49 protein-coding genes, 1 tRNA gene and 1 pseudogene (1 of these 51 only partly in view) are annotated in these 55,919 nt (G+C 68.8%); 18 read left to right on the top strand and 33 right to left on the bottom strand.

The features are described from left to right. A protein-coding gene (locus ACFXI4_RS00780) for a glutathione peroxidase (protein WP_384986920.1) crosses the window boundary here: on the bottom strand, nt 1-421 show its 5' portion. Its footprint begins 86 nt before the window's first position; 421 of the gene's 507 nt are visible here — the first part of the coding sequence; it begins with the start codon at nt 419-421; the stop codon falls past the left edge of the window. A 9-nt stretch (nt 422-430) separates the two neighbouring features. Then, nucleotides 431-1,414, bottom strand: coding sequence for an ArsR/SmtB family transcription factor (locus ACFXI4_RS00775; RefSeq protein WP_384986918.1), 984 nt, complete (start codon nt 1,412-1,414; stop codon nt 431-433). A gap of 229 nt (nt 1,415-1,643) precedes the next feature. Between ACFXI4_RS00775 and ACFXI4_RS00770 the strand changes: the two genes are divergently transcribed. After that, nucleotides 1,644-2,846 carry an MFS transporter gene (locus tag ACFXI4_RS00770; protein ID WP_384986916.1) on the top strand — a complete coding sequence of 401 codons (1,203 nt, stop codon included), beginning with the start codon at nt 1,644-1,646 and terminating at the stop codon, nt 2,844-2,846. On the opposite strand, the gene ACFXI4_RS00765 is transcribed toward ACFXI4_RS00770, so the two are convergent. Next, on the bottom strand, nt 2,782-3,726 hold the full coding sequence (locus ACFXI4_RS00765; RefSeq protein ID WP_384986914.1) for a slipin family protein: 945 nt from the start codon (nt 3,724-3,726) through the stop codon (nt 2,782-2,784). The genes ACFXI4_RS00770 and ACFXI4_RS00765 overlap by 65 nt on opposite strands. A 261-nt stretch (nt 3,727-3,987) precedes the next feature. Here ACFXI4_RS00765 and ACFXI4_RS00760 point away from each other — a divergent pair, with 261 nt between their 5' ends. Beyond that, on the top strand, nt 3,988-4,689 hold the full coding sequence (locus ACFXI4_RS00760) for a hypothetical protein (protein ID WP_384986912.1): 702 nt from the start codon (nt 3,988-3,990) through the stop codon (nt 4,687-4,689). A 92-nt stretch (nt 4,690-4,781) separates the two neighbouring features. Here the strand turns inward: ACFXI4_RS00760 and ACFXI4_RS00755 are convergent, their stop codons facing one another. The 3 genes from ACFXI4_RS00755 to ACFXI4_RS00745 all read right to left on the bottom strand — a co-directional run bounded on the left by ACFXI4_RS00755 (nt 4,782) and on the right by ACFXI4_RS00745 (nt 7,385). Then, nucleotides 4,782-5,978 carry an SPFH domain-containing protein gene (locus ACFXI4_RS00755; protein ID WP_384986910.1) on the bottom strand — a complete coding sequence of 399 codons (1,197 nt, stop codon included), beginning with the start codon at nt 5,976-5,978 and terminating at the stop codon, nt 4,782-4,784. 12 nt (nt 5,979-5,990) lie between these two features. Beyond that, nucleotides 5,991-6,239, bottom strand: coding sequence for a hypothetical protein (locus ACFXI4_RS00750; RefSeq protein WP_362717857.1), 249 nt, complete (start codon nt 6,237-6,239; stop codon nt 5,991-5,993). A 96-nt stretch (nt 6,240-6,335) separates the two neighbouring features. Beyond that, a complete protein-coding gene (locus tag ACFXI4_RS00745; RefSeq protein ID WP_384986908.1) occupies nt 6,336-7,385 on the bottom strand; it encodes a zinc-dependent alcohol dehydrogenase family protein in 1,050 nt (349 codons plus the stop codon). 273 nt (nt 7,386-7,658) lie between these two features. Between ACFXI4_RS00745 and ACFXI4_RS00740 the strand changes: the two genes are divergently transcribed. The 4 genes from ACFXI4_RS00740 (at nt 7,659) to ACFXI4_RS00725 (ending at nt 10,349) form a co-directional block, all read left to right on the top strand. Then, nucleotides 7,659-8,390, top strand: a complete 732-nt coding sequence (locus ACFXI4_RS00740) for a ferritin-like domain-containing protein (protein ID WP_384986906.1) — start codon at nt 7,659-7,661, stop codon at nt 8,388-8,390. Nucleotides 8,391-8,556: 166 nt separating this feature from the next. Then, on the top strand, nt 8,557-8,997 hold the full coding sequence (locus ACFXI4_RS00735) for a VOC family protein (RefSeq protein WP_384986904.1): 441 nt from the start codon (nt 8,557-8,559) through the stop codon (nt 8,995-8,997). Nucleotides 8,998-9,183: 186 nt separating this feature from the next. Then, nucleotides 9,184-9,795: a hypothetical protein gene (locus ACFXI4_RS00730; RefSeq protein ID WP_384986902.1), complete on the top strand. Its 612-nt coding sequence runs from the start codon at nt 9,184-9,186 to the stop codon at nt 9,793-9,795. A 206-nt stretch (nt 9,796-10,001) separates the two neighbouring features. Continuing rightward, nucleotides 10,002-10,349 carry a hypothetical protein gene (locus ACFXI4_RS00725; protein ID WP_384986900.1) on the top strand — a complete coding sequence of 116 codons (348 nt, stop codon included), beginning with the start codon at nt 10,002-10,004 and terminating at the stop codon, nt 10,347-10,349. Nucleotides 10,350-10,512: 163 nt separating this feature from the next. On the opposite strand, the gene ACFXI4_RS00720 is transcribed toward ACFXI4_RS00725, so the two are convergent. From ACFXI4_RS00720 to ACFXI4_RS00700, 5 genes are all read right to left on the bottom strand, one after another. Next, entirely contained in the window at nt 10,513-10,698 is a 186-nt protein-coding gene (locus ACFXI4_RS00720; protein WP_384986898.1) for a hypothetical protein, read from the bottom strand. A 612-nt stretch (nt 10,699-11,310) separates the two neighbouring features. Beyond that, nucleotides 11,311-11,679 (bottom strand): hypothetical protein, encoded by a 369-nt coding sequence (locus ACFXI4_RS00715; RefSeq protein WP_384986896.1) that lies wholly within the window; start codon nt 11,677-11,679, stop codon nt 11,311-11,313. Beyond that, nucleotides 11,676-12,203: a WHG domain-containing protein gene (locus ACFXI4_RS00710; RefSeq protein ID WP_384986894.1), complete on the bottom strand. Its 528-nt coding sequence runs from the start codon at nt 12,201-12,203 to the stop codon at nt 11,676-11,678. The genes ACFXI4_RS00715 and ACFXI4_RS00710 overlap by 4 nt, the downstream gene beginning before the upstream one ends. After that, nucleotides 12,196-13,023, bottom strand: coding sequence for an alpha/beta fold hydrolase (locus tag ACFXI4_RS00705; RefSeq protein WP_384986892.1), 828 nt, complete (start codon nt 13,021-13,023; stop codon nt 12,196-12,198). Before ACFXI4_RS00705 ends, ACFXI4_RS00710 begins: the two co-directional genes overlap by 8 nt. A gap of 69 nt (nt 13,024-13,092) precedes the next feature. Then, nucleotides 13,093-13,833 carry an SDR family oxidoreductase gene (locus ACFXI4_RS00700; protein ID WP_384986890.1) on the bottom strand — a complete coding sequence of 247 codons (741 nt, stop codon included), beginning with the start codon at nt 13,831-13,833 and terminating at the stop codon, nt 13,093-13,095. A 154-nt stretch (nt 13,834-13,987) separates the two neighbouring features. Between ACFXI4_RS00700 and ACFXI4_RS00695 the strand changes: the two genes are divergently transcribed. Continuing rightward, complete coding sequence (locus ACFXI4_RS00695) at nt 13,988-14,893, top strand: helix-turn-helix domain-containing protein (RefSeq protein ID WP_384986888.1); 906 nt, start codon at nt 13,988-13,990, stop codon at nt 14,891-14,893. Between the two features lie 221 nt (nt 14,894-15,114). Here the strand turns inward: ACFXI4_RS00695 and mgtA are convergent, their stop codons facing one another. Together mgtA and ACFXI4_RS00685 are read right to left on the bottom strand one after the other, a co-directional pair. Continuing rightward, the gene (mgtA, locus tag ACFXI4_RS00690) at nt 15,115-17,775 is read right to left on the bottom strand and encodes a magnesium-translocating P-type ATPase (RefSeq protein ID WP_384986886.1); all 2,661 of its coding nucleotides are present in this window, start codon (nt 17,773-17,775) and stop codon (nt 15,115-15,117) included. 1,539 nt (nt 17,776-19,314) lie between these two features. Beyond that, nucleotides 19,315-19,881, bottom strand: a complete 567-nt coding sequence (locus ACFXI4_RS00685; RefSeq protein ID WP_384986884.1) for a Uma2 family endonuclease — start codon at nt 19,879-19,881, stop codon at nt 19,315-19,317. An 867-nt stretch (nt 19,882-20,748) separates the two neighbouring features. On the opposite strand from ACFXI4_RS00685, the gene ACFXI4_RS00680 reads away from it, so the two are divergent. Then, nucleotides 20,749-21,063: a hypothetical protein gene (locus tag ACFXI4_RS00680; RefSeq protein ID WP_384986882.1), complete on the top strand. Its 315-nt coding sequence runs from the start codon at nt 20,749-20,751 to the stop codon at nt 21,061-21,063. 182 nt (nt 21,064-21,245) lie between these two features. On the opposite strand, the gene ACFXI4_RS00675 is transcribed toward ACFXI4_RS00680, so the two are convergent. The 4 genes from ACFXI4_RS00675 to ACFXI4_RS00660 all read right to left on the bottom strand — a co-directional run bounded on the left by ACFXI4_RS00675 (nt 21,246) and on the right by ACFXI4_RS00660 (nt 25,855). Then, nucleotides 21,246-22,154 (bottom strand): carbohydrate ABC transporter permease, encoded by a 909-nt coding sequence (locus ACFXI4_RS00675; protein ID WP_384986881.1) that lies wholly within the window; start codon nt 22,152-22,154, stop codon nt 21,246-21,248. Then, nucleotides 22,151-23,314, bottom strand: a complete 1,164-nt coding sequence (locus tag ACFXI4_RS00670) for a carbohydrate ABC transporter permease (RefSeq protein WP_384986879.1) — start codon at nt 23,312-23,314, stop codon at nt 22,151-22,153. The genes ACFXI4_RS00675 and ACFXI4_RS00670 overlap by 4 nt, the downstream gene beginning before the upstream one ends. A 6-nt stretch (nt 23,315-23,320) precedes the next feature. Next, nucleotides 23,321-24,565 (bottom strand): extracellular solute-binding protein, encoded by a 1,245-nt coding sequence (locus ACFXI4_RS00665; protein ID WP_384986877.1) that lies wholly within the window; start codon nt 24,563-24,565, stop codon nt 23,321-23,323. Between the two features lie 213 nt (nt 24,566-24,778). Further along, nucleotides 24,779-25,855 carry a LacI family DNA-binding transcriptional regulator gene (locus ACFXI4_RS00660; protein ID WP_384986875.1) on the bottom strand — a complete coding sequence of 359 codons (1,077 nt, stop codon included), beginning with the start codon at nt 25,853-25,855 and terminating at the stop codon, nt 24,779-24,781. Between the two features lie 122 nt (nt 25,856-25,977). Here ACFXI4_RS00660 and ACFXI4_RS00655 point away from each other — a divergent pair, with 122 nt between their 5' ends. Both ACFXI4_RS00655 and ACFXI4_RS00650 read left to right on the top strand, forming a co-directional pair. Then, nucleotides 25,978-28,101 carry a glycogen debranching N-terminal domain-containing protein gene (locus tag ACFXI4_RS00655; protein WP_384986873.1) on the top strand — a complete coding sequence of 708 codons (2,124 nt, stop codon included), beginning with the start codon at nt 25,978-25,980 and terminating at the stop codon, nt 28,099-28,101. Nucleotides 28,102-28,737: 636 nt separating this feature from the next. After that, nucleotides 28,738-29,187: a helix-turn-helix domain-containing protein gene (locus ACFXI4_RS00650; RefSeq protein ID WP_384986871.1), complete on the top strand. Its 450-nt coding sequence runs from the start codon at nt 28,738-28,740 to the stop codon at nt 29,185-29,187. Nucleotides 29,188-29,800: 613 nt separating this feature from the next. On the opposite strand, the gene ACFXI4_RS00645 is transcribed toward ACFXI4_RS00650, so the two are convergent. The 7 genes and pseudogenes from ACFXI4_RS00645 to ACFXI4_RS00615 form a co-directional block, all read right to left on the bottom strand. Further along, nucleotides 29,801-33,301 carry a type ISP restriction/modification enzyme gene (locus tag ACFXI4_RS00645; RefSeq protein WP_384986869.1) on the bottom strand — a complete coding sequence of 1,167 codons (3,501 nt, stop codon included), beginning with the start codon at nt 33,299-33,301 and terminating at the stop codon, nt 29,801-29,803. A gap of 406 nt (nt 33,302-33,707) precedes the next feature. Next, on the bottom strand, nt 33,708-33,920 hold the full coding sequence (locus ACFXI4_RS00640; RefSeq protein ID WP_384986867.1) for a hypothetical protein: 213 nt from the start codon (nt 33,918-33,920) through the stop codon (nt 33,708-33,710). Between the two features lie 3 nt (nt 33,921-33,923). Then, nucleotides 33,924-34,769 carry a DUF4365 domain-containing protein gene (locus ACFXI4_RS00635; RefSeq protein ID WP_384986866.1) on the bottom strand — a complete coding sequence of 282 codons (846 nt, stop codon included), beginning with the start codon at nt 34,767-34,769 and terminating at the stop codon, nt 33,924-33,926. Between the two features lie 78 nt (nt 34,770-34,847). Continuing rightward, entirely contained in the window at nt 34,848-38,642 is a 3,795-nt protein-coding gene (locus ACFXI4_RS00630; protein ID WP_384986864.1) for a hypothetical protein, read from the bottom strand. Between the two features lie 262 nt (nt 38,643-38,904). Continuing rightward, nucleotides 38,905-39,048 (bottom strand): annotated as a pseudogene (locus ACFXI4_RS00625) (GNAT family N-acetyltransferase); the annotation flags it as partial. Nucleotides 39,049-39,092: 44 nt separating this feature from the next. Next, nucleotides 39,093-39,623: a GNAT family N-acetyltransferase gene (locus ACFXI4_RS00620; protein ID WP_351939150.1), complete on the bottom strand. Its 531-nt coding sequence runs from the start codon at nt 39,621-39,623 to the stop codon at nt 39,093-39,095. Further along, a complete protein-coding gene (locus tag ACFXI4_RS00615; RefSeq protein ID WP_384986862.1) occupies nt 39,608-40,864 on the bottom strand; it encodes a helix-turn-helix domain-containing protein in 1,257 nt (418 codons plus the stop codon). Before ACFXI4_RS00615 ends, ACFXI4_RS00620 begins: the two co-directional genes overlap by 16 nt. A gap of 254 nt (nt 40,865-41,118) precedes the next feature. On the opposite strand from ACFXI4_RS00615, the gene ACFXI4_RS00610 reads away from it, so the two are divergent. The 6 genes from ACFXI4_RS00610 (at nt 41,119) to ACFXI4_RS00585 (ending at nt 44,835) form a co-directional block, all read left to right on the top strand. Further along, a complete protein-coding gene (locus tag ACFXI4_RS00610; protein WP_384987408.1) occupies nt 41,119-41,550 on the top strand; it encodes an ATP-binding protein in 432 nt (143 codons plus the stop codon). Between the two features lie 23 nt (nt 41,551-41,573). After that, entirely contained in the window at nt 41,574-41,906 is a 333-nt protein-coding gene (locus ACFXI4_RS00605; RefSeq protein WP_351939153.1) for a hypothetical protein, read from the top strand. Nucleotides 41,907-42,023: 117 nt separating this feature from the next. Beyond that, entirely contained in the window at nt 42,024-42,326 is a 303-nt protein-coding gene (tgmA, locus tag ACFXI4_RS00600) for a putative ATP-grasp-modified RiPP (protein ID WP_351939155.1), read from the top strand. Between the two features lie 5 nt (nt 42,327-42,331). Further along, nucleotides 42,332-43,297: an ATP-grasp ribosomal peptide maturase gene (gene tgmB, locus ACFXI4_RS00595; protein WP_384986859.1), complete on the top strand. Its 966-nt coding sequence runs from the start codon at nt 42,332-42,334 to the stop codon at nt 43,295-43,297. Next, entirely contained in the window at nt 43,287-44,474 is a 1,188-nt protein-coding gene (gene tgmC / locus ACFXI4_RS00590) for an ATP-grasp peptide maturase system methyltransferase (RefSeq protein WP_384986857.1), read from the top strand. Before tgmB ends, tgmC begins: the two co-directional genes overlap by 11 nt. Nucleotides 44,475-44,508: 34 nt before the next feature. After that, complete coding sequence (locus ACFXI4_RS00585; RefSeq protein ID WP_384986855.1) at nt 44,509-44,835, top strand: DUF6087 family protein; 327 nt, start codon at nt 44,509-44,511, stop codon at nt 44,833-44,835. Here ACFXI4_RS00585 and ACFXI4_RS00580 read toward each other — a convergent pair whose 3' ends face one another. The 4 genes from ACFXI4_RS00580 to ACFXI4_RS00565 form a co-directional block, all read right to left on the bottom strand. Then, nucleotides 44,836-46,515 carry a relaxase/mobilization nuclease domain-containing protein gene (locus ACFXI4_RS00580; protein ID WP_384986854.1) on the bottom strand — a complete coding sequence of 560 codons (1,680 nt, stop codon included), beginning with the start codon at nt 46,513-46,515 and terminating at the stop codon, nt 44,836-44,838. Then, entirely contained in the window at nt 46,515-47,159 is a 645-nt protein-coding gene (gene mobC / locus ACFXI4_RS00575; protein ID WP_384986852.1) for a plasmid mobilization relaxosome protein MobC, read from the bottom strand. The genes ACFXI4_RS00580 and mobC overlap by 1 nt, the downstream gene beginning before the upstream one ends. A 188-nt stretch (nt 47,160-47,347) precedes the next feature. Then, nucleotides 47,348-48,655, bottom strand: coding sequence for a DUF3631 domain-containing protein (locus ACFXI4_RS00570; protein ID WP_384986850.1), 1,308 nt, complete (start codon nt 48,653-48,655; stop codon nt 47,348-47,350). Between the two features lie 561 nt (nt 48,656-49,216). Further along, a complete protein-coding gene (locus ACFXI4_RS00565) occupies nt 49,217-49,450 on the bottom strand; it encodes a helix-turn-helix transcriptional regulator (protein ID WP_384986848.1) in 234 nt (77 codons plus the stop codon). 465 nt (nt 49,451-49,915) lie between these two features. Here ACFXI4_RS00565 and ACFXI4_RS00560 point away from each other — a divergent pair, with 465 nt between their 5' ends. Continuing rightward, on the top strand, nt 49,916-50,197 hold the full coding sequence (locus tag ACFXI4_RS00560; protein WP_384986846.1) for a helix-turn-helix domain-containing protein: 282 nt from the start codon (nt 49,916-49,918) through the stop codon (nt 50,195-50,197). Nucleotides 50,198-50,299: 102 nt separating this feature from the next. Continuing rightward, complete coding sequence (locus ACFXI4_RS00555; protein ID WP_384986844.1) at nt 50,300-51,436, top strand: tyrosine-type recombinase/integrase; 1,137 nt, start codon at nt 50,300-50,302, stop codon at nt 51,434-51,436. A 78-nt stretch (nt 51,437-51,514) separates the two neighbouring features. On the opposite strand, the gene ACFXI4_RS00550 is transcribed toward ACFXI4_RS00555, so the two are convergent. The 5 genes from ACFXI4_RS00550 to ACFXI4_RS00530 form a co-directional block, all read right to left on the bottom strand. Further along, the gene (locus ACFXI4_RS00550) at nt 51,515-51,850 is read right to left on the bottom strand and encodes a deoxyxylulose-5-phosphate synthase (protein WP_266797372.1); all 336 of its coding nucleotides are present in this window, start codon (nt 51,848-51,850) and stop codon (nt 51,515-51,517) included. A 104-nt stretch (nt 51,851-51,954) separates the two neighbouring features. Next, nucleotides 51,955-52,287 carry a hypothetical protein gene (locus ACFXI4_RS00545; protein WP_384986842.1) on the bottom strand — a complete coding sequence of 111 codons (333 nt, stop codon included), beginning with the start codon at nt 52,285-52,287 and terminating at the stop codon, nt 51,955-51,957. Between the two features lie 113 nt (nt 52,288-52,400). After that, nucleotides 52,401-52,473, bottom strand: a tRNA-Arg gene (locus ACFXI4_RS00540). A 99-nt stretch (nt 52,474-52,572) separates the two neighbouring features. After that, nucleotides 52,573-54,150: an IclR family transcriptional regulator C-terminal domain-containing protein gene (locus ACFXI4_RS00535; protein ID WP_384986840.1), complete on the bottom strand. Its 1,578-nt coding sequence runs from the start codon at nt 54,148-54,150 to the stop codon at nt 52,573-52,575. A gap of 152 nt (nt 54,151-54,302) precedes the next feature. Further along, the gene (locus ACFXI4_RS00530; RefSeq protein WP_384986838.1) at nt 54,303-55,733 is read right to left on the bottom strand and encodes a M6 family metalloprotease domain-containing protein; all 1,431 of its coding nucleotides are present in this window, start codon (nt 55,731-55,733) and stop codon (nt 54,303-54,305) included. Between the last annotated feature and the right edge of the window lie 186 nt (nt 55,734-55,919).

Below are 55,919 nucleotides of genomic sequence, written 5' to 3'. Positions count from 1 at the left end.
CCCGCCCGATCAGGAACTTCTCGAAGTTCCAGCGGATGTCACCGGTGTGCCCCTCGCCGTCGGCGAAGGGGGTGAGACGGTCGTACAGCGGGTGCCGGCCGGCCCCGTTGACCTCGACCTTCTCGGTCAGCGGGAAGGTCACGCCGTACGTTGCCGAGCAGAACTCGGCGATCTCCTCGGCGCTGCCGGGCTCCTGCCCCATGAACTGGTTGCAGGGCACCCCGAGCACGGTGAAGCCCTGCGCCGCGTACCGCTCCTGCAGCCGCTCCAGGCCGCCGTACTGCGGGGTCAGACCGCACTTGGAGGCCACGTTGACAATGAGCACGGCCTGGCCGGCATAGCCCGGCAGGTCGGCGGAACCGCCCTGGAGAGCACCGATCTCGATGTCGAGCACGGACCCGTTGTTCTCGGTAGTCGTCATGAGCGGATGCTAACTCCGCGCAGTGACCGCGCGGGTGCCGGCCTCCACCAGCACGTCCCCCGCCGCCGTCCGCGAGTACAGCACCGACCGCCCGGCCCGCCGCCGTTCCACCAGCCCGGCATCCAGCAGGACGCGCAGATGCCGCCCGACGGAGCCCAGCCCCTGCCCGGTCACCGCCGTCAGATGGGTCGTGCTCAGCGGGGCGTCCAGCAGCACCAGCACACCGGCGCGCGCGCCGCCCAGCAGCGCCGCGAGGGCAGCCGGGACCGCCTGCGCCGCGGGGTCGGAGAGCGCGCCGGCGCACGGGTAGACCAGCGCGTAACGGTCCGGCTCCTCCCAGGAGACCCAGCCGGTCCTGGGCGTCACCGGGACGAGCAGCAGATCCGCACCGGAGATCTCGCGGGGCGGGTGCTCGTGCAGGTTGACCTGGAGCCGGTTGGCGCCGAGCCAGCGGGTCCGCCCCGGCCGCACCGAGTCCAGCACCTCGGCCCAGCCGCCCCGGCTGACCTGCGCGGTCCGGGCGAACACATCCGCCTCCAGAATCCGCCGCCGCCGCTCCCAGGTCGGCCGTACGGTCACCTCCCACACGTACGTCAGCAGCTCGGCCGCCCGCCCGGGCAGGTCGTCGCGCTCCAGGGCGGCGGGCAGCGGACCGGCGAGGGCGACCCGGAGGTGCGCCCGGGCCTCGTCGGGGCGGGCCGACCGCACCCGCGCGATACCGGCCTCGACGCTCTCGCCGTCCCGGGGAGTGGGGGTGAGGAAGTCGGCGGTCCAGACGCGGCCGAGCCCGGCACGGATCAGCAGCGCGGTCACGGGGTCGGCGGCGAGCCGTGCCCGGTAGGCGGGCAGATGCGCGTCCAGCCAGTGCCGCTCGCCGGGATGGGCTGCGGTGCCGCCGTGCAACAGCCGGAGACTCGCGAAGGTCTCGGCGAAGGGAGAGAGCAGAAAGCGGCTACGGGCAAGCGTGTCCGCGTTGAGCTGCCACCAACCCAAGGGGGTCTCCCTGTCCTTGGACCCTCTCGCTTCCGCGGAGGGTCTGGCGCCTGTCAGGGCCTGTCACCTTCGCGGAGGGTCTGGCGCCCGTTAGAGCCTCTCGCATCCGCGGAGGGCCCGGCGCGAGTGAGAGCCTCTTGCTTCCGCGGGAGGCTCACCACTCGTGAGGACCTTTCGCGTCCGTGCGAAACAATAACGGCCGCCCGCAGCGCCCCCGAGACTCCCGACCATGCCCACCAGCTACCGGTCCCTTTTCCGCACACCCGAGTTCACCCCCCTCTTCCTCGGCTCCGCCGCCCAGAACGCCGGCGGTACCGTCGGCGGGCTCGCCCTCGGCACGCTCGTCTACCGCAGCACCGGCTCCCCCCTCCTCTCCGCGCTCAGCATGTTCGGCCCCTCCCTCGCCCAGGTGCTCGGCGCGACCTTCCTGCTCTCCGGCGCCGACCGGCTGCCCCCGCGCACCACCCTCGCCGCGATCTCGGCCACCTTCGCCGCCGGCACGGCGGCCATGGCGCTGCCCGGCCTCCCGCCCGGCGTCCTGCTCACCGCCGTCCTGCTGCTCGGCCTCGTCGCCTCGCTCGGCGGCGGGGTCCGCTGGGGACTGCTGAACGAGATCCTCGCCAAGGACGGCTATCTGCCCGGGCGTTCGCTGTTCAACATGATGAGCGGGCTGGTGCAGATCACCGGTTACGCCACCGGCGGCGCCCTGCTCGCCGCCGTCTCCCCCCGCGTCTGCCTGCTGCTCGCGGCGGCCCTCTACCTGACGTCCGCCGTCGTGACCCGCGCCGGCCTCACCGCCCGCCCGCCCCGTGCCGCCGGCCGCCCCTCCGTCGCGGAGACCCGCCGCACCAACGCCCTGCTGTGGGCGTCCCGCCCGCGCCGCCTCACCTATCTCGGCCTGTGGCTGCCCAACGGTCTGGTCGTCGGCTGCGAGTCGTTGTACGTGTCGTACACCCCGGGCGCGGCCGGCACCCTCTTCGCCTGCGCAGCCCTCGGCATGCTGGCCGGTGACGTGACCGTCGGCCGCCTGCTCCCGCCCGCCGTCCGCACCCGCACGGCCACCCCCCTGCTCCTGCTCCTGGCCACGCCCTACCTGCTCTTCGTCCTCCACCCGCCGCTGGCACTCGCCGCGGTGTGCGTCACCGTCGCCTCCGTCGGCTTCGGCGCGAGCCTGGTCCAGCAGGAGCGGCTGATGAGCCTGACGCCCGACGAACTCAGCGGCCACGCACTGGGGTTGCACTCGGCGGGCATGCTGACCATGCAGGGCGTGGGTGCGGCACTGGCGGGCTCGGTGGCCCAACTCACCTCGCCCGCCAGCGCGATGACCCTGATGGCACTCGCGTCACTTGCCGTGACGCTGACGCTGGCTACTGCCGGTCGGCAGGAGCGGAGGATCCCGGCGCCGGCTGCCGCGGATCCCGCGGAGCGGTGACCCCGGCAGCGGGCCCGAACCTGTCCGCGACGGCGGCGATCTGCTCGATACCGGCCTTGAGGGCGGCCTGCCCCTCCGGAGCCTCCGGTTCCCGCTCGTTCTTCTCGACCTCCTGGTCGAGCCGCTTGGTCGCACGCTCGAAGTAACGCAGCAACTCGACCGGGAAGGGCATCACCAGCGTGGAGTTCTTCTCGGCCGCGACCTCGACGACCGTCTGCAGCAGCCGCAACTGCATCGCCTCGGGCGAGTCGGACATGATCCGGGAGACGTTGGCGAGCTGCTGCGCGGCCTGGAACTCACCGTCGGCGGTGATGACGCGGGCCCGCCGCTCCCGCTCGGCCTCAGCCTGCCGGGACATGGACCGCTTCAGCGACTCCGGCAGCTGTACGTCCTTGATCTCGACGCGGTCGATGTGGATGCCCCACTCGGCGGCCGGGCTGTCGATCATCAGGGCGAGACCCTCGTGCAGGCGCTCCCGGTCGGTGAGCAGGTCGTCGAGGTCGCTCTTGCCGATGATGGACCGCAGCGAGGACTGGGCGACCTGCCCGACGGCGAAGACGTAGTCCTGCACCTCGATCGCGGCGCGGATCGGGTCGGTGACCCGGAAGTAGACGACGGCGTCCACCTTCACGGACACGTTGTCCTTGGTGATGCCCTCCTGGGTGGGCACCGGCATGGTGACCACCTGCACGTTCACCTTGCGCATCCGGTCGGCGAAGGGCACGAGGAAGGTGATCCCCGGGTGCCGGTAGGTGGGCAGCGCCTTGCCCCACCGGAACACGACCCCGCGCTCGACCTGGTTGACCACCCGCATACCGCTGCGCAGCACGAACAGGCCCAGGACGAAGGCGATTACGACCCCTATGACGGCGCCGTCCATCGGCACTCACTCCATTCTCGGACGTGATCCGGACAAGGATCCGGCAAGGAGGATGACACCGGCCCGGCTCCCCGGGATGCCGGGACGGGCGTCAGGAGTGCGTAAAGAAAACGGCCGGGATCCGCGTAACGCCCGCGCTCCGAGGGGACCTTGACGGTGTCGTCAGGACGGGCCGGCCACGGGTCGGCGGAGGGGGCGGACGGGGTCGTGGCGGGGGAGACGGGAATCCGGGCGGGTACACGCGGGGCACGGATCATCGGCGTGCTGCTGCTGACCGGCTCCCTGGTCGCGGCGCTCGCCTGCTGCTACCTGGCGGCGGTGATGCTGCCGACCACCCTGGACCAGTACCGGGAGTACCAGGCGGCCGAGGCCTGCCCCGACAGCCCGCCGGCCGGGGCGCGGAACTGCGTCTTCACCGTCACCTTCACCGTGTGGAACACGGTGATCGACGACGGCGGCAGGGCCACCCACTACCAGGCGACCCTGTTCGGCCCGTCCGGCCGGGCCGACGTGGTCGACTTCGGCGACCCGGGGCCGGTGCTGCTGAAGGTCCGGCCCGGGGACCGGGTCAGCGGCACGGTCTGGCGCGGTCACGTGACGCGGCTCGCCGCGCACGGACAGGAGCAGGGCACCGCCGACGAACCCCGTGACGAACCCCAGATGTACGCCGGCCTCGCCGTGACCGTCGGGCTGCTGGCGGTGCTGAGCCTGTGGTTCGGGGTCGTACGACTCCTGCGGCCACGGAACCCGGAGCCGTACACCTGGCGCCCCATGGGCCGATGGCTCCTGGGGACCGTCCTGGCCGCCGGTCTCGTCTGGGCCTACGTGGCCCTCTGGCTCCACATCCCCTGGCAGGCCGTTCCCCCCGTGGCCGTGGCCCTGACCGCCCTCGCCGCCCGGTCCCTGGTCGCCGGCCGCCGGGACCGGCCGCACCCCGAACCGCCAACGGTCCCGATCCGCTAGGACTCCGCCGCGGACGACGACGCGAGAACGCCCGGCCGGGAAACCCCGGCCGGGCGCCTGCTCGCGTGCAGCGACGGTGTGGCTCCACGCACCTAGTCGACGTCCACCGGACCGTCGTCCGACTTCTTCCCCTTGCTGGAGGGCAGCTGGAGCAGGGAGCCGGCGCTGCCGCTGCCCTCGCTCTTGGCGGGCCGCTGGCCGTCGGAGTCCTGGTTGCCCAGGTTCTGCCGGACCGAATCGAGGATCGTCAGACCCTGGGACACCAGGCCGGCGGCGATCTCGCCGAGACCGTCCGCGCCGTTGAGGACGTTCACGTTGGCGCCGGCGAGGCCGCCGGCGGCCTCCTTGACGATCTGCGGGAGCTGGTCGATCAGCATCCGGTCGAGCGCGACCCGGTCGTACGACGCCGCCGCCTCCGCCTGGATCTTCATCCGCTGCGCCTCGGCGGCCGCGAGGATCCTGACCCGCTCGGCCTCGGCCTCGGCGGGCCTCACGACCTCGGCGACCAGCTGCTGCTGGCGCAGCTTGGCCTGGCGCAGCGCCAGCTCCGTCTGGGCGGCGAGCACCTCCTGCTGGGCGTGTGCCTGGGCCAGCGGCCCGGCCTGCGCGGCCTGCGCCTGGGCGCGGTCCACCTCGGCCGAGTACTCGGCCTTGACGATCGCGGTCTGCCGGGCGTACTCGGCCTGGTTGCGGGCCGCGACCTGCTCCGCCTCGACCGAGGCCTGGGTGGCCTGCGCCTGGGCGATCTGCGCCTGCCGCTGGATGGCCGCCTTGTGCGGCGCGGACATCGCGTCGATGTAGCCGGTGTCGCCGTCGTCGATGGACTGGATCTGCAGCGAGTCGACGATCAGACCGATCTTCGCCATCTCCGTCTTGGAGGTGTCCAGGACCTCCGCGGCGAGCTTCTGCCGCTCGGTGACGATCTCCTCGACGGTCATCGAGCCGATGATGGCCCGCAGGTGGCCGGCGAAGATCCGGCCGGTGAGCACGGACATCTGCTCCTGGTCGGAGAGGAAACGCTGACCCGCGTTGATGATGCTCTCGTGGTCGTTGCCGACCTTGAAGGCGATGACCGCGCGGACGTGCAATGCGATGCCCTGTCTGGTCACGCAGGTCTCGGTGACCTCGGCCTCGCACATGGACAGGGTCAGGAATCGGACCTTCCGTAGGACCGGCAGCACGAACTTGCCGTGCCCCGTCACCACTCGGAACGGCGCGCCCCCCAGTCCCCGCCTGCCCCCCGAGATCAACATCGCCTCGTCGGGAGCGGGTACGCGGTATCCGAACATTCCTTTTACTCCTCAGCCGGCCTCGGCACGGTCGCCGAGCGCGTCCAATGGATCCACCCACTCGATGACGCCCACCTCGCGGCATCCACGTGATTCGATCACGAGCACCGTGGCGCCCACCGGAAGGGGATCCTCCGACCAGGCGAGGAAGGTCTCGGAGCCGCCCCTGACCCGCACGAGGACCTCGCCGGGACCCGCCGAACCGCGCGTCCCGATGAGAACCTCCCCCGTGCAGCCGATCACGGCCTCGTCCTGCGGCATCACCGGCCGTCCTCCTCGTCCTGGCCCATGATTCCGACGATAGACCCACCTGGCCCAGCACCCAATGGCCAGGGACCAGGTCCTGGAACGGCGGCGCTACCCGTCGAAGACGAAGAGCGGTTTCGCCCCGTGCGCGGGTGCTTCGGCGAACTCGACGGCCTCGGCGAAACCGTCGAGCGGGAAGGGCCGGCCCTCGGGGATGGTCAGCACCGCCTTGGTGACGAGACTGCGTACCTCGGACAGCGCGACCAGCACGTCCTCAGGAGAGGCGGCGCCGAACCAGCGGTTCAGCCAGAAGCCGCGGACCGCCTTGGCCTCGTAAATGACCGAGCGTGCCTGCAGCGGGATCGTCAGCGCCGCCGGGTCGGTCTGCCGGTGGGTGGAGAGCGCGCCGTAGACCACGACCTCGCCGCCCGGCGCCAGCGCCTGGGACACCTGGGCGCCCACGGGACCCGCGACACAGTCGGTGGCCTTGCGCACACCGGCCGGTCCGGCGATCTCGGCCACCCGCTGGGACAGATCCTCGTCCTCCGTGCAGATGACCTCGTCACCGCCGAGGGCCTTGATCTCGTCGACGGCCGCGCGCCGCCGGACCACGTTGATCGTGGGGATGGCCAGATGCCGGGCCAGCTGGATGACCAGCTTGCCGACGGTGGAGCCCGCGGCCGTCTGCAACAGCCACTCGCCCGGCTGCACGGTGAGTTCGCGGGTCACCAGGAGCAACGCGGTCAACGGGTTGACGGCGAGCTGACAAGCGCGGGCGTCGCTGAGCCGGTCGGGGACGGGCAGAAGCCGGTGGGCGTCGGCGACGAGGTACTCCTGCCAGGTACCGGCCACCGGCGGCCCGGGCACCGCCGGAACGGCGACGGCGACCACGCGCTCGCCGATGCTCAGTCCCTCGGTGTCCGGACCCAGGGCCTCGACACGGCCCACGCACTCCATGTGCCCGCCCACCGTGGGAAAGACGGGCGAGAAACCGTAACGGCCCCGCAGCACATGCAGATCACTGGCGTGGATCGGAGTCGCCCTCACCCGGATCAACGCCTGACCGGGCCCGGGCGTGGGAACCGGCCGGGACTCCAGCCGCAGAACGTCGACCGGCTCGCCTGCCGTCGCGGCTACGAGCGCGCGCATGGTGTGCGCCATGGGTGACCTCGTCTCTCAGCGCCCGGCGGACCCGGCGGGCGGCCCGGACAGGAACGGCACCGGAACGACACCGGCGCCGGCACCCTCGATGACGCCCGGGCTCCGGCCTCCAGCCTCCACAGCCCCGAAGCTCCCGCAATCACGCTATGCGCGACGGCGGGCCCCTGCAATCGGTGAACCGCGCTCCTGCGGTGGCCGGGGAACGGTTCGCCGTACGCCTGCGTCGTCCCTCTGCGGGGGCACGGCGGCCGTGTTCCGGAGAGGGGAGACCGGATGCGGGCGGACGGCTTCGTCAAGTGGACACGTCGGTTCGAGGACGAGCGCGAGCGCAGACGCGCCCAGGGGGACCCGGACTGGGACCGCGGCGCGGCACTGCCCGCCGCGGTGTGGACCAGCGTCCAGCGCTTCCAGGTCGGCGAGGACGGCGACGGCGCCAACCTCGTCGGCAAGGCGGACCAGGCCGGCGACACCGACTACGGGCAGGCGGTCCGGCTCTTCATCGCCGAGGAACAGAACCATGCCCGGCTGCTCGCCCGGCTGCTGGCCGCGGGAGGCCTGCCGACGTTGCCCGGGCACTGGAGCGACACGGTCTTCGTACGGCTACGGCGTCTCATGGGCCTGCGCATGGAGCTGCTGGTGCTGATGGTCGCGGAGGTGGTGGCGCTGCGCTACTACCGCGCCCTGCGCGACGGCACCGACGACCCGCTCACCACGGACGTGGCAGGGCGGATCCTCCGCGACGAGGAGCGGCACGTGCCGTTCCACTGCGAACGGCTGCACGCCTCCCTGGCGGAACTGCCCCGTGCGACGCGCCGCCCGGTCATGGCCCTGTGGCGGCTTCTTCTGCTCGTGGCCACTCTCGTCGTCGTCGCCGACCACGGCCCGGCACTGCGCCGGCTCGGCCTCGGACGCCTCCGCTTCGCGGGCGATGTCATGACCTCGTCCCGCACGGTGGTCTCGGCCGTGCTGACGCCGAGCCCGGACGCATGGACGAACACGAACTGACGGGAGACGGGCCGGGGTTGGCGCATCCGGCTGAATCTCACGTGAGCCGCGATCCTCGGCTCTTCGGAGTCCGGCAGCCTGCCGATGTCGAGAACGCGCCACCGGCTCCGTCCCAGGCGCGAAAGCGGCCACCAGCAGCCGTACCCGAGGAGAAGGAGAGACCGGCATGGCGATTCAGCGGATGGACAACGTCGGCATCGTCGTCGAGGACCTGGACGCCGCCGTCGCGTTCTTCGTGGAACTCGGTATGGAACTGGAGGGCAGGGCGGAGGTCGGGGGCCTCGTCGCCGACCAGTGCACCGGACTCGACGGCGTCCGCTGCGACATCGCGATGGTCCGGACCCCGGACGGCCGCAGCCGGCTCGAACTGGCGAAGTACCGCAGCCCCGCGGCGGTCAGCGCCGGACCGCGCAACCGGCCGCACAACATTCTGGGTACCCACCGCGTCATGTTCGCCGTCGACGACATCGAGGACACCGTCACCCGCCTCCGCCCCCACGGAGCCGAACTCGTCGGCGAGATCGCCCGGTTCGAGGACAGCTATCTGCTCTGCTACGTCCGCGGCCCGGAGGGCATCATCGTCGGCCTGGCCGAACAGCTCCACTGACCGGGGGAGCTGCTGATCACACGCGCTGTCCCTCGCTGCCGGCTCCCCCCCTGCACGCTCTGCAGCACCCCCTGACCGGGGATCGATCTACCACGATCGGGTGAATCCGGCAGGTAAGCGGCAACCGCACGCCATCTTCACATGTCCCCCATCTTGTCTTCGGTAGCCGACACTTCAGGGGGACCCATGAACAACAACCAGCCGTCACAGCGTCCCGAATGGGCCGGCTCGCAGCAGCCCTACGGTCCGGACCCCCACGGACGGCAGCCGTTCCCGCCCCAGCCGCCGAAAAGGGGACCCGGCGCGGGCAAGGTCATCGGCCTGGGCTGTCTCGGTCTCGCCGGCGTGGCCGTCGTCCTCGGCATCGCCGTCGCGGCTGTCGGCGGCAGCGGCTCGGACGGCTCCGGCAGCGGCGCCTCGAAGCCGGCGTCCACCCCCACGCCCGGTGGCGAGGCGGACGCCGGAGCAAAGGACGACGGCAAGAAGGCCGGCACCTCGAAGGCCGTCGTCTTCAAGGTCTGGGGGACCGCCCCGGCGGGAGCGCTCGGTGGCCTCGACATCAACTACGGCTCCGACAGCGACACCCGCAAGGGCACGTTCAAGAACGGCACCTTCGAGGCCACTCTGCCCCTCGCCAAGGGGGCGATGTACTACACGCTCAACGCCCAACTGCAGGGCTCGGGGGACATCAACTGCAGCGTGACCGTGGACGGGCAAACCAAGTCCGGGCACGCGTCGGGCGGCTACAACATCTGCGACGCCCAGCTCACCAGCGACTTCACCGGCGGCTGGCGGTGAGAGCGGCCACAGATCCCCGGCCGTCCCGTCCCCGAACCGGAGAACCCGTACTCCCGCGCCGTAATCCGATCACGCATCATGATGGGGCAACGGTCCCGGAGCCCCGCCTCGGCACCCCTCTTGCCGCCCTTGCGCCCCGGCCTGCGACAGTGGCCCCGTGCTTCTGGATCCTGAGAACTCTCTGTTCGTCCGTGGTGCCACGCCCTGTGCTCCTGCTGGCTGACGCGCCTGTCCACGATGCCCTGCCCCTCCTGACCGCGCAGGACGGAGCGATGCCCTCGTGCGAGGGCTGGAACATCGTTGCCCGGCTCACCCTGTGTGTCGTGGACGGACCTGGGGACCACGGGCTCGTCGTCCCCGCTCTGGCCGCGCCGGTGGTGGGCGGCGCCGACGACGGCCCGGCGTCGAGCGGCATGGGCGACTGGTGCGCGGACGCCGAGCAGGCCGGCGGAGTGGTCGTCCTGTCGCTGGACCGCCTGCCTGAGGCACTCGACTGGTCGGCCCTGCTGTCCTCGGGAACTGTCCGCGGCGGGTTCATGCCTGCACTGGCCTGACCGTAGGAGCGTCGGACTCGTGAAGCGAGCAGCACGCACGCTCACCTGTGCTGACGGTCCGCCGACCTCCGCGCTCGTTCGCCGCTGTTCCTCGCTCGGTCTGGTGCGGTCGCCTTCGTTGTTGTACTTCGTTGCTGTACCGCATGGGGCTGCCTCAGCTCACTCAACCGCACCGTAGGTCGAGCGTCCCGCCCTCCCCCGACGTGCCCGTCTCGATCCTCAGCAGGCGGTGGCCGTCCCGCTCTCCGAACTGGGTGATCTTCCCGTCCACGTAGTCTCCGTCAACGGCTTTCAGACGCTGCTCAAATGTCCCCACCGTGAGGGGAGTGCTCACCTCCAGTGTGGACATCGGCCGGCAGTACCCGCCGTTGCCCGGACTGGATGTCGCATGAGCCGACCCATCGATGACTCCGGTCCCTTCGACCTGCAACGCATGGCTACGCATTGACCGCTCATAGGCTGCGGCTTCTCGATCGTGACGCGGTGGTTCGACTCGGTTGGGCTCGGCTTCTGCCGAAGTCGGACGGCGGGGTGCGGCCGGTGGCCTTCCCGACCGAACTCCTGCCGGACGGGGAGCGGCACCTCGACGCCTACGCCGGCCGTGGCCGTGACGGACACGTCCTCCTCGGGCCCCAGGGCGGCCAGTTACGGCGCGGCGACCTCCGGGACGACTGGAACAGGACCCGGAAAGACGCCGGGGGCACGGCCGACGCTCACTTCCACGACCTTCGGCACACGGGCAACACCGGAGTGGGATCGAATCCTTGCCGGGGAGTGTCCGGCGGTGCTGGGAGGTGCTATTTCGCCTGGTCAGTGCCCATGCGACTGCGCGCGCGGTCCCACTCGTGACACCTCGTGCCGGACAGTCCGCTCACGCATCGCGCACGCATGAAGCCCGCTTCCTGGAATGCGAAGGGGTGCACTCCGGGCCGGCGCCCCAGGATGCGTACCGAGTCATGATCTAGTGGCGCAACAGCCAACGCCAGCGCGGCTGTTCGAGCACGACCGACGTCGCAGCCAGCGCGGTCGCGACGACCGCCGCCCACGTGGGCCACGCGAACCACGGCGCCACCGCTGCGGCGGCCAGTTCGAGGAGCACGAGCAGGAGCATCGCCGCGCCGGGGATCGCCACCGGCGGGTCGAAGGGGCGGTCGCCGGGTGTTCCGACGACGGCCGGAAGTCCGATCAGCAGGACCAGCACGATGGTCGCGACCGCCCAGTCGACCCGGTGCAGCGCCCACGGGGTGGCCGTCCAGCCAATCAGTTCGGTCAGGAACCGCAGCCCGGAGGCGGCGTTGGTGCGGTTCGGGGAGTCGGCGGCCTGGGTCATGGTCCCTCCCCGGCATGGAGCGGCGCCGTTTCGGGCCCGCCGCCGGCGGCCGCGGCGGCCCGCATGCCGTTGACGGGCGTGTCGACGACGAACCGGTGGCTGTCGGCGGGGTCGCGCTCCATCTGGAAGGCATCGTTGCTTTCGAGGCCGACGAAGCCGTGGATGACGGTGTGCGGCGCTCGGACCGCGTCGATGGCTCGCTCGTCGGTCAGCCCGAGGCTGGCGACCGCGTCGAACAGGATCCGCACCGCTTCGGAGGTCACGGCCTGGTACTCCTCGTCTTCGGGGCGCGGGGCACGGATGCCGGCGGCCCGGGTCAGGACCGCGTCGGTGTCGCCGACGGTCTGGAGGCCGACGCTCCGCCGGAGGGCGTCCGGCGCATCGACGTGCTTGTACAGCGACGGTGTCCGCACGCCGACCCGCTCGGCCAGCAGGCCCATGGCCAGGCCGGCGAAGCCGGCCTCGTCGGCGAGTTGCGACGCGGCCGCAATGACCGTGGCCCGGTCGAGTCCGGCCCTAGGCACGGGCCGTCTCCAGGAATGAGCGCACCAGGCCGACCACTGCCGACGGGAACTGGACCTGCGGGTAGTGGCCCGCCCCCGGGAGCATCTCGAGCCGGCCGACGCCCTCCGGCAGCGCGGCCACGATGGCCTCGCCCTCGGCCTTCGGGTCACTCCAGTCGGGATCGAGGGTGCCCATGACGACCAGGACCGGGCAGTGCACGTCGCCGAGTTGGGCACCGGCGTCGGCGGCGCTGTTCATCTGCTTCTGCAGGGCCTTCATCCGGCCCGGCTCGTGCAGCATCGCGTCGGTGCGCTCGAGGCTCGCGGCCCAGTCCGCCGGGCGCGGCTCCGGGGTCGCGAGCTCCAGGTACTTCCGCCACTGCTTGTGGCTGCCGAACATCGCGACGGCCGAGATCGCCTTCGCGGCCTTGCGGTAGCGGGACACGCCCAGGGCGCTCAGCGAATACTCCACCTTGCGGGTGAACGGCGCCAGTTCGACGACGGCGCTCACGAGCGCCGGCGCCCTGGCAGCGGCGATCGTCGCGGCACCGCCGGAGATGGAGTGGCCGACCAGCACCGCGGGACCGCCGAGATGCTCGATCAGTGCGATCAGGTCGCCGGCGATGTCGGTGCGGGTGCAGGACGGCCACGTCGCGGTCGACTCGCCGCTGCCTCGCAGGTCCACGGCCGCGACCCGGTAACCGGCGGCCACCAGCTCTGGGACCATGAACCGATAGGCGTCGCGGCTCTGGCCGATCCCGTGCGCAAGCACCATCAGCGGCCCGGAGCCGGTCACCTCGTAGGCGACGGTGCCGCCTTCCACGTTCAGGAACTCAGTCATGTCGATCTCCGTAGCTCGTCTCGACAGCCACGACAGCGGAATCAGCGGCCGGGCCGGGAACCGGGCCGGTCAGCGGCCGGGCAGGTGGTCCAGCGGCGCGGAGCGGCGCTCCAGGAGCTCGGCGTAGGTGCCGTCCCGCTCGGCCCAGCGCAGCGGCAGCGCGGCCTCGGCAATGATCTCGCGGGTCGTAGGCTCCACGGCCAGCAGCTCCATCACCTCGTCGAGGTAGTCGTCGACCGGCACGGCCGCCGGGTTGAGCTTCGCCATCGCCGGGGTCGCGACGGCCGGCGGCACGAGCTCGGCCACCTCCACGCCGGTCCCGGCCAGGTGCGCCCGCAGCGACTCGGTGTAGGAGTGGACCGCGGCCTTCGTGGCGCCGTAGGTGGCCATGAGCGGGAAGGGCAGGAACGCGATTCCCGAGCTCACCGTGATGATCGTTCCGGCGCCGCGGCCGATCAGGTGCGGCGTGAAGGCGTCGATCACCCGGATGGTACCGAGCAGGTTCGTGGCGACCATGTTCTCGGCGTCGGTGATGTGCGCGGGGTCGCGCAGGTCTTCGGTGAGCAGGACTCCGGACATCGTGACGACGACGTCGAGGCCGGGGTGCGCCGCGAGTACCTCGTCGCGGGCCCGCAGGACCGAGGCGGGGTCGGTGACGTCGATCTGAACGGACTGCAGGCCGTCCCGTGGCTCGGGCTGGCGCCCGCCGACGACGACCGTGTTGCCGTCCTTCGCGAACCGGTGCGCGAGTTCGAGCCCGATGCCAGAGGTGCCACCGACGATGAACACTGTGCGATTGGTGAGCTTCACCAGAATCTCCCTGTGACGTTCGGTAGTCGTCCAGCGACTACCGGATCTTCCACAAGCAGGCTCGCTCACATGCTTTGGAACGGGAGAGGCCCTGCCGATCCGGGGTGTGCCAGGACCCCCTCTGCGCCCGTCGGCCGCGGCTACCGTGGGAGGTATGCCTCAAGACGACGCGAACCGGCTGGGCGAGTACCTGCACGCCCGCCGCGACCTGGTCACGCCTCAGCAGGCCGGCATCCCCGGTGGCGCCAACCGGCGCGTCCCAGGGCTTCGCCGCGAGGAGGTCGCGATGCTTGCAGGTATCAGTGCGGACTACTACCTGCGGCTGGAGCGCGGCAGGGATCACAACCCCTCCCCGCAGGTGCTCCAGGCCATCGCCCGTGTCCTGCGCCTCGACGACCTGGAAACCGAGTACCTGCTCGGACTCAACGTGCCCCGCCCGCCGGCCCGCCGCAAGCAGCGCACACCGCGCCTGCCCGCCCGGTTGCACCATCTGTTGGCGGCCGTGGACGTGCCGGCGTTCGTCGAGGACCGGCACTTCGACGTCCTCGCCTCCAACCGGCTCGCGATGGCGCTGTCGCCGCGGCTGCGGCCTGGCGGGAACCGGCTGCGCTCCCTGCTGCTCGACCCCGAGGAACGCCACTTCCAGCACGACTGGGAGGCGGCGGTCGTCGACTCCGTCGCGGCGTTTCGCCGTTCGGTGGACGACAGCGTCACCGACCAGCGCTCAGTCGAACTCGTCGGCGAGCTGTCCCTGGCCAGCAACCGCTTCCGCACCCTGTGGGCACGGCACGACATCAAAGCGCTCGGCTACACCAGCACCGTCAACCATCCGGTCGTAGGCGAACTGCACCTCAACCGCGAGAAGCTCGCCGTCGGAGACCTGCTGCTCGTGCTCTACTACCCGGACCAGGACAGCGACGCAGCCGAGAAGCTCCAACTGCTGACCTCCCTCGCCCCCGCCGGCGGGCAGCAGCCCGCTGCGGCCGTCGACCCGCTGACAGGACGAGACGTCCACGCCTGCCACCCATCGCAGGGCAGTCGGGACCGGCACGGACCGTGAAGCCCTGCTCGCTCTGACAAATACGCTGTTGATCACTGAGTTGGCGGTGTTCTGACCTGTGACTGCAGTGATCGTTACCGAACGGGGGGACTGGAACCACGTGAGCGCTCCTGCGGGCGGCGAGCCCCCAGCGGCCCGGCATGCGGACGAGCGCCTGCCGGGCCACCGCATGGTGATCCGGCGTTCCTGCCGGCCGCTCGCCGTATGGCTGACGGTCCGCATCACGGCGGGCCGTCGACCGGCGTGGGGTGGGGAGCTGCCGTGCTGAATCGGCCGGCACGGCGCCGCAGGTGACGGTGGCCGGCGTAGTGCCGGGGAGCCGCAGGAGCCGCGACCCCGGCTCCGTAGAAGAGCCGTTTGCCGATTTCGATCAGGGCCAGGTAGGCGAGGATCATGCCGACCAGCGTGGCGAAGAACCCTCCCGGAAGCGGTTGGAAGCCCAGGGCGTGGGCGAGCGGGGTGGCCGGCAGCACCGCACCGACGGTGACGACGCCGAGCGCGGCGAGGGTCAGCGGCAGGCTGGGGTGGCTGCGGAAGAACGGGATGCGCCGGGTGCGGATGGCGAAGATCACCAGGGTCTGGGTGGCCAGCGACTCGACGAACCAGCCGGAGCGGAACTGGGCCGGGCCGGAGTGGAAGACCCAGAGCATGACGCCGAAGGTGACGAAGTCGAACACCGAGCTGAGCGGCCCGAAGGAGATCATGAACCGGCGGATGAAGGCGATGTCCCAGTGCGAGGGCTTGCGCAGCTGGTCCTCGTCCACGTTGTCGGTCGGGATGGCCAGCTGACTGCTGTCGTAGAGAAGGTTGTTCAGCAGGATCTGTGAGGGGAGCATCGGCAGGAAGGACAGGAACAGCGAGGCGCCCGCGGCGGAGGCCATGTTGCCGAAGTTGCTGGAAGTGCCCATCAGCACGTACTTGATGGTGTTGGCGAAGATCCGGCGTCCCTCGGCCACACCGTCCGCGAGGACGTCGAGATCCTTCTCCAGCAGGATGACGTCGGCCGCGTCCTTGGCGACGTCGGTGGCCGAGTCGACGGAGATGCCCACGTCGGCCGCATGCAGTGCCAGTGCGTCGTTGACTCCGTCGCCCAGGAACGCCACGCCGCCGCGGCTGCGCCGTTGCGCGTGCACGATACGGGCCTTGGCCTCGGGACTCACGCGCGCGAAGACGGTGGTCCCGGTGATCGCTTCGGCCAGATGCGCGTCGTCCAGGGCATCGACCTCGCTGCCGGTCATCGCGCCCGCGTCGGTGAGGCCGAGGTCACGGCAGACCTTGGCGGCGACCGCGGCGTTGTCGCCGGTGACGACCTTCACCGCGATGCCCAGGTCGGCGAGTCTGCGCAGCGCTGTGGCGGCGCCCGGTTTGGGCGGGTCGAGGAACACCAGCAGCCCGGCCAGGCTCAGCTCCCTCTCGTCCCCGGGCTCGACGGCCTGCGTTCCGGGGGCGACGGGCCGGGTGGCGACGGCGATCACGCGGTTTCCTGCCGCGAACTCGGCCGCCAGCGCGTCGCGGGCTCCGGGCGGGACGTCGACGCAGCGGTCCAGGACGGTTTCCGGAGCGCCTTTGGTGACCAGGCTCGAACGGCCGTCCCTGTCCCGCACGAGGACCGAGATCATGCGCCGTTCGTGATCGAAGGGCAGCACCGCGACCTGGGTGTACCCGTCCAGCGCGGCCCGCTCGCCCGCGGCGGCCGGAGACCGCCACAGGGCCTGGTCCAACGGGTTCCCGCCGACATCCCGTGCATCCCGCGCCGCGTTGTCGGTACTGAGCAGCCCCCACTTCACCACCGTCCCGGAATCGAGGTCACCGGCGGGAACGGCGCGCATGTACTCGATACGGCCCAGGGTGAGCGTGCCTGTCTTGTCGGTGAACAGGACATCGACATCGCCCAGGTCCTCGATGCAGACCAGCCGCTTGACCAGCACCTTGCGCCGGCTCATCCGGCGCGACCCGGCGGCCAGACTGGTCGACACGACGGCGGGCAGCAGCTGCGGGGTGATACCGACCGCGATGGCCAGCGAGAACAGCAAGGCGTCGATGATCGGCTTGTGAAGCACCACGTTGATCACGAAGATCGAGCTGGTCAACGCGCCCGCCACGTAGACCAGCAGCAGGGAGAAGCGCCGCAGTCCGACCTGGAACTCGGTGTCGAGAGGGTGGGTGTCGAGCCCGGCGGCGATCTTGCCGAACTCGGTGTGTGCTCCGATGGCCACCACCACGCCGCGGGCAGCGCCCGTCCGAACGACCGCGCCCATGAGAGCGCACCCGGACAATTCGGCCAGCGGGGTCCCGGCCGGGACCGCGGCAGCGGTCTTGTCCACCGGGAGCGACTCGCCGGTCAGGACCGACTCGTCGCACTCCAGACCGATGACCTCCAGCAGCCGCAGGTCCGCCGGGACGATGTCACCCAGACGCAGGTCCACCACGTCACCGGGGACCAGCGCCGTGACATCCACCAGGGTCGTCCGGCCGTCGCGCAGCGCCACGGTCTGATGGCGGATCTGGGAGTGCAGCGCCTCGGCGGCTCTCTCGGCGCGATACTCGTTGACGAAGCCCAGCCCCACGGACGCGCTCACGATCAGCCCGATGATCACCGCATCGCCTCGCTCGCCCACCAGGAAGGACGCCACAGCGGCCGCCACCAGCAGCCCGAGCAACGGCGAGCGGAGCTGATGCCACAGCACCGGGAGTACCCGGGCACGGTGCGTGGCGACCGCATTGGGGCCGAACTGCGCATGCCGTCGCGCGGCCTCCTCACTACCCAGGCCCTCCCCGGCGACGACACCGAGCGCACGAAGGACCTCGTCCCCCGACACGGACGCCGCCGACACCACCCCGCCCGCGAGCACGGACGGCTGCGCCGGAGCGGAGACGCTCACCCTGCCCGGCCTTCGGAGGCGGGTGGCACGTTCCTCGACGTGGGGCGCCGGCTGGTCTCACGATCCCGGCACTGCTGCTTGGTCATGCGCATCGCCGTCCTGGGTGTCATGCCATCCCGGCCGGTGAGAACGCGGGGTCCACAGACCCGGCGGGCTCCAGGGTTCCAGCATCGCACGCTCATTGCGCTTGGACGCGAGCCGCATGGCGCACCCGCCGAGTGCCACCGAGGAACTCGGCGGAGGTACCGGCACACCGCACAGCGGCGGCAACGGGAGGCGTACGCGAATTGCCTGCTCGTGGATCGCACAGCGCCTTCCGGTGCGGGATCACTTGCCCGCCCGCGCCCGGCCGGTCTGCCGGTACTCCTCCACCGGGACGTGGTCGACCCGGTTCCCATCCGGGCGGTGCGGAGCAGGCCGTCGAGGTGGGCGATTTCGTGGCGGACGGGGCGGACGAGGCCGCGTTCACAGACGGTGGCAGGGGACTCGCCGGTCAGGGCGGTGGCCCTGCCGTGATCTTCGGCGGACGGGGTACCTCGTCCTTGCCCTGGACGCCGTCGATACGGGCAGTCCCGCGCGTCGCGGCGATCGCGCAGGCCGGCGTGGCTGCCTCGGTCTTGTCTCCGGGCACTCTCCAGGCAGCGGGGACAGTCGGTGGCGAGGAGGGCGGTGAGAGAGTGAGTACCTGCTCGCCGGCGCGCGTCTCCCGGCCCACCGAACTCAGGGCTGCGAGCACACTCAGGACTTCGGGCGAGAGGTTGGCCGGCGGTGCCCTTGCCGCTGCCGATCCTGGCGATCACCGGGCCGCCTCCGCGGAGACGGCGTGGTTCATGGTCTGCGCGATGTCGCCGATCAGGGTGCGGACGGCGTCCAGGGCGCGCTCGGTCTGCGCGAGGACGGCGGTGTCCCCAGGGAAGGTATCGCCTCCGGCGTTGAGGCGGTGGCGATCTGGTTGACGTTGTTGCCGATCCGCGCGACCTCGGCCCGCAGGGCGTCGAGCTTGTCGAGGCAGTCGTCGAGCTGGGTGCGCTGCCCGCCAGGCCCACGGAGAGATCGCCGTCCAGGTACGCCATGATCACGGCGTCGAGGAGGTGGGCGCCGGCGATGCCCAGCTTGCGGCCGCGGGTGAGGATCCGGATCTTTTCGTCAATGCTGTAGCGGACGTCGGTACTCCGGCTTCAAAGCGCCCTGCATCAGCGACTCAAGCCGCTCTACCGGCTTCTCGTATGCGGCGCCGGGCCGGCTCGTCCTTCGCGGGCATCTCGCACAGCTCCCCACCTCTGCCCGCAGCCCGTGTGTGCCATATCTGTGCTGCGAGCGCGAAGGCCCTCCTGTCCGTCCGACGGAAGGGCCTCTGACCAGGTATTTCGCTGTGCCCCCGGCAGGATTCGAACCTGCGACACCCGCTTTGGGAGTGGGATTGGATCCTTGCCCCCTGGTCGGAAGAGCACGGCGAGCCACTTAATCCGGCTTACGCCGTCCTGTGCCGGACCAGCTCACGTATTGCTCACGCGCTGCCGGCTGCTGAGCAGCGCCAGATCAGACCTGCCCGAGGTCGATCTCCACTGGGAACGGGGCCACTACCTTGAGGACGCCGGTGAACACGTCTCCGTCCCGGTAGGTCTGTGTCGCGGGGTCGAGAATGTAGGTGTACACGAGCGGAACGCCTGTCGCGGCCTGCTCGATCCGCCAGTAGAAGCCGATGCCTGCCTTGGCGTACTGGTCGACCTTCACGATCCGGTCGGTGGTCTCCGAGCCCGGCGACACCACCTCCGCGACCAGCAGCACGTGCTCGGGGCGGGTGGGGGTGACGTCGATGGTGTCTGCGCGGTACACGACGACGTCCGGGCGGCGATTGGTGAGCGGGACGTCCTGAAGCCGGACGTCGAAGTCCGTGTCGGCGTTCCACTCCGGGCCCGCGGCGGCGTCCAGGGCGTTCGCCAGGATCCGGGCCAGCCGGTTGTGCCGCTTGGACGCGCTCGGACTCACGACGACGATCCCGTCCACGATCTCGATACCGGCACACTGCTCCTCGGACCAGGACTCGTACTCCTCCGCCGTGATCTGCTCATGCATCCACGCCGGGGCCATCATCTCGGCCGTCATGAAGCACCTCCCGGACACTGTGCTGCGGGCCCGATCCCGCTGGATTCAGCGTACTGTCCGCTATCCGCCGGGCATGCTGATCCCGCTCACGCCCTCCCTGTCGGCCGGCGTCCGACCAGCCGCCTGGACTTGGTTCGCCTGGTCTGCAGGGGACGCACGTATCCGAGTTCTTCGAGCAGCCCGAGCACTGGGCTGACAGCAGAGACGGTCTTGAACCGGCGGGAGACGGTAACGACGTCCCTGTACGGGGCATTGGAGTGGCGGACGATCGAAACCAGGGGTTTCAGCTCGCTCCCTCGGCGGCTGGTTGTGCACCAGCCTCGTTGGGGGAAGGGGGCCGCACTGGGCGAGGTAGAGGCGCCTGCCGTCAAATGGTGCCGTAAAAACGGCCCGGACCATGATCGGTCCGGGCCGTTTTGCCTGGTGCCCCCGGCAGGATTCGAACCTGCGACACCCGCTTTAGGAGTCTTCGCTGGGCGGGGCTGTGACCTGCGGGAACGTGCACTGCATGGCGTCCGGTCTGGGAAAATACTCCTCCGTAGTTCTCGCTCGTTCGCGGGGTTTCCCGACCTGATGTGTGCTGAATGCGTTCTGCCCGGAGGACGCTCGCTCGCCAGGGGATGTACGGCGGCCCGAGACGCGTTGTAGTAGTTGCACCGTGTCGCCATACTGGGCGGCCGATCACGCCCCCGCACGACTTGGGATCCTACGAGGTCAGGGCGCGCCGGGGACCCTGCTTCGTCTGCGCGTTTGTTCCGGGTCACCCTGACTACGAGCACCACACGGTCTTTGAGGACGAGGACAACGTGGCCTTCCTCGACCGGTGGCCCACCTTGGCCGGCAAGGTGCTGGTGGCACCGAAGCAGCATGTCGAGCACGTCGTTCGAGATCTTGACCAAGATGCACGTCCGGCTTTCGCTGGTCGTTCGGGAGGTTGCCCTCGCGGTGGAGGACTGCGTGGGAGCCGAGCGTACGTACCTGTACTCGCTGGGGAGCCAGCAAGGCAATGCGCATCCGCACTGGCACATCGCCGGGCTGCCCCCGGCCGTCCCGTACGAGCGGCAGCAGTTCCACGCGCTGATGGCGGAGAACGGTGTGTTGGCCATGAGCCACGAGGAATCCTCCGCGGTGGCCGGGCGCATCCGTGAGTCCGTCGCAGCTCGACAGGGGCTCCGGGGGTGAGGACGAGAGGCGGTGCGGGTCGGGCCGAGGATCAGGAGGGGCGCTCATCGGCCTCGCCGTTGTCATCGAGGTGTGTTCGGGGAGCGGGTACGGCTCGACGGACAGGTTGACGAACCTGGTGAAGCCTTGGCGGAGGCGGAAGGCGAGGACTCCTTCGCGGGTGTTGAGCCAGGTGAGGGCCGCTATTCCTTGACTGCTCCGGCGTTGGCGTCCTGCACGAAGTAGCGCTGGAAGCAGAAGAAAAGCGCTGCCACCGGCAGTGTGGACAGCAGGGCCGCCGCCAGTTTCAGCGGGTACTGCTTGCCGCCGCCGAGGCCGCCGGAGACGAGTCGGGCGAGGCCGGTGGTGAGGGTCTCGTACTGGCTGGACTGGGTGGCCACGAGGAAGTGGGTGAACTCGTTCCACGAGCCCTGGAAGGAGAGGATCGTGATGGTGATCAGGGCGGGACGGGCCATCGGCAGGACCACCGACCAGAAGATGCGGAAGACGCCGGCGCCGTCGACGCGTGCGGCCTCCTCCACCTCTCGGGGTATCGACTCGAAGAACTGCTTCATGATGAAGATGCCGGCCGCGTCGACCAGCAGCGGCAGGACCATCCCGGTGTACGTGTCGAAGAGCCCGAAGGTGTTGAGCACCAGGAAGCGCGGGATCAGCAGGGCGATGCCGGGTACTGCCATGACGGCGAGGATGAAGCCGAACAGCAGGGTGCGGCCGGGAAAGCGCAGGCGGGCCAGGGCGTAGCCGGCCATCGAGTCGAACAGCACGCGTCCGGTGGTGACGACGACGGCGATGAACGCCGAGTTGCCCAGCCAGCGCAGGAAGGGCACGCCGTCGCCGGCCTTGCTGAGTCCGAACAGGCGCTGATAGGCGGCCGTTGTGGGGGTGGTGGGGATCAGGCCGAGGGGGTGCGCGGCAGCGTCCGGGTCGGTCTTGAAGCCGGTCACGAGTTGGATCACGAACGGCATGAGGTACAGCAGCCCGATCGCGGCCACCGCGGTGTATCCGAGGATCCGCAGCGGCACCGGGAATCGGCCGAGCACGGGAGACTGCTGCGACCGTGGGGACTTGGCGGTCCCGGACTTGGAGGTCATCGGTTCCTCCCCGGTCGGGCGGCGCGTTCGCGCAGCGCGTACCGCTGCAGGCCGGTCATGGTGAGGATCAGTGCGAGCAGGAGGAAGGCGATGGCCGCGCCCTGTCCGAAGTCGGCGTCGCCGAAGGCGGTCGAGTAGGACAGGAAGGCGGGGGTGAGGGTGGTGTTGCCGGGGGCGCCCTGGCTCATGACGTAGACCTGGTCGAAGACCTGCCACGTGCCGATCGTGCCCAGGGTGAGGACGAGGAAGAGGACGGGGCGCAGGGCGGGCAGCGTCACGTGGCGCAGCATCTGGAAGCGGTTGACGCCCTCAATGGCGGCGGATTCCTCCAACTCGCGGGGGATGCCCTGAAGGGCGGCGAGGAAGATCAGCATGAAGGTGCCGGAGGTCGTCCACACGGCGAGCAGGATGATCGTGCACATGGCGACGGATGGTCCGGACAGCCACTCGAACCAGGACAGTCCCATGAAGGAGTGGTCGGCGAGGGCGCCCGAGGGGTGGGTGGGGTCGGCGATGCCGAGGCCGCCGAGGAGGAGGGAGAGGACTCCGCGCGGGTCGTTGAACCAGTTCGGGCCCTTCACGCCGATCCAGGACAGCAGGGCGTTGACGGCGCCGCTGCCCTGGAAGAGGAAGAGGAAGATGGTGGAGACCGCGATCGAGCTGGTCACCGAGGGGAAGAAGAAAGTGGTGCGCAGGGCGCCGCGGCCGCGCAGCATCCGCTGGTTGACGATGAGGGCCAGTCCCAGCGCGACAATCGTCTGGAGCGGCACGGTCAGCAGCACGTAGTAGAAGTTGTTGCGCAGCGAGGTCGCGAAGAGCGTGCGGTCGAGGCCGTTCTGGGTAAGCAGGGCCCGGTAGTTGTCGAGCCCGACGAACTTCGCCTGCCCGCTGAAGGGGTTGGACTGGCCGTCCCAGTGCAGCAGGCTCACCCACAGAGCCATCAGGGTCGGCAGGACGAGGAACAGGCCGAGGACGATGACCATGGGGCTGACGAACAGCCAGCCCCAGGCTCCTTCGGCGCGGCGCCCCACGCGCGGGGCGGGCTTGGTGTGGGGCGCCGCGGCCGGGCCGGGCCCGCCGGACGCGTCAGGTGCGCCCGGCGAGTCGGCCGTCCGGGAGCTGCCGCCGGTCACCGTAGGTGTGGTGTCACGGGGGGACATGGCGGCTCATTCGCCCTTCGTGAGGGCCTGTTCGCCGTTGCTCTGCAGGTCGGCGAGGATCTTCTTCGGGTCGGTGGTGTTCAGCGCCGCGAGGTCGGTGTTGAACTGGGTGAGGACCTTGTCGAAGCCGGCGATGGTCACCGGGCCCTGTGCGTAGGCGCTGGCGTCGACCCACGCCTTGGCGGAAGGATTCTCTTTCGCGTACTCGGCCTGCGCGCTGGTGCGGGAGGGCATCACGCCGAAGGCCGCGGCGTTCTTCACCTGCTGCGCGCTGGAGGTCAGGTACTTGACCAGATCCACGGCCGCGGCCTGGTGGGCGCTGTCCTTGGCCACGCCCCAGCACTGGCTGAAGGCGAGCGTGCCCTTGCCGGACGGTCCTGCGGGCAGCGGGACCACCGTGTACTTCACGCTCGGGTAGTCGGCCTTCATGCCGCCGGTGAGCCAGTTGCCCTCGATGGTCATCGCGGCCTTGCCGGTGCCGAGAGCCTCGCCGCCCCAGTTGGTGTCGACCTGGTTGGCATACTTCATGGCGCCGGAATTCAGCAGGGACTGCACGTACGTGAGCGCCTCGGCGTTCTGCGCGGTGTCGGCGGTCATCTTGGTCTGGTCGGCACTGGTGATCCAGCCGCCGGCCTCCTTCATGAAGACGCCGAGCCGTGCCCACTCGCCGTTGGTGACGAGGCCGGTGACCTTGCCCTTGGTCAGCTTTGCGGCGACCGCCTTCAGCTGGGCCCAGGTGGTCGGGTAGTCCTTGTCGGTCAGCCCGGCCTTCTTCCACAGGTCCGTGTTGATCGCGAGGGCGAGGGTGGAGGTGTCCTTGGGCAGGCACACCAGCTTGCCGTCGTACGTGAAGGAGGCGCGCAGCTGCTGGGAGAAGTCGCTCGCGTCCTTGACCTGGTCGCCGTAGGCGTAGAGGGAGCCGCCCTTGGCGTAGTTGGCGAACTGGTCGGAGTTGACGTAGAAGGCGTCCGGCGGCTTGTGCCCGGCGAAGGACTGGGCGAGCTGCTGGTTGATGTCCTTGGCGACGTCCACGGTCACCGTGTTGCCGGACTCCTTCGCGTACGCCGCCGCCGCGTCCTTGACGGCCTTGGTCTCCGCGTCGCCCGAGCTGGCGATCAGCACGGTCAGATGCTGCTTGGAGCTGGAGTCCTGCGCTGTCTTCTTGCCGCTGTCGAAACCCGGCGAGCAGCCTGTGGCGGCCATCAGCGTCGCACAGGTGACGAGGGCCGCGGCGGCCGTACGGTTGACCATGGAAATCCTCCGAGGGTTACGGATGTGACGTGCGGCTCCACCCGGTCGGCGCGGGGACGCGGGGCCGGGGTGGGGGAGGAGGAGAAGAAATGCCTGGAAGACGAGGGGCCGTGCCGAGGGGACGAAGAGGCGGAGAGCCCGTCGGCCCCGGCTAGGCTCGGTTGGGGTGGCAGCTGTTCGGCTGAGGCAGCAACAACTGGAGTGAGGCAGCGGCTACTTGGCTAAGTCGGTCTCTTCCGCGTCGCCGCCGCCCGGTGCGCGGACGCTGTCGCGCACCATCAGCGACGGCTCGAGCAGCAGGCGCTCCGGCGCCGCGTCGGGAGCGGCGATCCGCGCCAGCAGCAGTCGTACGCACTGTCGGCCGACCTCTTCCAGCGGCTGCGCGATGGAGGCCAGGGCGGGGGAAAGGATCTCGGCGGTCGGCGAGTCGTCGAATCCGACCACCGCGACGTCCCGGCCGGGGGCGGCGCCGCGCTCGCGCAGCGTCTGGTAGCAGCCGAGCGCCAGCATGTCGCTGGCCGCGATCACGGCGGTCGCATCCGCGTCCAGGAGCGGTTTCACGGCGGCGCGGGCGGCGTCGATGTCGTTCACGCTCTGGGCCCGCCGCCCGCGCACCGGCAGCCCGTGCCGCCGCATGGCCCGCTGCCAGCCCTCGGCGCGGTCGTCACCGGCGCCGGAGGAGCCGCGTTCCCAGCCCAGAAAGGCGATCCTGCGGTGTCCGAGGGAGACCAGGTGCTCGACCGCGGCGTCCGTGCCCGAGGCGCCGTCGACGTCGACCCAGTCGCCGATCGGCCGTCCCGACCACATGCGGCCGAAGCCGACGAACGGCACGCCGCGCTTGGCCAGCCACGCCTGCCGCGGGTCGCCGCGCTCGGTGCCGCTGAGGACGAACCCGTCGACCTCATGCTGGTCGAGAAGTTCCTCGTACCCTCCGAGGGCCGGGCCGCCGGGCGGGGAGGCGAACAGCAGGATCCGGTAACCGGCGTCGTCGGCGGCCTGTGACAAGGCGTGCAGAAACCGGTCCAGGACCGGGGAGCTGGCGGGGGTGGGCTGGATGCCGTAGCCGATCAGCCTGCTGGAACGGGTGCGCAGCGTCTGCGCCGCACGGCTGGGGCGGTAGCCCATCTCGTCGATCACACGGCGGACCCGCTCCAGGGTCTCGGGCCGCAGCATGTCCGGCGAATTGATCGCGTTCGACACGGTCTGCGGGGAGACCCCGGCCCGGCGGGCGACCATCGCGAGGGTCACCGGGCCACCCTTGGCCGAGGAAGCGTTACTGGAGCGGGGCATGCGGCTCTCCGACTCGCCGAAGCGATATGGACCTTATTTTAGCGTTCCAATAGGCGTTGTGTTCGCTCTGACGACTGCCTTAGTGTCGTTTTAACGATCCAACGCTGAGAGGTTCCACTTCCTTGGACTCCACTGTCAAGCCCCAGGACACCAACGGCTCGGTCACGGCCTCCCCGTCCGCGACCGGCGGCCTTCAGCCGTTCCTGCATGACGCGGTCGTCACGCTGCACGCGCCCAGCCTCGTGATCTCGGGGGAGGACGGGCAGCTCAGCGGCGGTGCGGACGGCTTCTACCACGGCGACCGCAGGGCGCTTTCCCGGCTGACCGTCACCGCCGACGACATCGCCCTCGCTCCCGTTCAGGGCGGACTGCGGGGCGCGGACCGCGCCGGCTTCCGGGCGATCCTGCGCGGGCTCGGCGAGGTGACAGCGGACCCTGCCGTAGCTCTGCACCGCCGCCGTAGTACGGCCAGCGGCCGGCTGGAGGAGGTCTTCGAGGTCACCAACGCGGGCGGCGAGCACGTGCGCTTCCGGCTGACGGTGAGCGCCGGTTCGGACCTCGCCACCATGGAGCAGGTCAAGTCGGGGCATGTGATCGAGGAGGTGTCTCCGCAGGTCGCGGACGGCGATGCCATCGGGCTCGCCTGGTCCGCGGACGACTTCGCCGTACACCTGGCGGCCGAGCCCGAGCCGGATGTGCTCCAGGTGCCGACGGGCGAGCTGTCGTACGACATCGATCTCAAGCCCGGTACGTCGTGGAGCGTGACGCTGACCTGCACGGCGGCGTACACGGACGGCGACCAGTTCCCGCCGCCGCCCGCGGACCAACTGCCCTGGTCTGTCCCCTCGTTGCGCAGCGCGGACCGCCGCCTCGACCAGTGGCTTCAGCAATCCCTAGCCGATCTGGACCGACTGCGCCTGACCGACCCCCGCTCATCGGACCCGGACCGTCCGGACCAGTTCCTGGCCGCCGGCGCCCCCTGGTTCCTCACCCTCTTCGGCCGCGACGCGCTCTGGGCCGCCCGCATGCTCCTCCCGCTCGGCACCGACCTGGCCGCCGGAACCCTGCGCACCCTCGCCCGCCGCCAGGGCGTCGTCACCGACCCGGCCACGGAGGAGCAGCCGGGCAAGATCCTCCACGAGGTGCGACGCGCCACCCTCCAGATCGCGGACCGCCTCTCCCTCCCGCCGGTCTACTACGGCACGGTCGACGCCACCCCGCTGTGGATCACCCTGCTCCACGACGCCTGGCGCTGGGGCATGGCCCGGGCCGAGGTCGAGGAACTCCTGCCGCACGCCGAGGCGGCACTCGCCTGGATGCGCGAGGCGGCATCCGCCGACGGCTTCCTCAAGTACGTCGACCAGATCGGCCACGGCCTGTCCAACCAGGGCTGGAAGGACTCCGACGACTCCATCCGCTACCGCGACGGCCGCCGCGCCCACGCGCCGATCGCCCTGTGCGAGGTCCAGGCGTACGCCTACGAGGCAGCCCGCGCCGGAGCCGCCCTGTTGCGCGCGTTCGGACGGCCGGGCGCGGATGGTTGGGAGGACTGGGCGGACCAGCTCGCCACCCGCTTCCGCGAGCGCTTCTGGGTGACGGACGAGAAGGGGCCGTTCCCCGCGGTCGCGCTGGACGGCGACGGCAAACCGGCCGACTCCGTCACCTCCGGCTTCGGCCACCTCCTTGGCACCGGCCTGCTCAACGCGCAGGAGAGCGCACTGCTGGCCGCCCGCCTCGCCAGCCCCGACCTCGACGCGGGACACGGCCTGCGCACGCTGAGCAGCGACGCGGTGGGCTACAACCCCTACGGTTACCACGTCGGTTCGATCTGGCCGCACGACACCGCGATTGCTGTGCATGGCCTGGTCAAGGCCGGCTTCCCGGACGCTGCGGCATCGTTGGCGGATGGCCTGCTTGAGGTGTCGGCGGCATTCGACGCCCGGCTGCCTGAACTCTTCGCCGGACACGGCAGCGAGGCGGGCACCGGGCCCGCCCCCTACCCGGCGTCCTGCCGGCCCCAGGCATGGGCGGCCGCCTCCTCGGTCCTCATCCTCCAGGCGGCCCTGGGCCTGGATGCCGATGCCCCGGCCGGGACGGTCACCGTGACCCCCACCTTCGCCCACGACTACGGCCCGCTGACCGTGACCGGACTCCAGGTCAACGGGGAGCGGCTGGACGTCGTCGTGACGGTGGACGGATCAGTACAGGTGACAGCACCCGAGGCGCTGGCCGTGACCACTGCCTGACAGTGCCGAGACACTCCGTGGCCGTTCTGTATCGCCGATGGTGCGGGGTGAGCTTTCGGCTGCCGCCTGGCGCGTGCGTCGGTACAGTGCGGGGGCCGGTGGGGGAAACAAGCTGCCCGTACGGTGCTCAGTGTTGGGTCGGTCTGCTGTCTCGGCAAGGAGAGCGCGCGACCAAGCGGGGTGGTTCAGAAGAGGTCCCTGAGTCACGCCAGTCCGGGAGCTCGTGAAAGCTCGACACCCCTCTTCAAGCTGCCGCCCAGAGGTCCGGACCGCGCGCGGATCACTTCTTACGATGCCTGCTCGCCCGCTTCTTCAGTTCGGCTTGGCCACGCTTCGTCCAGTCACCCTGATGGAGATGGCAACGTACCGTGCTTTTCAGCGTCCTGTTTTGACAGCGGCCTCCGGCTGTCCGCTCACGCATCGCGCACGCACGAGGCCAGCGTCCTGAACGCCATGGTGCGACTCTGGGCCAGGTTCCTCCGCGAGGCACCGTGGAGACAGTTCCTCCGGCCCAGGTACACCCCCTGTTGCCCGCCGTGCACCACCCCTGGTGACCCTTACGGTTGTCCGCGCAGGGCCTCTCGGTTACAGTTATTGCAGATGTGTTTTTACCTGGGTCAGCGATTGGAGGCGGCTATGGCTCGTACGAGCGTTCTTGCCCGTGCTGAGAAGGTCGAACCGAATCCCTCGCATCAGTGTGCGCTCGCCGCGACTGCCCGAATGGCGCCAGAGCAGGTTCAGGTTCTGGTGCGCACCTCGGATGGTGACGAGCTGGCGCTGCCACAGGAACTGGTCCGCATTCTCCTCGCCTCCGCCGGCGAGCTGGCTCGCGGACATGCGGTCACTGTCCTGGCCTCCGAGGTTCAGCTGTCGCCTGCTGAGACTGCTGAGCTTCTGGGCCTGTCTCGACCGTTCGTCACCCGCCTGCTTGATGCCGGCGACCTCCCGTCGACGAATCTGCCCGGAAGTAGTCACCGGGTGGTGCGCCTTGCCGATGTGCTGGCATTCCAGCAGCGGCGTGAGCGCCGCAGGGAGGGTCGGCGTCAGATCGCCGACGTGTTGGGCGACGCCGAATCAGCCGGTTGATTCGGTTCCCACCGTCAGCGGCGAAGCAGAGGGGGAAGTGTGGCGCCGCGGGTCTTTGTGGCCTATGTCGTTGACGAAGTCCAGGACCGCCAGGTCCGCACGGGAGAGGACGTTGCAAAGGATGAACGCGGGGTCGTAGTCGGGTGCGAGGGCGCCGATATCGACGGGGGTGTTCCAGCGGCGGCCGTGCGCGAGCAGGCTCCGAAATCAGGGGGTTTGCCCAGGCTCCCCACACAGGAATCTGACTGACGGCGCGTTCCCATTCGTTCCCATGCAAGGCCAAAAGGCCCCTCGGAGATCACTTCCGAGGAGCCTTGTTGGTGCATCGTGCCTGGTCAGGCCTGGTGCCCCCGGCAGGATTCGAACCTGCGACACCCGCTTTAGGAGTTTTCTCTGGGCGGGGCTGTGACCTGCGGAAACTTCGGCCGCAGGGTGTCTGGCCTGGGGAAACACCCCTCCGTAGTTCTCACGTGTTCACGACGTTTCCCGGCCCCATGTGTGCTGAACCCGTTCTGGCGGGTCACGCCCCGACGAGCGGTCAGCGAATAGCGAGGGCGTCGGAAAGTAGGCAGGCGAGAGCGTTGCGAAGGACTGGTTACCGTCTCTGGACTGATCAGGACCGGCGGCGGGGCTGGCGAGTGCGTGGGCCGGGTCGCACAGGTGAATGTCGTCCGGGCGGGGCGGCTCCTGGGGGTTCGTTCGGTGGAGTTAGGGGCTCGACGGGTCCAGGCAGTTGGCCATCGACTGATTCCATGCCAGGCAGGAAATCGCTGGCCGGGCCGGTACGACCGTGCTCTGAGTGTTCGGGTACCGGAAGGACGTGGCGTCGGGTGAGCTCAGCGACGTCGATCAGTGGCGCCACGACGATGCGGTTGAGTAACCCCGCCTGCTGCGGTTCCAGGGAGGTGAGGTGGCTGAGTACGGCCAGGATTTCGACAAGCTCCCGGCTCCATTCAGGTTCCCAGCCCTCGGGACGCTCGCGATCCAGTTCGCTGGTGACTTTGCCGGTGGCGCGGTTGCTGCGGTAGCCGAGCCAACTGTCGAGCACGTTGCGCCCTCCAGTGGTGTAGTTCCGCATGCGCGGTGTGACACCAGTGAAGACGCCTCCCTCAATGATCAGATGCTCGTTTTCGGGATCGTAGGTGATTGCGGAGGGGAGCGTGTCAGGCGCGACTTCTCGGGCGTATGTGATCTCGGGGTGCAGACGTCGCCACCAGTTTGATGCGCCTGCTGGGCGGTCGTCACTGGGGTTGATACAGCGTGTGCCGAAGGTGGAAGCCCACAGGATGTGGTGTCCCAGGCTGACGCCCTCGTGCCAGAGGTCACTAGCGGCGGTCAAGGGGATGCGAACGCCGAGGGAGTTGAGGTCGTCCGCATAGCGTTCGGTGAACGAGGGGTGGGCGGTGACGGCGGCGATGTAGGCCAGTAGGTCCTCAGCGAGGACCTCTTGGAGGCCGTAGGAGTTGGCGAGGTGGTGCAGCAGCCCTGGGGCGATGTTGGGGGTGCGGTCGGCGTGGAGGAGCGGCAGGACGCGACCACCGTTTCCCTTGAAGTAATCATTGTCGGGAATGAGGGCGGTGAAGAGCAGTGCCGGGCCGGTCTTTAGACGTTGGGTGTGCTGTTCGATGGCAAAGAGCTGACCGTCGATGGAGGCTTGCCATAGCTCTGGACGGGAGCGGTCGATGACACGTCCGTCGGGTATGAGCCACTGGCGATCAAAGGCTCTGCGAGCGATGCGTACCGGAGCAGGACAGGGGCTCTGCTCGTCGCGGAGGAGGGTCGGTGGGTGGGGGTGGCCGGGAATCTGGAGGGCTTCCTTGTCCAGGGTGCGGTCGCCCGTCTCCTTGAACAGCGCCTGCTTTGTGGCCGGGTCGCGTTCTTGGATGAGTAGGTTCCAGCGTCGTCGCAGGAGGGTTTTCGAGGGACTGATGACCCAGTTTCGGTTGGGCTTGATGCCGGGCTTGTGCCATGGCATGAGGTCGGTGAGAGCGGGGAAGGCGTCCCACCCACTCTGAGAGGCGGGTGTGAAGGGGACGAACTCGGCAGATCGTGACCTGCGCCAGCCGGGACCGCCGATATGCAAGTTGTGCAGTTGTTCTTCTTTGTCCTGGCGGGTGCCATGAACGGCCGCATAGTGGACGGGAGCCAGTTCGTCTCGCCGCTCGCCTTGTCGGCGGACGAAGATTGCGATGGCTAACTCCTGTTGGACTCCAGGAAAGAAGCGGCTGTTGACCGGCGGCCTTTTGGTCTCGGGGGTGAGGTCGATGACCCAGCCCTCGGTGCAGGTGCGCCGCAGGTAGGAGCGCATGCCCTGGAAGCCCGCGCCGCGGATGAAGCCGCCGGTGCTGACGAAGCAGACGACGCCATGACGGTGGTCGTCATGCTGGTCGAAGACCTTGTGGGTGGCCCAGCGCCAGAAGTAGGTGCACAGACTCTTCAGCTTGTTCTCGTACACGCCTGCCGCACCGCGCAGCCGGAAGGCGTCCAGAGGTGGAGCACCGCGGCCCGGCGAACCCTTCTCGATCCATCCGCCTTGGCCTTCTGCCTGTTCGCGGTGCGGAGGGTTGCCGATGACGACGGTGATGCGTTCGTTGCGCTGGATGGTGCTGGCAGCCTCGGCGTCATCACGTAAAGGGCCCCACAAGGCGCCGTATCGATCGAAGAGTTCGCTGGGCCGCCAGGGGTCAGCAAGGGTGTCGGCCAAGTGCAGCCGCATGTCACGCAGCCGCACACGTGCATTGAGTCGGCGCAGCATCTGCCCGACACGCATCTGAGCGACGGCGAAGGCGCCCATCTGCTTCTCGAACCCGATCAGTCGGCCGGCGAGTTCTTGTACTGATTCGGCGCGGAAGCCTTCGTTTCCGCCTTCGGTCTGCTTGCGGGCGACGAGGTCAATGATGCCGGTGAGGAACGTGCCGGTTCCCATTGCAGGGTCGATGATTGAAACACCGGGATCGGCGAAACCGTCCGGGCAATCCAGCGCGGTGGCCAGTACCTCGTCGACAAGGCGGATCATCTCCGTCATCAGCGAGGCTGGGGTGTAGTAGGTGCCGGAGTCCTTGCGCAGGTCTGCGTCGTATTCCTGCAGGAAGTGCTCGTAGAGATGGATGTGAAAGCCGGGGTCGTCGGCCAGAGCACTTCTCCAGTCGATGGCGTCGATGACGCGGACGAGCATGTCGAGGCTGTCGCGGAACTCGCCCTCGACCTGATCGGTGAGGATCTGCAGGGCACGGCCCATGACGGAGTGCTCCGCCCCCAGACGCCGACCTATCTCGTGGAGGCTCACACCGGCCAATGATCTGGCGTTGCCAACGTTGGTGTCGGAGCCGGCGAGCAGGAGGGCGAAGGTCACGGACTGGGCGTAGCGGTCGGCGAAAGCCGCGCGTTTGTCGCGATCGTCGGTGGTGGGAAAGAGGTCGACCTCAAGAGTGGATGCCAGATCGGTGAAGGGGCGTTGGTGGCGTGGGAGGCCAGCTTCGGCGTCGAGGCGCTCGTGGACGGCATCACGCAGGAGGGTGCACAGGGGCGCCACCTGGGCGACCACCTCCCGCATCGACGTCAGCGGTTGCGGCTGCCAGCTGAAGAACGCGGTCAGCATCGCTTCGAAGACGACCTCGTCGGCAGCAGACAGTCGCAAGCGAGAGCCAGCAGTGTGTAGATCGCCTTCTAGATGGATGGTTTCGCCGCGTTGTCGGCCCGAGCGGTACATGATCCATGTCTGGCCGTTGGTATAGATCAAGTTTGGGAGTTTCGACATGCCCTCCCACTGACGGCGGTCGCGCTGTTTCAGCCCGCCAGGATGTATCACGCTCTTGTCCGGGCTCTTCAACTCGACGTAGCCCACGATGTTGCGTGGTAACTTCCCGATGCGCACCGCCAAGTCGGGACGGATACGGTGCGCGGCGATCGCGACCTCGGCATGCAGGACAGCCTGCAGCCCCAGCAGGCTCGCTGCGTCAGTGAGGAGGGTCTCCACTGCGCGACGGATCGCAGCTTCCTTCTGCCCATGCAGCAGTGCCTGCTTGCAGGTCGCACCAAACTCGCTGATGATCCGCCGAAACCCGTCCCTGCGCTGCATCCCGCCCCCAGAAGCCAGCACACTCTCGGTGTCCAACTCAACACACGGTAAGCGCAACATCACCGAACGTCGAGAGGCCCTCAAGGCCGCGACTGCTCGCCCGTGCGATGCGGTGCACCCTCTTTTCGTGCGCCGCATCGGCTTTGAAGGAGCAGAGGCCCCTTCGCAGTCTAAACGGAAGGGCTCTGACCAGGTGTTTCTCTGTGCCCCCGGCAGGATTCGAACCTGCGACACCCGCTTAGGAGTTTTTCTTGAATGGGGCTGTGACCTGCGGAAATGTCGGCTGCATGGTACCTGGACTGGGAAAACTCCCCTCCGTGGTTCGCACGTGTTCACAGGGTTTCCCGGCCTCATGCGTGCCGATGGGTACTGTCCGGCGAAGGTCCGGATTGCTCGGGGGAATGCCCGGCGAGCGGTCTGAGCGAGGCGTGCGCTTCCTCGCTCAGACCTTCTCGACTCGAACGGAGCGACCTGCGAGGAGTTGATGTAGATCGTTGGTGTCCGAGGTAAAGACGGTTGCCTGGGCGTTCTGTGCGGCTTCCCGTGCGGCCGAGGCTGCCAGGACAGCGTCGATGGAGTACTTGTGCTCGTGCAGATCGGAGGTTTTCAGCATGTCCCGCGCCATGGCGATCACCTGGTCGTCATTGGCCCACACATGTCACTCTATGGCGCTGGCGCGACGGAAGATTTCACCGAAAGAGACATGCTTTATATTTTCTGTCAGTTCCACAAGCAGAGTTGAGGGTAGGCCATTTCTGGCGCAGTTAGCGTATGCCGTTTGCGCAAGTGCCCACAATATTGACCGGCCCAAAATTTGCTCACCGGTTTCACCGTCAATCTGCTTTACGCCCTCAGACAGTGCCGACTTGAAATCAGAAGTCATCTCGCCGTCGCGCGAGAAGACGCCGATATCAATGGCGAGTTGATGGACAACTGACGCGATAGCGGCCTGATGATGCTTCGCATAGGCGGGCGCAGCTTCTTCTTCCTCTTCTTCTTCCGCTTCGGCAAGGACTGATAGCGAGTAGCCAACGCTGCGATCGGCGTGATCGATGCGAGCAAACCAAGAAAGGTATTCTACGGCCGATTCGTCGAATCGACGGGATCTTTCGAACGTAATGGGGATCGCACTAGTTCCCGCATTCGAGAGGGTTACGTGGTCGAAACTCCCGTCAGGAATCGTATACCACCCCACATTGTTATTCACGTCCCAAAGTGTAACGATCACAAGATCGCTACTCCGAGACCAGCGCAAGACCTGCTCGGCATTGATGTACAGGACGGGAAGGGCCGACTGTTCATCAGAGCAATCCTTTGTCGTCCCCTTTACCTGCACCCATATTCTCGATGCATCGACACGTTCTCTAAGGCACGTCTGCACTAAGAGATCCTCCCCGTAATCCTCTCTGATTGTGTCGACTGCATGCCCTCCGTTCACCCAGAGGGATCGTACAGAATTCTCTGCCTTTGCTGCAGTTTGGTGCTGCTGAGGGCGTTTAGGCACTACTTCTCCTCGATGAGCTAGGCCGCGCGACGCCTGAGCTCGCGATCACTCTCGCCGCGTTGCGCGATGCGGTAGGGCCTACTCCAGGCCCTGATGCCGTCGTTCTGCCTCTTGGTCCTCCCGCCGGGCGTCAGCTTCGTACGACTCCGCAAGCCCTTTGAGCAACTTCTTGGTTCGAGGCCACGCGCGTGCGCGTTCGGCCTGCTCCCGGAAGGACCGGGCCAGCTCCGACTCTTGAACTCCGCCATCCAGGAGTCCCCGGCTGGTCACACCTCGTTTGTTGTAGATACCAATACTGAGGCCACGTTCGAGATCGCTGCTATTGATCTCTTCAAGTAGGTCTCGGACGGCTTCCGGAATCTGCAAGTCGTCCTGGTCGCGCGGGGCGAAAGCAAGTACCTGACCGATCTGCACATCACCTACCCTGGCACGATCCCTAGCAGCCAGTTCTGCCCGTGCCGTCATGACCCACGTGCGCAGTGCAACCGGGTCAAGTGTCCCGTCGGCCGTAAGCCCTGGACATGTACGCAAAGTGTGCAGGGCTCTGTAAGCATGGTTCGCGATATTGCGTCTGTTCTCCTGATCGACGGCATCTGCCGTGTCCTCCTCGGAAGTGGCGCTGGGACGGAAGGACCACGTCACCAAATCCGCGAACGCCTCAGGATCCTCAACCAACATCTTGTGGAGAATTGGAGCCTTCGCGTCGAACCCGAGCGCAGGCAAGAGCTGCCACTCCAGACTGAGGATGCGTTGACGCCCGACCTGCTCGTGTTGCCGGGCCAGCAGCGCAAACAGATCCTGGAAACGTGAACCGAGTCGCCCGATCTCAGGATCGCTCAACCTACCTGCGATGAGGTCTTCAAGCCCGGTGACGACGACCTCGGCGGCCTCTGCACGGTCCCCTTCCCTGTCCCTGTCGTATAGGAGGATCAGGTCCAGCGCCGCTGCGGGACGACCTGCGCCCAACAGCGATCGGGCCGCATCAAGCGCTCGCGGGAAGTCGGGGCCGAGCCCGAAGTAGGAGAACTCACGCCAATAATGTCCTGCTACTTCCGGACTGAGTTCAGTGAGCTTGGACCACGCGGCGGCTGGATCTGGGGCGAGCTGCAGGATCACTGCCTGAACGTGTGGAACCTCTGTGAGAGAAAGAAGCCTGTCGCGGAGATCATTTCCCTGGGCCCACATGCGCCGGCGCAGGTACCCAGCCGCTACCTCCTTGGCTGGTGAGGCGTCCTCCTCAGCCCAGGACAGCAGCTCTTGGTCATGGTCCTCGGAGTGCTCTGCCAGAGCGATGCCCACCAGGTCGGCGTACTCGGTTGCGGAAGCCAGCTCGACGAGAGCCGCCAGCCCTCTGTGCGCGACTGTCTCCCCGACCGCTGCGGCCCGCCGGGCGAGGAGTTCCGCGTCGTAGGCGGCGAAGTTGTCACGGCGCCTGATGTCGCCAAGCGTGATCCAGCCGGATTGGAACAGCCATGCGTATCGCTTTACCGGATTTCGAGGCTCCAGCGTTTCGCACGCGGCTTGGAGGGGGCGAAGCTCGTCCGCGGGAAGGGCCCACGCGGTGTCCGCATACTCCTGGTGCCGGGCAACCTGGTCGCGCAGTGCGCAGTGGAGAGCCGCACGCTGATCGTCATCTTCCAGGTCGCCGGCGAGCTCGGTCAGCCGTCGCGCGACCTCAGCGCGGTGTTTGGGAGGGAGTACATCGATTTTATCGATCAGGTCGGCATACAGCTCGGGGGCGGCGTCGAGTTCGTCAAGGAGCAGGTCGACTACGGCGGTGGTAACACTCCATCGATCATGCGGGGTGACGACGGTGTCCCTTTTCCAGTCACGGAAACGCGGACCAGGATGGCTCATCTGAATAGCGTGGCTGCCAGGAATGAGCTGGAGGAGCAACTTGCGGCCGAGTGTCGGCTGCCTCCGCACCTGGCGTCGGATCACTCTGATGCGGTCCTCGGCGTGGGCGGTCGTGTTGGGAGCCCACGCGCTGAGAATCCCCACCAGACTCGGGAGGGGACGATTCGAGAGCCGGCCGCCCGGGTCCACGACAGCCAGCGCGGTCAGTACGTCGACTGCGTCATCAAGGTGCTCCGGAGACCATGCCAGGATCTCCAAAGACCACAGAAACTTTGTATGAGGAGAGCTGGATCCAAGTCCCAAGTTGTCAGGCTGGTTGTCGGTGAACATGGCAACGTGCAGAGGCCTGGTGCCACTAAGGCCCTCATACATCGCCTCTATGAACTCCTCCGGAGCGGCCTCAGCCAACAAGGTGAGCACATCGCCCAGGGAACGCCACAAGCTATACGTGTCATCAGCGTTGGCCTGCTTCAACAGATCACGAACCAGCAGCCGTGCCCATCGATCCCCCGTGACACCTTCGGGGCCCCGTAGGTCCGCGCCAAGGGTGCCCAGGAGGGCGAGCGACTGAGCGAGCCCTGTGCGAAGGGTGTGTGAGAAGCACCGTCTCACGCCCATCACCCCGGCCCTCCACCGCTCGTCAGGGTCTAGGTCGAGAGTCGGGTCCGTCTCAGTCAGTACCTCCAAGAATGCCGTTCGGAAGAATTGGAGATCGTCGCTGGTGAGGGATGCACCAAGCAAGGTCCAGGCATCCTCGGCAGCAAGCACGTGCCAGATCCCGTCCTGGTGGCCGAGGAAAGGGATCTCGGACGCGGCAGCGAGCTCCCGGGCCCGCTCCTGCAACTCTTCGTATTCAAGTCCCGAGCACCGTCCAACCACACGGCGGTCTTCCCGATTGTCCCCGTTCCAGGCATTCAGCAGGAGCAGCCGTCGGCGGACCACATCGAGCGTCGAGGCCCGTTCCGGTGTGAATGGCTCCGGGTGGTGGGCCAGGGCTCGCCGCAACGCAAGCAGGCTACGGCGACCGAGCGCGCCGAGCCGGGCCGCACGCTCGCTCGGCGTGCCGTTGGAAAGCAGCAAAGACTCGATGACCTGGCTGTGGAGCCTGGGCACCTTCACGTTGCACGGAGCACCGGGCATCGCCGCCCACACGAGTTGGTGAGGATGCTGCTGTGGAATGTCCCGTGCAAGCGCCGGGTCTGCGAGGACCAAGATCAAGGGCTGGCGCTGGGTGACCAGTTGCTCGATACCGTTCTTGTCGGAAAGGAATAGGACCCGCGCCCCCACCTGAGTGGCCCCCAGGATGCCTTCCTGTTCTAGGGCAGCGGCTACGAAGGCGCAGACTTCGTCGGGGCGCAGATCGCCGCCTAGCGTGATCACCGACCGCCCGGTAGCGAGTAGGGCGCTGAAGTCGGCGGCTGCCTTCTCTCTTCCTGCCAGCACCACCGTCCGGTCCAGTGGGATGCGCGTCGATCGGAGCCAACTGTCAGTCCACCATGATTCCAGAGACCGCACGCCCGGCTGCGCCTTCCCCAGTCGGGCAGCAAGCCATGCCGTGGTGGCTGGTGCTTGTTCCAGCCACAGGTCGATCACGTCGAGGTTGTACCCACGTACCTCCCGCCACCGACCGTTCTCGGTGTGGCGATCGGCCCAGGTTCGAGCGTCTCTCCACGTGTCGAGGATGACTTCCACATAGGTGACGTCTTGGGTCGCGAGCCCGTTCGGCCCCTTCGTCCTCTTCTCGTAGTCTTCCTCAGCCTTGCTGTTGCCGCCGCCAACAGACAACTCCCATACCGAGATTCCCGCCGGCACGAACGTCGACGGTCCCGACGCTTTGACAATGCCGTCGAAGCCTCCGACCGCGGTGCCGGAGCCTCCTGGCATGTCCAGGGATTCCAACCCACTTGCGGTCTCGGCTATCAAGCGCCTGACGAGCAGCGGGAGCACGGTATCGAAGCCCGCGTCGCCACGCGCCCTGCGAAGATCGTCACGATCAATTGGCGGCCATGCAGTCATGCCCCGACGGTACTGCCGCCCACTGACACCCATATCGGATTCGACTCTGCCGACGCCGCCACCGCCCGCGTCGTGCTTCGCCCGAAGACCGGGGTTCGACATGATTCGGCGGCCTGGAGGCCGGAATCTGGGGTTTGACGAGTGTGGACAGGGCGGGCCACCTTGAGCGCCTCGACTCACCTGTCGATACTGGCTGTCGTCGAGGGCCGTCCCCTTCAAGCGGTCGCGCCGTTCGAAGACGGCGGGGCGCCGTAGGCTCCGATCAGCTGATGACGCGGATCATCATGGTGAGCACTGGCGAGGCTGGTGACGGCTGACTCTGTCCAATGTCCTCGTAGCTCCGCACCTTGTATAGCGCGTGGACGTTTCCGTCCCCGGCGGCCGGGGTGACCATAAGCGTGATACTCGCCAGTAGTTGGGTTCGCCCAAGGCATCTCCCGGGCTTCTGCGTCAAGCTCGGAGCTGCTTGACCATGACGGCGTACACCGGTGAGTCTGCGAACGGTTGCTGCTCGCCGGCCTTGGCGTACTCCCACGACTCGTAGAGCGCCTGCACCTTGGGGTGGGTTACGTCGACCAGGAGTACGGCGAGGTCTTCTGTCCGTTCCTTAAGGAGCGCTGCGTGGAGTCGTTCGGAGATTCCCTGTTTGCGCCATTGGGGGCGGACCATGACTTCGGACACGGCGTAGGTGGAGGTGTAGCCGTTGTTTGGCTGGTATGCGGTGGAGCGCCACCATTCGCGGCCGGGCGTGAGCGGGGCGCCGTACGCGAAGCCAACCGGTTCGTCGCCGTCGTACGCCACCACGCATGAGAAGCCGTCCATGCCGGACCAGTGGTCGGCGAACCAGGCGAAGCGCTGGTGGAAGGGGTCGTCCATCTGGTCGGCGTAGGCGTCGGCGTGTACGTCGATGAGCATCTGACGGAAGCCTTCGGGGAGGTTCCCGCTCTGGAAGTGACGCAGGTCGGTCACGCTTGACTCCATTCGGTGCGCATGCGGTCTGCCCAGTCTCGGGCGTAGGAGGCGGAGGAGGCCCGCACGAACAGGCCCCGGTGGAAGTCGCCGATGAGGGTGCGCATGCGACCGGGCAGGGGGTCGCCGTCCATGATCGTGAAGACTTCGGCGGCGGTGGCCGTGGCCTGCTCGGCGTCGTCCTGGTGGAGCTGGGCGAGTGCGAGTTGGGCGGTTGCGAGTGCCCTGTTGCGCCGGAAGGGACCCGGGATTTTGGCCAGGGCGCGGTGGGCCATGGCCTCGGCGTGGGCGGGGCGTCCGCTGTTGAACTGCACGATGGCGGCGAGGTGGTCGAGTTCGGCCTGGCCGTAGAAGGCCGTCCAGCGCGGACGTTCGCGCTCTTCCGCCTTGGTGAAGGTGTTCTGGGCGGAGCCGAGGGACCGTAGGCCGGCCCGTCCGTCACCGAGAGCCGCGTAGGCGAGGGCGGCGCGGACCCGGCCCAGCGAGTCGAAGAACGGGTCGCGGCGAGCTGCGTAGGAAGCTTGTGCCGCTTGTGCTGCCGCGAGCGCTTCGGGCCAGTTGTGCCGCTGGTAGGCGAGCATGGAGAGGTTGACCCACACCCGCATCTCGGTGGGGCCGTCCTGGGAGAGGCCGGCGTACGTCGCGGATTCGTTTAGGTACTTCTGCGCCTGGTCGAGGTTGCGGGCGTCGATGCAGGACCAGGCCGCGATGGTGGTGTACTCGGCGGCCAAGGCGTACAGGGCGCGGCGGACGCGTTCGCTGGCGTTGCGCTGCTGCAACTCCAGGACGCCGTTGCGGCCTGTGGCGGCTGCCTTTTCCAGCTCGGAGTGGCCGCCTTGGCGGTCGTCGGCTTCGACGAGAGCGTTCATTCCGGCGGCGGCACGTGCCACGTCCGCCATGCCGACCGTACGACGCTGGGCGGCCAGGGGCATGACGGCTGCTGCGGTCCCGGTGGCCGAGGCGATGAAGGTGCGACGCCGCACGGGGTCCTCCTCCTGCGGGTGTTGCATCATGCGTGGTGCGCTGAACCCTAAGTCCTCGACCGGACAGCCGAACACCCGCTCCAGAGCGGCGCACGTGCGTCCGATGGGCCGGCGCGAGGTTCCGTTCAGCAGGTTGCGGATCGTCCGGGCGGAGACGTCGCCCGGTCGGCCGGTGATCTCCGCGAGCGCGGTGTTCATCCGGCCAGCCAATTCCTCCTGTGTGAGCCCGAGTTCGTCCATCCGGCTCTTCAGGATGGCGTTCGCTGCCATGTCACCGACGGTAGACCGACGGCATCGAGTGAACCAGCCCTCAGGTCACGACACCGTAAAGTCTTCCGGTTGGGAGTGACCGGCGAGGGAGCGACCTTTCCTGTTCCTCTCCCGCCGCAGGTCGTTGACTGGTCATCGCCCGCCGGGAGATCCCGATTCCCCCCTTCCTCTCGGCGGCATGGAGGAGAGCTCGCTCCGTCGTCACCCCGTCGGCGGAGCGGGCATCCCACCCTCGGAGGGATGTTCTCGTGACCATGACCGCAGCCCGACCTACTGCGACCGGCGCGCCCGGCTACACCGAGACGATGCCGTGCGAGCCGGAATCCGCTCGCCGAGCGCGCCTTCTCGTCTCGGTCGCTCTGAACACCTGGGGCATAGGTGAGTTGGCTGAGAACGGGGTCCAGATCGTCGCCGAGCTCGTCAACAACGCTGTCCGTCATACGCGGTGCCGTGTCGTCCGGGTCCGGGTCACGCGTCCGGCAGAGGGGGTGGTGCGCATCGGTGTCGCCGACAGATGCCGGGACACTCCCGAGCTGGGCCACCCCGATGATGACTCGGAGAGTGGGCGCGGTCTGTCCTTGGTAGAGGCCCTCAGCTGGAGATGGGGCTACGACCGAAAGCACTGGGGCAAGGTCGTATGGGCTGAGTTGGAAGCGCCGGCCACGGAAGCACCAGGCGCATGCTGAGGCCCCGCATTTCGTTACGCCTGATGCGGGCCGACGAGCTGGCGGACGACCCGAGCCCGGACGCCTGCGTGGAAGTCACCCTCGGTCCCCTCATACCGACTGACGAATGTAATTCGGCGATGTTCGCGGAGCCGCTGCGCATCACGCCTGCCGATCTCCTCCGGCTGCACATGGAGTCCGACTTGGCGCTCGGGGAGATCCGTGCTGAGGCCGTTCGAGCGGACGTCGCATGGCAGCGACATCTTGGCCGCTGGTACGAGGAAGGTCGAGTCGCAGTCGCAGATAGCGAGCCGGAAGTAACCCTGCTCAGGCGTGTGCTCGATGGCCTTCGTCGACAAGTTCTCGCGCCGGTCTGATCCCTCTTGATGCCGACCGACGCTCACCGCTCCCGCCGAGCAGGACGAGGCCGCAGCCGCCCGACGGGTTGGCAAGGCAGTCACCACACAGGCACTTCCCACAACGAAAGGAAGATCGTGTTCACCCACATGGATCGCTTTCCCACAGGCAGCCCGCTGCCGCAGGGACACATGACCGCCGCCCCGTGGGGCCTGCGCCGTATCGCCCCGTACCCGCTCGTCGAGGGCCCCGACTACACGACAGTGAAGTTGGATCCGGAGACGCAGACCGCCCGATACTTCGACGCTTCCGGGGCGCCCACCATGGCCCCTGGCCACGGCACGTCCTCCGGTACGAACCCCAAGACCGGCACCACCGGCCAGGGGGACCGCAACAGCGACTCCCCGGACAGCGACACGGGCAACGACACCGACCAGTGACTCCGGTGACGAACGACGATCGTCCGGTCCTGATTGTCACGAACCTCGACGACCCGACCGCGGACTTCGTGATCGTCGAGCTGCACGACCGGGGTGTCCCGGTCGTGCGGTTCGACTCCGGTGACTTCCCCGCCGCCCTGTCGTGCTCAGCCGCCATCGGCGGCGACACCGACGGCTGGCGGGGAAGCGTGCAGACCCCGAGCCGACATGCCGAGCTGGGCACCGTGCGCGCCATGTACTACCGGCGCCCCTCCGGCTTTGCCTTCCCTCACCTCGACAGGCAGGACGAACGGTTCGCCGTGGCCCAGGCCCGCTATGGGCTCGGCGGCATCCTGACCTCCCTGCCTGGCTGCCTCTATGTCAACCACCCCAACCGCATCGGCGACGCCGAGTACAAGCCCGCCGGGCTCGCGGCAGCGGCGGCGGCAGGCTTCACGGTGCCGCCCACGGTCATCACCAATGTTCCCGACGACGCCCGGGCCTTCATCAAGGAGCACGGCCCGGCCATCTTCAAGCCGATCTCGGTTCCGCTCTACCTCGTCGACGGCCATGCTCAGACCGTCCCCGTGACCGAGGTGAGCGCCGACGAGATCGACGACTCCGTCACCGGCACCATGCACCTCTTCCAGAAGCGCGTGGACAAGGTCGCCGACGTCCGAGTCACGGTGATCGGCGAGCAGATCTTCGCGGTACGGATCGACTCCGGCCTCCTCGACTGGCGGACGGACTACAGCACCCACACGTACACGCCGCTTGCGGCCCCGCCCGCAGTGGAGCAGTCGATGCGCGCCTATCTGAAGCACTTCGGGCTCGTCTTCGGAGCGTTCGACTTCGCTCTGACCGGCCGCGGCGAGTGGATCTTCATCGAGTGCAATCCTTCTGGGCAGTGGGCGTGGATGGAGCCGCCCACCGGTCTGCCCATGACCGCCGCACTCGCCGATCTCCTGGAAGGAGGCATCCGTGGCCGGTGAGCCTGACATCGAGACGGCCGCAGCCGATCTGCGGCTTCGGCTCGCCCACCGGCTGGAGGAAGACGGCTGGCTGCGGTCGCCACAGTGGCGAGCCGCCGTCGAAGCGGTGCCCCGCCACGTTTTCCTCCCGCGCTTCTACCGGGAGAGCGACGCACCTGGCCTCACCGCGTGGAAGCCCGTGACGCCGGAGACTGTCGGCCAGGATGAGTGGCTCCGGCTCGTCTACACCGACGAGACCTGGATGACCCAGTTCGACGGCCACGACATCGACTGGACCGACCCGAAGCCGATCAGCAACGCGACACCGACCTCGTCATCGACCCTGCCGAGCCTGGTAATTCGGATGCTCGAAGACCTGGACGTGCACGACGGCATGAACGTGCTGGAGATCGGCACGGGCACCGGCTACTCGACGGCCCTGCTGTGCCACCGGCTCGGCAGCGGGAGCGTGACCTCGATCGAGACGGATGAGGGCGTGGCACGGAGGGCCCGCGAGGCTCTCACCGAGTCCGGCTACAGCCCGCACCTGCTGGTGGGGGACGGCCGCGCCGGCCACCCGGACGGAGCGCCGTACCACCGGCTGATCGCTACCTGCGGCTTCCGTAACATCCCACCCTCCTGGCTGGAACAGGTGCGCCCCGGCGGCGTCATCCTCACCACCCTGCGCGGCTGGATGCGCTCACTCGGTCTGGTCAAGCTCATCGCCGCCGGAGACAGCGCGAGCGGCTGGTTCAGCGAGGACGACCCGAGCTTCATGATCGCCCGCCAGCAGGAGGCACCGGAGAACCTGGGCATGGTCCCGGGACCCAGCGACGGTACGGTCCGGAAGGCCACGCACGGGCCAGAGGCGCTCACCGACTCTGGGCCGGCGTTCATGGCACAGCTCGCTGCACCGGACGCCCGCTTCTTCGCCATGGCTGTCGACGGCGGCCCGGTCGGTACGTTCGTACTGGACTGCGTCACCGATTCCTTCGCCGTGCTCACCGCTACCGACAGCGGCTGGGAGGTGCGGCAGGGCGGCCCCCGACGCCTGTGGGACGCGGTTGAGTCGGCGGTCGCCACCTGGGAGGAGCATGGCGCACCGAGCTCCGCCGCGTTCGGTGTGACTGTCTCCTGTGACGGACAGGTCGTCTGGCTTGGGAATCCGAGCGGCCCGCAGTGGCCGCTACCCTCCTGACACATCTGCCCGCCCCCCGACGGAGGACGCCAGGATGGACGACGAGCCGCTGAAGGACTGGGCGGAACGCCGTGACGCGAAGATCGGCCGGCTCCGCGCCGTACCTGTCGTCTCCGGCGATGGCCCCAGGGCGTCCCATCTGCATCCGGACGCACCCAGAGTTATCGAGCGCTGGAACGGCCACGACTGGGAGCCGTATGGCTTCGCCGTCAACTTGGCCGAGGCCAAGGCCATCCTGCATCCCGAGGTCAATGAACCGACACCGACCGGGCCGGCGCCGAAGCTGCTCGGCTCCGGCACCGGCAAGCACCGCAAACCCCAGTCACCCACTTCGGACGGTGGGGGCCCGGCAGAGAGGTGATCAGCGCCGCCGAGTCTGAGACTGCTCCGGGCGTGGAGCAGTGGAAGGCGCTGCGGTGTGGTGCGCGTGGGCTGCTGCCTGCGCGCGTGGGCCTGGTACGTGTCTGTCGGCGAGGCGGCGGATGCGCCAGGTCAGTGCCCGTGCGGGGCTGTGGGCGTTGTCCAGGGTGCGCTGGCTGAGTGCCTGGGTGAGGACGGCGGACGCGTTGTGGCCTGCTTTCTCCGCCTCCGCGAGGGCGGTGGTAAGGGCGTCGAAGGCGGGGTCCTCGATGATCTGGTCCACGTGATCGGGTATGACCTGGCGTAGCTGTCGGATGTGCCGGTCCACGGTCTGCCGAGGCGGCCGACGGCTTGCGAGGGCGGCCAGGGGCTCGGCCGAGGCTTGGTCGTAGGCCGCCTGGAGGTGAATCAGGGTTTGGTGGGCTGCGGCGACCTGCTGGTTGTGGTGGCGGAGTTGGTGCCAGCGGGCTGCGGCGATGACGACGAGGATGGCGGCGTCGAGGAACATCGCCACGGTGGTGCTGTCTTTGAGGGCGGGGTGGCGGAGCATGGCCCGTACGGCTCCCCGCAGGGCGCGAGCGTGGTGGTGTTCGGCCTGGATGCGGGAGCGGGTGGCACGTTCGAATGCCCAGGCGGCTTCTCGGAGTTGGGGCCGAAGTGGCGGAGGTGTGAGAAGGGGCAGGGCGTCGAGAGCTTCGCCGAAGGCGGCGAGGTGGGCTTGGGAGGCTTGGTCGTCGGCCTGGTCGAGGTGGTGGGGGATGCGTTCGGTGGCGGCGGTGGCCTGGTGCCAGGGGTTGGGCCCGCGTCGGCCAGGCTGGTCGGCGGGCTGCTGCTCGATTGCGTCCAGTCGTTGTCGGATCTTGGGGAAGGAGAGGTCCGGGGCGAGTTCGGAGCCGGAGAACCAGACGGGCTTGTTGCCGGCGGTGGTGGTGTCTTCGGCAGCGACCTTGTAGCCGCGGACATCGCCGGAGGGGAAGTACACGACCTCGGCGAGCACGCCGTCGAGGTGGCTTAGCAGGTGGATGAACTCCTCCATGCTGGAGGCAGCCGCCACGGCGGTACGCACGATGGCGCGCAGACGTTCGCGGGCGGACTTCTCCTGGCCGTTACGGTGGGCCTTCTCCTGCTCGGCGCGGGTGGGCCGTTTTGCTGCGGTGTGGTCTCCGCGTACGACACGGAATAGGCCGTACTCCTTCTCGATAGCGGCGAGTTCGCGGTCGGCGGTGAGGTAGTCGTTCCAGTGGCGCGCGGTGCGCAGATCCGCCCGGACTTTGGTGGCGGCGATGTGGATGTGGTCGCGGGCGTGGCGTACGGCGACCCAGCGGCAGCCGTCCGGGTCACCGTCGGGTGCGATGCCAGTGGTCGCGACGATGCGGCGGGCGATGTCGGCCCACTCCTCGTCGCTGAGGTGGCGGTCGGTCTTGGCGGTCCGGATCGAGCAGTGCCACACGTGCTTCTCGGGGGCGCGGCCGAGCCGCCGGGCCTGCTTGACGTGAAGGTCGAGGTCGGCCACCAAGAACCTCTTCGTGATGTCGAAGTCGCCGGCGCGGCCGGGGTCGGGGGTGAAGCCGTCCCAGGAGGCGACCAGGTGGGGGTCGGTGTGGTCCTTGGCCTTCTTCGTGTCGAACAGGTACCGGATCAGGCCAGCGGTGTCCTTGCCGCCGCCGATCTTCGCGATCATCAGGCCGCCTTCTTGGTGACGGCCTGGTTCGCGGCTGCCGCGACGTCGCGGACGGTGGCCGCGAGGGCGGTCAGGGTGTGCTCGGCCTGGGCCAGGACGGCGGTGTCCCCAGGGTGTGGATGACCGCCAGAGTTGAGCTTCTTGGCGATCTGGTTGATGTTGTGTCCGATCTTGGCGACCTCACTGCGGAGGGCGGTCAGTTCGTCGATGTAGTCGTCGAGCTCGGTGCGCTGGCCGGGCAGGGTGAGGTCGCCGTGGACGTGTGCCATGACGACGGCGCCGATGTAGTGGGCGCCGGCGATGTTCAGCGACCGGGCCATGGCGAGGATCTCGGACTTCTCGTCGGCGCTGTAGCGAGCGTCGACGCGTTGCTTGCGCTGGCCGTTTGGGTCGGGCTGGCGGCGTCGGGCAACACGGTGCAGGGCTGCGGCTTCGGCAGCGCGTGGGAGCGGCACAGCGGTGTTGGCGTGCTGTTCCTGCTCGGGCGCCCCCTGGTGTCCGAGTGCCTCCGCCACCCCAGGGGCGGAGGCATCGCCGATGTGGCCGTGCTTGGACGGTCCAGCGGCATACCTTGCTGCGCTGTCTGGGGCTGAGGTGGTGCGCAGCTGCTGAGCTGTGGGGAGTTCGTGGTCCTGTTCGTGCATGCGTGGTGCTCCGGTGGTGAGGGGGGCGGGAGGCGTGTCACGTGCGTCGCATGCGTCCCGTGCCTGGTCAGGACAGGTACGGACACTCGGGCAGGTACGGAGAAGTCCGTCCCGGTGAGGACATCCGTCCCCGCACCGACCTGCGCGGGGACGGATGCGACGCAGTGATACCGACCCGGGGAGGCGGGTCAGCGGGTGCGCTTGGGGCCGGCGGAGCCGCCGGGCGGGCCTACGGGCAGCGAGCCCGTCGGGGCGGCAGGCGGCTTGCCCTGGGCCCGGTGCGCGGGCGTGGCGTCGTGCGCGGGGGCGGGCGCCGTCTTGATGAGGTCGGGGCAGTGGCGGGCCCAGCTGTCGAGGAACCGGTTACGGGCGTACCCCTTGGCCTGCCTGCCCTTGTCGAAGCGGTAGTTGGCCGGGCGGATGTCGAAGTCCCGCAGCATTCTGCCCAGGTGGTAGGAGTTGAGCCCGTTGGTGCCGTGCTCTGCCCAGGGGGCGTCGGGGTCCTGGAGCAGGGCGGTGACCAGATCCAGGGAGGACAGGGCCTCGGGGTTGTCGTGTGTCTCGAAGATGCGGTGGATGTCGCGCAGCAGCCGTGTCTTCAGGTTGGTCTGCTCGTCTTGGACGGCCTCGTACCGGGTCATAGCGACACAGGCCGCACGGGCGCTGGCGGGCCAGTGGCTGCCGGCCAGGTCGGCGATGATGACCAACGGTTCCCAGGTGTCCGCTGCCCGGTCCTCCACCGGCATCGTCGGCGCCATGCGGCCGGCCGTGCCGCGTAGCGGTCCTAGCCAGGCGGCCAGCTTGTCCCGCAGTGCGTTCAGTTCCGGTGTGGCGTAGCGCGAGCGGAACGGGGTCACCTTCTCGCCTGGCTTGCGTTTTTGCATGCGGAGCACGACCGCTCGGTCCGTGATCGTGTCGGGCAGGTCGCCGATCGAGGCCAGTGCGGCCATGGTGAAGGTCGGATACGGGGTCGGCTTGTGCTCCGGACCGGAGATGCGCCAGGCGGGCCGGTTGCGCTGGTGTCCGGCGTTCAGCAGGCCGCGCAGTTCCTCGTTCTCGCCGGTCTTGCTGAAGATGGTGTCGGCTTCGTCCACCAGGATCGTGCGCGGGACCTTGCCGATGACGCGGAAGAGCACGGCCGTGGACATGTTCACCGTCATGATCGGCTGGTGCACGGTTTCGTGGAGCACGTCCAGCACCCGGGACTTGCCGCATCCCTTCGTCGGGCCGACGACCGCCAGCCGCGGCGCGTGCTGCAGAACGGTCTGGATGTGCGTGGCCGCCACCCACAGGGTGACCGCGGTCAGCGCCTCGTCACTGGGCAGCACGACGTACTTGCCGATCGCCGCCCGCAACTCATCCAGCAGTTCCGCACCCTCACCGGAACCCTGTTCCTCGGGGTCTGCCGGTCCCCGAGGAGGCCGGGAGCCGGTCCCGTGATCCGGCCCCTGTGCGTCGACGGGACCGGTCCCCTCCTGCTGGGCGGCTCCCGCCACCGGGTTGTCAGACCCTGGCGGCTGGCGGGGACCGTGATCACGGTCCCCATTGCGGTCCCCTGGTGCAACTGCAGCCCCTTGGGGACCGGTCCCCGATTTCCCGCCGCTGACCTGTGAGTTTGCACTGGATGTCGATACGGGGACCGGGACGTGCGGGGAACGAGTACCGGGCACGTCGTGGGGACGGTCCCCAAGCACGTCGCGGGGCGGTCCCCAACAACCGCATCGACAGACGGCTGGGGACGGTCCCCGTATGCTTCCGCCTCCGCCGGGTGTTCGACGGTCCCCGACGTGGGGGACCGTGTGTCCTCCTGATCCCGGCGGCGCCAGGGGATGCCTTCGCCGGGGACCGCGGGAGTGGGCCAGCCGGGCGGGGAGGTGTTCGTGGAGCTGGGGGACGTAGGGTCCTCCATAGGCGTTCCTCTCCGGTGAGGGGCAGGACGGGCAAGGTCCCGCCCCTCACCAGCTCGTTCGTTCAGGGATGGGCGATCAGTCGGGAAGTCTTCGGCCCTCGGCGTTGGCGCGCCGGGGGCCGCTTCGTTGTCCGCGCCAGACGCGGGGTCAGGCCGTGAGGTCGTACGACGTCTGGGCATCCAGCCACGTGTCCACCTCCCGCCAGCGGTAGCGCAGGTGCCGGCCGACCTTGTGGACGCTGGGGCCGATGCCCCGGTACTTCCACTGGTAGAGGGTCTTCACCGGTACCCCGAGGTACGCGGCCACGTCGGCGGGAGTGGCGAGCTGGTCACGCTCGGCACCGGCAAGGCGCGGGGAGTGGTTCGGCAATGAGGTCTCCATATCGGAATCAGGGTTTTTGATGGCAGGCGTGGGCGACACAGCCACACCACCTGGGAAGCGTCCAGAGTGAATTCTTAAACTCCCGGATACTTCCCTCGGCGTCGCCGGGGAAGACTAAAACTGTAAGGGCGGATCGCCGGTTGCCGAAATAGCTCCCGCGGAAGCCGAAATTTTCTGCGGCGAAGCAACCGGCCGAGGTGCCGGAATCCGGTACCTCGGCAGCTCGGAAGCGGTGTCCAGCAGTCAGGAGCGACGCGGCCAGCCCGCCGGACACCTCATCCGATAGGTGCTCAAATCGCCCAATTCTTTGGCGCGGAGGGAAGGTAGCACAACCTCCTCGCTGAAACGGCTCGTGATGTACCGGAATTCGACGAGACGAACACCACTTCACCCCCGAACGACTTTTGGAGAGTTTGAGAACTAACTCTTGCCATAACGGTCGGCTGCAAGTTACAGCTATCTGTCATGCCCAACCGACCTGTCGAAATAGGCCCCGCCGGCCTTCACGCCGCCCGCGCCATCGAGCACCTACGCCTCGTGCGCGGGCTGACCCAGCACCAGCTCGGCGCCCGCTGCACCGCACTGGGCCGCCCGATGGCCAACACCGCCCTCGGCCGCACCGAACGCGCCCGCCGCCGCTGCGACATCGACGACCTCGTCGCCATCGCCACCGCGCTCGGCGTTCCTCCCGCGACCCTGCTCCTGCCACTCCCGTCAGGGCCCAGTGATGACCGGAGGTGGTGCTAGTTGGCGCGGGTCTGGATTGAGGACCGCATAGGGCACGCGGCGTACGTTCGCGCTGCGGCGGAAGCCAAGCGGGCGGGCCGTACGCCACCGGGGCGCTACCGCGTGCGCTGGTACGACCCTGACGGCAAGCCGAAGATGAAGACCTTCACCCGCAAGGTCGATGCCGAGGCGGAGCGGACGAAGATGGAGTCCCGCCTCAGCGACGGCTCCTACCGTGATCCAGCCGCCGCGCGGGCGAAGTTCGCAGAGATAGCGGAGTTGTGGCTGGCTGCGCAGCTCCATCTCAAGCGTTCAACCCGAGGCCGCTATCGCGGTGTTCTCGACGTCCACGTGATCCCCAAGTGGGGCACCACGCCATTGGACCGCATCCACTTCGAGGACATCGCCGAGTGGCTCGCGGACCTGCTGTCCGGCGAGGCGACCGGCGGCAGGAAGCTGAGCCCTCGGTCGGTCCGCAAGGCGTACGTCGTTCTCAGCCGTGTTCTCGGCTACGCGGTCAAGGCCCGTCGTCTGGCGGTCAACCCGGCTGTCGGCGTGCCCTTGCCGAAGGTGATGCCCGCTGACCACGTGTACCTCGACGACATGCAGGTCGACGGGCTGGCCAACGCGGCAGACGCCTACCGGGTGTTCATCCTGCTGCTGGCCTACACGGGTCTGCGCTGGGGTGAGGCGTCCGCGCTGAAGGTGGGACGTGTCGACCTGGATGCCTGCCGGGCGCACATCGTCGAGGCGTACGTCGAGGACAACGGCAAGCTCTACCTCGACACCCCCAAGAACCACGAGCGTCGCTCCGTACCGATCCCGCGGTTCCTGGCCGAGGAGCTGAAGCCTCACGTCCAGGGGCGGGGAGATGAGGAACTGCTCTTCACTGCCCCGCAGCGCGGGCCTCTGCGGGCCCGCAACTTCCGTCAGCGGTTCTTCGCGCCGGCGGTCGTGAAGGCCGGACTGGGGCACCTCAAGGTCACCCCGCACAAGCTGAGGCACACGGCAGCCTCGCTCGCCATCGCCAGCGGCGCGGACGTCAACGTCGTCCAGACGATGCTGGGCCACAAGTCCGCGACGCTGACCCTGGACACGTACGGGCATCTCTTCCCGGACCGCCTGGACGAGGTCTCGAAGAAGATGCACAAGCGCCGCTCCAAGCAACTGGCCATGGCGAAGGCCAAGCTGGAGAAAGCGGAGAAGAAAGCCCGCAAGGCTGCCGAGGCCGTGGCCGTCCTGGAGGATCCCGCGGCGTGATGTGTGCCAAATCCGTGCTGTCTTTGACAGCAGGGGTCGTTTCGGCGGCGCGGCGGAACGCCCCCTGCTGTCGGGCTGCTAGGGCAGGTCGCGGCGGACCAACGCCCGAGCGAATGGTTCTCCGGTGGCCTGGGCGTAGGCCATCCGCTCGCGCACCTCGCTGAGGGTGCGCGGGCGGTAGCCGGGGCCGCCGCAACAGCTCTTGTGGAAGCGCACACCGGCGTGCAGCAGCACTGAGAGAGTGCGCCAGGCGGCGGTGTCCCGCCTCTTGGGTGCCGCGAAGGCGGAGCCGACGTGGATCAGTGGTTCGGTGCAGCGTGGACAGACCCGGTCGTGGTCGTGGTAGCCGGGGTAGGGCTGCTTGTACGAGGCCCGGCAGGGCAGGCAGACGTACGAGGTCTTGGCATGGGCCATGCGGGAAGGGTAGAGCCACCACAGGGTCGGGCTCGACAGATTTCCGGCAGCCTGCGCAGGCCCTTCAGTAAAGGTGGGGCGGCGATGGCCGACCGTACTTGCTTCTACTCGCCCCTTCGGAGTGCTGCGTCGACGGCGGCAGCAGCATCCCTCGCGGCCAGCTCGCTGATCTCTCTGGGGACCTCGCGGTCGTCGTACACGAAGAGTCTTGCGTCGACGATGTGGGTCTTCGGTTGCCAGCCGAGACGACGGGCCGTCTCGCGTGCGGCACGACGGACGTCCTTGAGTTCGCCCATCTCCTCAAGATCGCTGCTGCTCAGGATCAGCTGCCCGTGGTAGCCCCGGTAGCGAGGCTTCAGTGAAGCCCGCATCAGGCTCTCCAAGCGGTCGACCAGCTTGTCGTGCCGGCGCCGGGCCAACTCGTCCTTCGCGGGCATCTCACACAGCTCCCCACCTCTGCCCACAGCTGCATGTGTGCCATATGTGTGCTGCGAGTACGAAGGCCCTCCCGTCCGTCGGACGAAAGGGCCTCTGACCAGGTGTTTCTCTGTGCCCCCGGCAGGATTCGAACCTGCGACACCCGCTTTAGGAGAGCGGTGCTCTATCCCCTGAGCTACGAAGGCGGGGCGGACCACGCGGTGTGGCGGTGTCCGACCAAGGACAGGGTAGCGGATGTGAGTCGGCGAGGGCTGGCCGTCGGTTCGGCGGCGCCTCGGGCCGGTTCAGGTGAGGGGGACGCGGGTGAAGCGGGAGGTGAGGCGGAGGTCGGTCTGGAGGTGGTCCGCGGTGGTGCGCAGGTGGGGGAGGACGTCCGTCACGCACTCCGCCAGGGTGCGGCGGGCCGCGTGCGTGGCCACGTTGAGGGCCGCGACCGGGCGGCCGTTCCGGTCCCGTACCGGTACCGCGATCGAGCGCAGGCCCGACTCCAGTTCCTCGTCGGCGAGGGCGTAGCCGGGTGGCTCGTCGGGGGTGAGGAGGGCACGGCCGAGGGACGTGCGGGCGGCCGGGAGACGGGTGCCGACCGTGATGTCCACGGTCAGGACGCGGCTCGCGGTCGCCACCGCGAGGTACTGGATCTCCGCCGGGTCCGTCCCCGGCACCGGTGCGGCCAGGGCCGTCGGCTCGTGCAGCCGGTCCGTGAGGGCGCGCAGGTGCGGGGCCGCCAGGCGGGCGAGGGTGGTGCGGGACAGTGGCGGGTAACCGAGGGACAGCACCCGGGGGGTCAGGGCGAAGGTGCGGTCCCGCGCGGTCACCAGGCCCAGGTGCTCGTACGTGATCAGGGCCCGTCGGGCCGTGGCCCGGGCCAGGCCCGTCGCCCTCGCGACGTCCGTCAGGGTCAGGGCCGCGCGGCCCTCGCCGAACGCCGTGAGGACCGTCAGCCCGCGGGCCAGGGACTCCACGAAGTCGCGGCCCAGCTCGTGTTTGGAAGCCGTGGTCCAGCCGGCCAGGCCGGAGGGCGGTGGGCCGGGCCGCGGCGGCGCGGCCTCGCGCAGTTCCGTCTCCATCGCGGTCACCGCCTCGCGCAGGCGGGGCAGGAGCGTGGCGCGCAGGTCAGCCGCCGTGTGGCGACTGGTGTGGCTGACGACGCTGGCCACGCAGGCCACCCGGCCGGTGTGCGGGTCGCGGACGGGGACGGACACGGCCACCAGGCCCGGTTCGATCAGCTGGTCGTCCAGGGCCCAGCCGTCCCGGCGGGCCCGTTCCGCCCGGGCCTCGAAGTCGTCGTCGGCGGTGGTGCCGCGCGGCGGGAGGGCCGGGAAACCCGCGTCGGTCGGGTCGGTCGCGCGCCGGGCTCGCCAGTGCGTCCACTCCGGGCGCGTCCACTCCGCCGCGAACAGCGGGCCGGGGGCGGTGCGTTCGGCCGGCAGCAGGTCGCCGATGCGGAAGCTGACGGACATCGCGCGGCGGCGGGTCGCCTGGTGGATGAAACGGATGCCGTCCCGGTCGGCGACCGCGAGCGAGACGGACTCGTCCAGGGCGTCGGCGAGGGCGTCGGCGTGGGTGCCGAGGAGGGCGGGCAGGCGGAGGGCGGCCAGGTAGGCGTTGCCGAGTTCCATCACACGCGGGGTGAGCACCGCGTCCCGGCCGTCCTGACGGACGTATCCCGTGCGGGCGAGGGTCGCGGTGATCCGGTCGACCGTGGAACGGGCCAGCCCCGTACGCCGTTCCAGCGCGCTCGCGCTCAGTGTCCCGCCCGCCTCGGTCAGCGCCGTCAGTACGGCCACACCCCGGACGAGCGGCGCGACCGCCTCGGCCGGCGGGTCGTGGGGTGGCGCGGCGGGGGACAGCGGGGTGGTCATCGACTCTCCGGTGCGGACTCTCCGGTACGGCGGCTGCTACGTCGACTGCTGTGTCGGCGGCTTCCGTGATCTCCGGTACGGCGTTCAGGACCCGGCCGCGATCTCCGGTACGGCGATCAGGGCACGCCCACCGTAAACCCCGGCCGGGCCGGTCAGCGCCGTGTGACCTGCACCCGGTAGTTCCCGTCCGTGTCCACGTCCGCCACCCGTACCTCGATCCCGTGCTGGGGGTCCTTGAAGGATTCGCCCGGGCCGAACGGGGCGTCGGAGAGTTCCGCCTGGACGTTGGGGCTCCGGGTGCAGCCGCCGGTGTCGCCGTGGGCGTCGTACACCTTGATCGGTCCGCGGCCGGTGTCGATGTTCGCGTCGACCTTGTAGACGAGGACGCCGGGGCGGCAGACCTCCTCGTCGTTGCCGCCCTTGGTGCGGACCTCCAGGGCGTAGCCGGTGCGGGCGTCGATGGGGACGAAGACCAGTTTGTGGCCGCCGGCCCGGGAGAGCGGGGTCAGCGTGTAGTCGGTGCCGCCGTGGGCGGCCGCGCAGCTGACCTGGTCGGCGTCGAGCCAGCCCAGCTTCCACTTGTGCCAGGCGAGGAGGTCGTTGTCGGCGCCCCAGTCCTCGCTCATGATGTCCCAGTGCCCGACCGCGCCCCCGCCCTCCTGGGTGTAGAGGTCGGGCAGGCCGAAGACGTGGCCGTTCTCGTGCGGGAGGACCCGGTAGCCGGTCTGCTGGTAGGAGCCGGAGCCGTCGTCCTGGCGGGAGTAGACGAAGGAGGCGTTGGCGACCGGGACGCCGTCGGCGACCGGGGCGTCGGAGTTGCCGGCGAAGGTCACCGACAGCACGGTGTCCAGGGCGGACGGGCCGGCGTTCGGGGTGATCAGCACGTTCAGGAGGTCGTATGACCGGAAGTCCACGTCCGGGTCGGCGGCGGCCACGATGTCCTGGACCAGCTGCCGGTAGCCGGGGTCGAAGGGGGCGCCGCGCTCTATGCCGTAGTCCGCGAACGGCTTGGGCATCCGCAGCCAGTGGTCGACGGGGGCCGCGGGCTGGTAGTCGAGTTTGCCGTAGGAGGCGGTGCGGAACCACTCCTGGGTCTGCGGGAAGAACTCGCGGTAGCGGTCGAGCGCGTCTCCCTCGCCGGGCGCGTCGGAGAAGTCGACCATGAGGGCCAGGGCGTGCACGGTGCCGGTGGAGCGGGAGTAGCCGCCCGGGGTGGGGATGCCCTCGGTCATCTGGATCTCGTGGGCGCCGCTGATCAGACAGGGGCCGTAGGCCGAGGAGCGGGCCAGCGCGATCGGGCCGGCGCCGGCCGGTGTGGGCGCCGCCGCGAGGTCTCCGGAGCCCGCCGAGGTGCCGACCGCGAGGACCAGCACGGTCACGGCGGCGAGGGAGGCCGCACGGCGGTGGCGTATCGCGCGGTTCGAGGGCGTGCGCGGGGCGCGTGACGTGCGTATCGCGCGGTTGGCGGGTGTGGCGTGGGGCGCGCGGGGAGTGTGCGGAGCGTGCGCGGGGGGCGGCGTGCGCGGGGCGCGGGGGGTGTCACGGTGCGCGGGTATGGAGCGGCTGGGCTGCTGCGGCTGCATGCACGGACCTTTCGCGCCACGGCAGCCGCCGGTTTCCGACTGCACCCTTTCGATCACCCTGTGTCCGCTGGGCGGTGGGCGCGCGTTGGAGGGGCCGATCGTGGGATTCCTCGGATCAGAAGATGTGATGCAGGTCACATGAAATGAGGAGAGGGTGTGGAAATAACCGGGGACCTGTTCCCCGTT

It is taken from the genome of Streptomyces sp. NPDC059224 (assembly GCF_042754285.1).
Lineage (GTDB): Bacteria > Actinomycetota > Actinomycetes > Streptomycetales > Streptomycetaceae > Streptomyces.
This window is presented reverse-complemented; position numbering and strand designations above follow the sequence as displayed.

What these genes read in the sequence shown, in the direction of transcription:
- ACFXI4_RS00770 (WP_384986916.1), top strand. Translation starts at nt 1,644, where the DNA reads ATGCCCACCAGCTACCGGTCCCTTTTCCGCACACCCGAGTTCACCCCC.
- ACFXI4_RS00765 (WP_384986914.1), bottom strand. Translation starts at nt 3,726, where the DNA reads ATGGACGGCGCCGTCATAGGGGTCGTAATCGCCTTCGTCCTGGGCCTG.
- ACFXI4_RS00755 (WP_384986910.1), bottom strand. Translation starts at nt 5,978, where the DNA reads ATGTTCGGATACCGCGTACCCGCTCCCGACGAGGCGATGTTGATCTCG.
- ACFXI4_RS00750 (WP_362717857.1), bottom strand. Translation starts at nt 6,239, where the DNA reads ATGCCGCAGGACGAGGCCGTGATCGGCTGCACGGGGGAGGTTCTCATC.
- ACFXI4_RS00745 (WP_384986908.1), bottom strand. Translation starts at nt 7,385, where the DNA reads ATGGCGCACACCATGCGCGCGCTCGTAGCCGCGACGGCAGGCGAGCCG.
- ACFXI4_RS00740 (WP_384986906.1), top strand. Translation starts at nt 7,659, where the DNA reads ATGCGGGCGGACGGCTTCGTCAAGTGGACACGTCGGTTCGAGGACGAG.
- ACFXI4_RS00735 (WP_384986904.1), top strand. Translation starts at nt 8,557, where the DNA reads ATGGCGATTCAGCGGATGGACAACGTCGGCATCGTCGTCGAGGACCTG.
- ACFXI4_RS00730 (WP_384986902.1), top strand. Translation starts at nt 9,184, where the DNA reads ATGAACAACAACCAGCCGTCACAGCGTCCCGAATGGGCCGGCTCGCAG.
- ACFXI4_RS00720 (WP_384986898.1), bottom strand. Translation starts at nt 10,698, where the DNA reads ATGTCCACACTGGAGGTGAGCACTCCCCTCACGGTGGGGACATTTGAG.
- ACFXI4_RS00715 (WP_384986896.1), bottom strand. Translation starts at nt 11,679, where the DNA reads ATGACCCAGGCCGCCGACTCCCCGAACCGCACCAACGCCGCCTCCGGG.
- ACFXI4_RS00705 (WP_384986892.1), bottom strand. Translation starts at nt 13,023, where the DNA reads ATGACTGAGTTCCTGAACGTGGAAGGCGGCACCGTCGCCTACGAGGTG.
- ACFXI4_RS00695 (WP_384986888.1), top strand. Translation starts at nt 13,988, where the DNA reads ATGCCTCAAGACGACGCGAACCGGCTGGGCGAGTACCTGCACGCCCGC.
- ACFXI4_RS00685 (WP_384986884.1), bottom strand. Translation starts at nt 19,881, where the DNA reads ATGACGGCCGAGATGATGGCCCCGGCGTGGATGCATGAGCAGATCACG.
- ACFXI4_RS00680 (WP_384986882.1), top strand. Translation starts at nt 20,749, where the DNA reads ATGTCGAGCACGTCGTTCGAGATCTTGACCAAGATGCACGTCCGGCTT.
- ACFXI4_RS00675 (WP_384986881.1), bottom strand. Translation starts at nt 22,154, where the DNA reads ATGACCTCCAAGTCCGGGACCGCCAAGTCCCCACGGTCGCAGCAGTCT.
- ACFXI4_RS00670 (WP_384986879.1), bottom strand. Translation starts at nt 23,314, where the DNA reads ATGTCCCCCCGTGACACCACACCTACGGTGACCGGCGGCAGCTCCCGG.
- ACFXI4_RS00665 (WP_384986877.1), bottom strand. Translation starts at nt 24,565, where the DNA reads ATGGTCAACCGTACGGCCGCCGCGGCCCTCGTCACCTGTGCGACGCTG.
- ACFXI4_RS00660 (WP_384986875.1), bottom strand. Translation starts at nt 25,855, where the DNA reads ATGCCCCGCTCCAGTAACGCTTCCTCGGCCAAGGGTGGCCCGGTGACC.
- ACFXI4_RS00650 (WP_384986871.1), top strand. Translation starts at nt 28,738, where the DNA reads ATGGCTCGTACGAGCGTTCTTGCCCGTGCTGAGAAGGTCGAACCGAAT.
- ACFXI4_RS00630 (WP_384986864.1), bottom strand. Translation starts at nt 38,642, where the DNA reads ATGACTGCATGGCCGCCAATTGATCGTGACGATCTTCGCAGGGCGCGT.
- ACFXI4_RS00620 (WP_351939150.1), bottom strand. Translation starts at nt 39,623, where the DNA reads ATGGAGTCAAGCGTGACCGACCTGCGTCACTTCCAGAGCGGGAACCTC.
- ACFXI4_RS00615 (WP_384986862.1), bottom strand. Translation starts at nt 40,864, where the DNA reads ATGGCAGCGAACGCCATCCTGAAGAGCCGGATGGACGAACTCGGGCTC.
- ACFXI4_RS00610 (WP_384987408.1), top strand. Translation starts at nt 41,119, where the DNA reads ATGACCGCAGCCCGACCTACTGCGACCGGCGCGCCCGGCTACACCGAG.
- ACFXI4_RS00605 (WP_351939153.1), top strand. Translation starts at nt 41,574, where the DNA reads ATGCGGGCCGACGAGCTGGCGGACGACCCGAGCCCGGACGCCTGCGTG.
- ACFXI4_RS00585 (WP_384986855.1), top strand. Translation starts at nt 44,509, where the DNA reads ATGGACGACGAGCCGCTGAAGGACTGGGCGGAACGCCGTGACGCGAAG.
- ACFXI4_RS00580 (WP_384986854.1), bottom strand. Translation starts at nt 46,515, where the DNA reads ATGATCGCGAAGATCGGCGGCGGCAAGGACACCGCTGGCCTGATCCGG.
- mobC (WP_384986852.1), bottom strand. Translation starts at nt 47,159, where the DNA reads ATGCACGAACAGGACCACGAACTCCCCACAGCTCAGCAGCTGCGCACC.
- ACFXI4_RS00565 (WP_384986848.1), bottom strand. Translation starts at nt 49,450, where the DNA reads ATGGAGACCTCATTGCCGAACCACTCCCCGCGCCTTGCCGGTGCCGAG.
- ACFXI4_RS00560 (WP_384986846.1), top strand. Translation starts at nt 49,916, where the DNA reads ATGCCCAACCGACCTGTCGAAATAGGCCCCGCCGGCCTTCACGCCGCC.
- ACFXI4_RS00550 (WP_266797372.1), bottom strand. Translation starts at nt 51,850, where the DNA reads ATGGCCCATGCCAAGACCTCGTACGTCTGCCTGCCCTGCCGGGCCTCG.
- ACFXI4_RS00545 (WP_384986842.1), bottom strand. Translation starts at nt 52,287, where the DNA reads ATGCCCGCGAAGGACGAGTTGGCCCGGCGCCGGCACGACAAGCTGGTC.
- ACFXI4_RS00535 (WP_384986840.1), bottom strand. Translation starts at nt 54,150, where the DNA reads ATGACCACCCCGCTGTCCCCCGCCGCGCCACCCCACGACCCGCCGGCC.
- ACFXI4_RS00530 (WP_384986838.1), bottom strand. Translation starts at nt 55,733, where the DNA reads ATGCAGCCGCAGCAGCCCAGCCGCTCCATACCCGCGCACCGTGACACC.